The organism is Paenarthrobacter sp. NPDC089988, from assembly GCF_044748465.1.
Lineage (GTDB): Bacteria > Actinomycetota > Actinomycetes > Actinomycetales > Micrococcaceae > Arthrobacter.
The window spans coordinates 170,972-225,819 of record NZ_JBIVGD010000004.1; the positions used below are offsets into that span (position 1 = coordinate 170,972).

Consider the following 54,848-nt stretch of genomic DNA (forward strand, 5'->3'; position numbering starts at 1 on the left):
GCGTAGTCGCGACAAGCAACGGCTGCTTCTGTCGCAAACCCTTGGCCGTGCAGGTCGGAGCACACGTGGTACCCGACCTCAAGCTTCTGTGCGCCGTTCACCTGCTGCCAGGTCAGGCCGCAGTCGCCTATGAACTCGCCGTTATGCGTTTCGACGATCCATAGGCCGTACCCGTGCTCCGCGTAGTTCTCACGATTCCATTGGATCCAGCTTGCTGCTTCTTCCCGAGACTTGGGTGCGGGGTAGAAGCGCATCACCTCGGGATCTCCGAGCAACGCGGCCATGTTGTCGAGGTCCGCATCCGTCATCTCACGGAATTGCAATCGATCTGTCGGTTGTGGGGTTGGCATGCAATGACTCTATTTCCAATGGAAGCTAAGCCCGCAAGCTGATCCCCTAACCGAACGCATTTCTGCAATTTCTACCGGCATACCGGAGCCGTGCTGAAGCGTTAATCACCGATTTCGATCCTGCTTATCGGCGTGCCAGGAGCGAGGGTCATCGTAGCGAGACGGAGCTCGCCCATCAGTGACCAGTAAACTTCAATGTCGTTGACCTCAAGGTTGTGGACGTAGTCTTGGCCGCCCAGGAATAAAGGGACTTTGTAGCCGACACACTGGTCGAAAGCCAAGTCTGCGGGGTTCTCAGACTTCCATTCATTGAAGAAGCTCACACATAGGCTCGGTTCCGGATCCCGGACCAACTCGTCGTCGTGATAGGTCGAGAACTTCCTTGGGATCTCTAACGCCTCACCCGTTCCCGGTTCCAGAAGAAGTATTTCGGGATCCACGTGGCCACTTCGCAGGTCAAGGACAAACTGACGGCCCAACCAATCGAAGCCGAAAGGGATGAGTGGAAAGCCGAACTCCGGGTAAGCCTCAGCCACCATCGTCGATGCTTTGCGAAATGATTCTGTCGAATGCACCCGGTATAGGCCGCCATTGAACGTGCAGCCGCCATAGCGGCCGAATAAGTAGGCGACGTTGTTCCCCACGCTCTCAGGAGACCCGGGGATTCCATCCGTGACGTTGAATCTCTCACCGAAGATCTCAAGCATGGCAACATCATGCCTCATAGAATCAGTGAACGGCCCAACCCCGGGGCCACCCTGCGGTTGGGCCACTGCACCTAAGCGGTCCCTTAGCGGACACCTGTTTCCTCATTCGGCTAGGCAATACAGTCCTTTGGACCAAGCGGAACAGTCTTTGATCCCTCGCGCACTAGCTGAAAGCACCTGGCGTCGCCCGCGAGATCGATTCCGAACTCAAGCACTCGCTCGGAGGACGTCTGGCCGAGATAGAGCGGCCTTGTCACTCTCGAGCCGCTCAACCACAGCATTCCTGAACCTAAATCCCATGTCCCTGTTGAGGTGTAGGAACCGGAAGGGCCAGATTTCCAGTCTGCGTCCCCCAAGGGATCCAGATAGCCAGGAGCGTTTTCGAGCGTGAAGGTTTTGTCCTGCATCAGGGTAAGGCGAGTTTCACTATTGACCCATGTTCCATCGATCTCGGCTGCTGTAGGGGCAGGGAGCGGCTGCTCAGGAGTGCAGGCCGTGAGCGAAGCCACGACCACCAACCCTGCGGTCACGCGTCTGAATAAACTCATATCCGTCCTTTAGCAGGTCATTACTGGATCATAACGGCACCGAGTCAAATACTTTCCCCGAGCTGCGCAGCTCCGAGTGCTTCAACCTGGTCGGTGGATATCCAACGGACGGCCAGCGTCCCTTTGGAGATCCTTCTACGGGCGGCCTTAGTCACCAGTGTCAGGCGACCGCTTCTGCTGAGTGGAGGTGTAAATGTGGGTGAAGTAGACGCCGTACGTGCTATCGTCCGAGAACTCCGACATGTCCACATCGCCGCTTGCCAAGAACTCTGACCACAGCTTTTCCCCGACAGCCTCCCACGGCGTAGGACCGCAACCGCAACACCAGGGGAACGACTTCGACATCCAACCCAGGACGAATCTGACCGTGCTGTCGATCTCAGAAGGTGATGTTAGGAAGGCAGCTAGCTCGGGGAAGAGAGAGGCGCTGTCGTCGTAGTCGGGTAACCCAGTCAGAAAGCTGGGTTCAACACAAGACCACCACTCGAGGAATGCGAGTCGAAGTGCGGTTCCCTTATCCGGGAGGGAGTACCAGCGGGCAAGCAAAGCTTCGCGCGATGCGGAGAGCGCTCCCGGGTGCTCCAACTCAATTGCTGGCCGCAATGGCAAGGCTCGCTTCTCGTTCACGCCGCGATTCTACGGCACGTGTTTCGGCTGAGTTCCAGCGCGCGGAAGCCGATCCTTCACCGGACACAGTGAACTAGGGCAAGTCATAGACCGCTTACTTCTTTGAACTGGAACGTCCTGTAAAGGATCCTTTACCGGACAATGGTTGAGCAGCTAAGGAAGCCCGGAAGAAACGTGGCGCAGCTGTCATGCTCGGTTGATAGACAGTCCTGAACTTGGGTAGGGAGTTTACTCAGTCAGCCCGATCAAGGCGGATGAACTCAGCAGGAACGTCTTTGGCAAGCCACACCGAACCGCTTCCGCGGTAGAAAGCGATGTCGGAAGCTAGAGCGGCGATCGTATCGATGGTCAGAATCACTGGATGCTTACTTTTACGGCTTCCGACTCGCACTGCGGTTTCGGCGTCTGCCGACATGTGAACATACTGTCTGCTCATCGGCTGGAGGCCACCACTGAAGATCGCCCCGATACTTTCAGGTGACGTGCCATGAAAAAGTTCGGCTGGAGGGGTAGCCGCAGCCAAGGCAATTGCGCCCGGCGTGCTGTGCCCGTAGAAAGCACGAATCCGGTCCCCTTGTATCTCGTGCCGCGGTTTTGCCGCAGAATCGATCATCATCTGCAGGTCAGCCAGAGTTAGGTCAGACCACTCCGGAACTTCCTTGCGAAGCGCCTCCAGTAAGTTCTCTGCGGAGGTCCAGCCGTGCTCGTCTAGTTCAAGTTCGAACAGCCACGGCTCGTGTCGAAGCGCCTGCGATACCGCTTTGCTCAACCTCGTAAGACCAATCGCACGGGCTCTGATCTCGTCTCTGGGATCCATATAGGTACAGCTCGCTAAAACTCGATCAGGTCATCAACCGCGGCGTGCAGCCACTTGTTGAAGTCTTGGAATTCGCCCCTGGCTTCCCACCCCGGCGACGCCCAGTCGTGTACCAAGGACACTTTGCCCGTATCCATGTCGAAGCAGACGCAGTCATCATTGTCTTGACGTTTTGCGAAGAGCACTAAATGCCGAGTTGGGTACCGATCGCGCATCCCCTTTTGAAGGGCACGCAGATGATCGCCTGTCAGTATCCACCACGGCTCCAGTTCGAAAAGTTTCAATTCCACCAGCCGAAGGAGCCCGCGAGGATAGGAGAATCCCTCCGGTAGTTCTTCAGCTGTGAAAAGCAGCTCATTCATTGGTCCTCCGGGGGGAAGCGACATCGGCCTGCACAAACACTACCCCGTGGGCATCCGACAGCTTCAGCCACAGGTGGGGCGTACATCCACCAAATCAACACCGCCCGTAAGCCCATCCTTCAACGTGCAGCTGGCCCCGACCATTGTGGCGGGCTGTTATGGCAGCATGTGATTATGAGCGCCCAGCTGGAAGTTCCAAGGCTTGAAGACCTGAGTGATGTCGGGATTGGGGTCGAGCCGTCTGATCAGCCTGGGGTGGTCTCTCTGATCGCGTGGGCGAATGACGGAAGCACCGTGACGCTTACCTGGGACGAGATCGCTGGATCAGCGAGCATCCGCTGGCTCTACGGTGACGAAGTGCGCCTGGTTCTTGAACGAGAGACCGCGTCGAAGATCTCCGTGCGCAACGAGGTTGGACGCCTAGAGTTCCGGGTGTGGTCCCGTTCGGAGGGCCTGAGCGGTCTATTGACCGTTCAGGTCGGCGAGCACGTGGCGGTACACGACACGCTTTTGCGTACATAGCGGCAGCCAATCGGTCCTGACTACGAGGCTGGACCATCTCTGACCGGACGGGATAGTCGGCAGGACTTTCCATTGCACGATGGCGCCAGGCTCCTGTGAAAGTCCTAATTCCAAGACAAGTGGCTATCGATCGATATCTTCCCTGCAACGGGATCAGACCAGACTCCCATCTGACGAAAGGTGTGCCGTGGTAAGCAAAGACGAAGTCATCCGTAAGTTACTCGTATCAGGTCTAGCCGCCTGGGTTTCACTGCACGATGTCGTGTGGTGGGGCACTAAAGGCACAATAACCCCAAGTACCAAGCAGATGGTCCTGGACGTCCTTCATTCTGTTTATTCGGAGGGGCTCCTCACGCCTGGAGAGCTTGGGGAGACGGGCTTTGAGGATTGGGAGGCTCCGTCGGAAACATGGGTTATTCGGTCAGAGATGACACTCGACGCTCTGGAGTGGCGACCGATGCGTGAAGGCTTCTGGCTGCGACTAACGCCGCGAGCGAAGACCCTAGCGCACCAATATGAAGCCGAAGGAGAGGACCTCTCGGAGTAGTAGCGGTTCCTTTGAATGACTTGGCCGTGCCTTGTTCCCGTAAGCCGGTCCGTTACCGGCCACCGTTGACGCTCTATCTCGTTCATGAAAGTGCACAGAATTCCGCGGAACCAGAATTCCCGTATACCCCGCCCGCAAAAGTGCCCGGTGAAGGTACCTCAAACGCTACACACTCGCGCAGACCTCAAAGCACCCGGCGCGAATCATCATTTCGCAGGGCCACCCGGCGCTTTGGGGACCTCCGGGATCAGGTGCGACGGCAGCGTCTCCGGAAGGGTGGACGGCCCCAGGCTCGGGGGAAGCGACGGCTCCCCAAGGGACGGTGGTGTGACAGGAGGCGCAGGCAGTGGCACCTTGCCTGCGTTCTCCGGTTCCTTCGGCGGCCGCGACATATCATCGGCAGGGACCTTGCCCGTCTCCGAGGGCGTTGATCCAGACTTGCCTGGTTTGCCCTGCTCCGTGGGGACGGCGCCCTCCGTCGATTGAGGGGCAGCCGGTGCCGGCTGGACTCCAGAGGTTGGCGGCACTGCCGGATGCTTTTGCACGGGAGCCGGGGCCGGCGTGAACTGCGAAACCACTGAGCCTACAGCCGCCCCGAGATGCTGGATGGTTGCCGGGATGCCGCCTTCTTGGGCCGCGGCCGCGGTTGCTCCACCGCCCAGCGCGACAGCCACCGCAAGTCCCGCGATGGCAGCGCGGCGCTTACGACGGCGGGCGGCCAGTTCGTCTTTCACTTGCAGTGCAGTGGTGGGTGCTTCAGCGGTGCTTGGTGCTGCGGCGCTGGCAGGCGTTTCGTCGGCGGGCAGCCCAGGCGTGGAGCCGACCGTGGTGAGTACCGCCGTCGGCAGCTCTTTCACCGCGGAGGGGCCTTCCGCCGTCGTGAGCCTGGCGGTGGGTGCGCCGCCAACCATCAGGGCACGCACGGCATCCGAGGGCAGGGGCGAGGTGGTTGCGAGCGAGCGGAGCTCCAGGAGTTCATCGCGGACATCGCTGCCGTGCGGGAACCCGGAGTCGGCCAGCAGACGATCGACGGCGGATTCCGCCTGGCGCCGCGGGTTGTGTTCGCTCATGATGTGCCATTCCTTTGCAAAGCGCGCTTCCCCAAAGCCTTCTTTCGCAGAGCATTCAGTGCCCTGCGTTGCAGCTGTTTGACGGCACCTTGGGATTTGCCCATGATGTCCGCTGTTTCTTCCACGGAGAGGTCCGCGACCACGCGCAGGGCCAGGACCTCGCGGTAATCGTCGGCCAGGTCTTCCATGAGTTCGGTGACCCCCAGGGCGCCAACAGCCTGGTCCTCGGCGGAAGGGGCGCTCCGGCTGTCCAGGTCCGCCTCATACGGAGTGGGCTCCGGGGTGCGTTCCCGTTTCCGGTAGTGGTCCACCATCCGCGCGTGGGCGATGGAAAACAAGAGTGTCTTGGCCCCCTGCAGCCCTCCGTGCAGGGTGGCGAGCTTGGGGTAAAGGGCCAGGAAGACGTCCTGAGTCACAGCTTCGGGATCATCCACGCCACGTGCGCGGAGGTAGCCGAAGACCGGCCCGGAGAAAGCATTGTAGGCAGCCGTGAAGAGCAGGGCGGGATCGTCCTGATCCGCCTGCACATTCTCGTCAACCAAAGGGTTCAGCACCCGCGGATGCCTCCATCCAGCGCAGCGCAGCGACGTCCCGGGGCCCGTGAACCGTCGACGCTGCCATCCGTTTCGTAGCGAGGGCTCCTGGTACAAACCGAGGAGCCCCCGCCCTTAAACCGTAGCCGCCAGGTGCTTAGCGGACAGAATCGAGCGCTGCGCCGGGGGCTGCCGGCACGTGGGTGGGAACCTGCGCTGGCACAGCGGGAGTGGCAGGAACAGCCGGAACGTCAGGCGTCGCCGGGACGGCTGGCACAGCCGGAACCGCCGGGAGCTGGGCATCCGCGGCCCCACCTGCGTTTGCCGAAGCGTTGGCGTTGACGTCAGCCTTCAGGCCGGCAGCCTTGCCCGCGTCAACCACCGCTGCACAGTGCGCGTCAACCTTGGCTTCGCCGCCCGCGGCAACAACCAGGGACTGGTAGCCGGGAACCTTGGAATCCGACTGCAGGCCGCCGTTGAGGAAGGCAGTGCACAGGCCGAATGCTTCGGGAGTCGCCTGGATGGCCTCACCGGCTGCGGATTGTGCCTTGGCAACGGCGTCTTCAGCCTTGGCCTGGCCGGCGTCCTTCGCGTCTTCAGCCTTGGCCTTTGCGGTCTCGACGGCGTCAGTTGCCTTGCTTGCCGCGGCGTCAGTTGCGTCCGTGGCCTGGGCAACTGCCTTGTCGGCGACAGGGGCAGGAGCACCCACCAGGTTGTGGGCGGTCTGCTGGATATCGGTCGGAAGCGCACCAGTGGCGGCGGCAACACCGGTTCCACCGACGGCTACGGCTCCAGCGGCCAGGACGCCGGCGGCGACTTTGCTGGTGGCGAGGACAGAGAACAAGGACATGAAACCCTCCGAAAAGTTGGGGAGATTGCCCCGGCAGCGGAAGGGGCCGCGGCCGGATGATCAGCGTGCGGGACGTGGCCCGCACACCCCCTACATCGCTATGGACCCCGGCGAGGTTACGCACTCCCGCAGATTTCTTTTTCGCACCACCCGCCGTCAGGGGAGATCTGCCCATCGCGGCCGGGCAGTGGCAGTGGCTAGGCTCAGGGCACACCCGGCCTTGACGTCATCCGAGACCGGACTTGCAAATATTCGAGAAGCGGGAGATGCGGCTGTGGGAAATGGTTTGATCGGCGCCGACGTTGGCGATCTCCGACGACTTTCGCAATTGATGGATGCCGACGCAGAGAAGATCACAAACCTCCAGCGCCAGCTAACCTCCCTGGTCCAGGACGGCCATTATTGGCGCGGCAACGACGCCGACCGTTTCCGCAGCCTGTGGAACAGCGACCTTGCCCGGCGGCTCGGCGCCGCGGCTGACTGTCTAAAAGCCAGCGCAAAAGCCCTGCGGCTTAACGCCAACCAGCAGGAACTGGCCTCGCGCGGCGATGCCTTCGTCATAAGCAGCAGTTACTCCGACACTCGCGATTTCAAGGTGGACCTGGGAACCTACGGTCCCGTGCATCTCGATGTCGGGATCTCCAGCGGGGTTGTTGGGGAGAGCGAGGCACACGTCTCCGTTGGGCCGAATGGCATAGAGGCCGGAGCCTCAGCTGAAGGCTCGGTGGGTACGAGGGTCGTTGTGACGGGCAAGACGGACTTGGGACCGATTCAGTCCACCACGACGAACGAAAACTTCGTTGGGGGCCGCGGGGATGTCAGCGTCAGCGGTCGTGTCCCTTTCGTATTCAATCCGTTCGATCCTCTTACCTTCCAGGCAAGTGGCCAAGCATTCGTGGGTGCCGAGAGCATCACCACCACCAAGAGCAGTTTCTTCGATGACTGGTTCACCTCGACATCTACGGTGCGCATCATGACTGGGGCGGAAGCGGGGATTCAAGCCGTTGGCGGCAATCCCTTCTCTATGATTCCGAGCGGTGGAGTCTTTGCAGGGGACAAGTTCACAGAGACGACTGAGGGAGAGGTTGCCGGCGGACTCTTCTCCTTCGGACAGAGCATCGAAGCCCGCGCTGGTGCTTGGGCCAGCGCAGGAGAAGCAGAACTGACAAGCAAGGACGGCGGTGTTACGGCCGGTGCCGCCAGCGCCGGCGCTGGCTTGGAGTACACGCAAGGGCAGTATGTCGAGTTCCTCGGTCAGCGCATCACTACCTCGGAAACCGTGGCCGCTGGTGGCGGAGGAGGGTATTCCGTGACCGCCGGCATCGACGAGGACGGCCTGACTCTAGGCATCGGAGCCAAGATCACCGCGGAACTCGGCCTTGGCGCGGGTGCGGAGATCCGTATCAGCCCCTCTGGCTTTGTGGAGTCCATCGGCGGCTTCGTCGATTTCCTGAACAAGTAGCGTTCCACGAAAGGTTTTCCATGCCATCGCACCAGATCTTCCCGTCCGCTGACTTCCCCGCTTACCCCTCCATCAGCGTCGATCCGCCCGAAGGATGGCGTACACAGGTGGTTCCCGACGCCGTCGGCGCGCTCCTTGCCCCGGAAACACCCGGGGAGTACACGCCCAACATCGTCATCTCCGTGTCCCGCCGGGCTCCCGACTACCAGTTGCGTGACATCGCCGCCTCGGTGGACGGTTTTCTCTCGTCACTCCCGGACGCCGTCCTGCTTGGCACCGAACCAGTGGTCATCAACGGACGGGACTGGCATGTGCGGGAAGCCCGCTACACGCATCCGGACGCGGGATCGCTGACCCAGTTCACCGCCGTGACTGTGGTTCAGCAAGGCGTGGCTGCTGACGTGGTCCAGTTGACCGGCAGTTGCCGTTTCGTGGAGGGCAGCGACGACATCAAGGCCATCTACGCCGTGGTTGCCAGCGCCCACATCGTCTAGACCGCTATCCTCCGTGCCTCCTCGATGAGCTTGAGGACGTCCACCGACCCGGCCGGATCCACAGGTACCGGAAGCGCGGAGGCTGTGCCGCCGTCGTCGATCTTTTCCGCAAGCAGGCGGTAGAACTCCGGGTAGGCCCCGCGCTCGGTGGGCACGGTGGTCCGCTGGCCGCTGACCTCGAGGGTGCCGTACTCCTCGGGACGTTCGACGCCGTACCCAGGGTCCGTGGGCAGCCCGCCGCCCAGGAGGAACGGCTCCTGCGGATCTGTCCCGAACTTCGCGTACGCGCCCTCGGTGCCGAGAACGCGGAATCGTGGACCGTGCAGGTGGCTGTTGAGGTTGAGGGTCAGGTGGCTCACCACGCCGGAATCGTGGCGGAGGGCAATGAAGATGTCGTCATCGGCACGTTCCTGGGCACGCCTGGCCGTGATCTCGGCATACGTGACTTTCGCCGGCCCGAAGAACCGGAGCGCCAGGTCCAGGACGTGTGAGCCGAGGTCGAACAGCACTCCCCCGCCCTCCTCCACCGTGGCCCCGGCTTTCCAGGCTTTGGCGATCGACGGCGCCCAGCGCTCCATGCCGGACTCGAACCGGGTCACCGTACCCAGCGTCCCGGCGTCGAGCAGCTTTCGGACAGTGAGGGAGTCGCCATCCCAGCGGCGGTTTTGGTAAACGGTGAGGACGCGGCCCTCTTTGGCGGCGAGCTGGATGAGTTCCTCACCTTGCGCGCTGTGCACAACGAACGGTTTATCGACGACGACGTCGAGGCCGGCTTCCAGCGCAGCTTTCGCGAGCGGGAAATGGGTTGCGGGCGGCGTGCCGAGCACCATGAGGTCCAATTTATCCGCGAGGTCCAGGATGTCCTCCGGGGTGTTGACGATCCTTGCCTGCGGATACCGCTGGCGGGCCTTTGCCTGGCGCTCCGGGTCCGACGTGGCGATGACGCTGAGCTCGTAGGCCGGGTTGGCCGCGATGAAAGGTGCGTGGAAAACACTGCCGGACAGGCCAAAGCCCGCAACGGCGGTACGGATCGGCGAGGAAGTCATGCCCCAAGGCTACCGATCCTCTCTCACCAAACCGCCCTTTCCGGGCGATGCTCTCTCATCGGGTGATAGAGCATCCGGCCTATGGGGGCGTTCGGTGAGAGAGCATCCGGCCTATGGGGGCGTTCGGTGATGGAGGGATTAGTTTTACGGGGTGTTCGGTGATGGAGCATCCGGCCTATGGGGGTGTTCGGTGAGAGAGGGTTGGAAAGGGGAAGGCCGGGACCATCCGCTGGTGCGGAAGATCCCGGCCTTCTACCGGTCGAGCTTCGGAAGGGTTAGCCCTTCTTCTTGCCCTTTTCCCAGCCGATGGTGGTCCAGTCGGGAACCTGAATGTTGCTCTTGAACAGCGCCGGGCCATAGTTGGCCAGGCCTTGGTGCACGAACGAGATCTGAGGTCCATTGAAGACAGGACCCATGGAGAAGTACTTCTCCATGTGCTTCTTCTCCACCTCCATGGCTGCCTTGTTGCGCTCGGAGTCGTCGGCGATCGTCGCGAGGCGCTTTATCTCGGCATCGAGTTCAGCATCGCCAAGCTTGTTCTGGTTCTGCGTGGAATCGTAGAACTGCTTCACGCCGTCGGTCGCATCACCGTTTGTTAGCGAGAAGCCAGAGATCGTTACAGCGAATTCACGGTTGCCAACGACTTTTTGGAAATCCGCGAGTCCTCGCTGATCGATTCCAACATCCATACCCGCTGCCTGGAGTTGATTCTGCAGCGTTTGTACCGTAGCCCCAACCGTGGGGTCGTCACCGAAGTTGGTGATCTTGAAGGCGACCGGGACGCCGTCCTTGGTCATGACGCCCTTATCGTTGGCGGTGTAGCCGGCATCGGTCAGGACCTTCTTGGCAGCCTCTGCGCCGGTGTCCTTCACGGGGTAATTGTCCTGGTAATACTTGGAGAATCCCATCACCATCATGGAGCCGGGGTTTGGTTCATCCCACTTCAAGCCACCGAAGCGGACGTTGCGAAGAGCCGGACGGTCAACGGCTGTGAAGATTGCCTTGCGGACAGCCGTGTCTGTCAGTGGTTCGGCCAGTGCGTTGAGGTTCAAACCGCCGGTAAAGAGTCTTTGACCTCGCCTGATGTCGACATTGGGCGTGTTTTCGAGCTGACTGTAAACCGAAATGCTGTTCGCAGAAATTCCATCAATCTCGCCGTTCTTGAATGCCGCAATCTGAGCGCTCGGCTCCAACTGACGGAAGACGACCTTGTCGAGAACCGGCTTCTGTCCCCACCATTTGTCATTCGGCACCAGGCTCACTGTCTTTGCCGCGGTATCGTACTTGTCGAGTTTGAAGGGACCAGCCATCCATTCGGGATGCATGTTGCCAACAAAGCCGTTGTTGAATACTTCCGGGGTGTTAACTGCCGGGTGAACGAATCCAGTGAAAAGTGCATCAAGTGGGTACACAGGCTGGGTAGTGGTGACAACAACTTCCTTGTCGTTGGCCCCGGCTTTCACCGACTCCACAAACTCATAGCCGCCTGCGGTGACGATGTCGATGGACTTGTCCTCACCCCGGAGCATCTTCCAGGTGTTTTCGAAAGTCTTGACGTCGATCGGCGTTCCGTCGTTCCACGTAGCCTTGTCGTTCACCTTGATGGTGATGGTCTGCTTGCCGTCCTTGACTTCGCTCTTGACGTCCTCGCAGAAGTCCTTGTTGGGCGTCGCGCTTCCATCGTAATCGATATTCCAGCAACCCCACGTGCCCGCTTGGTCGATGGGACGGTGCAGAGCTTGATTGTCTGCACTGTTTCCGGTGTTCGAGAAGGTATTGAAGGACGGACCGATGTTACTCAAAGGAAGCGTAACGGTGCCACCCTGGTCCAGGTCCTTGGTTTCCTTGGCGTTGACGCTGATCAGCTTGCTGATGTCACCGCCCGCTTCTTCGGCCTTCTGGGAGGCCGGACCCGACGGCGTTCCCCCGCCGCAGGCGGTCAGCATCAGCGCTGCTGCGAGTGCCACGCCGCCGATCGTCGTGTACTTCTTCATGGTTTGCCCTTCATGTTTTACGACTTGGATTGCGAGTTGAATACAGGGTTCAAATGAGTCATGTGTCGTCAGGCATGCACCACCAGCATGTCGGCATCCAGTTCTCCGTCCGGGAAGAAGCACGCAAATTCCTGTTGACCTTCAGAGGCCAGGGGCGGCTCCAGATTAAGGCACTTCTCCTGTTTGGCAGGGGGAAGCGCGGCGAAGACGGGGCAACGAGTCGCAAAGTTACATCCCTTGGGCGCATCCAGCGGGCTGGGAAGGTCTCCCTGCAGGATGATGCGTTCACGGGTACGCTCCACCTCGGGATCCGGGACGGGGATCGCGGAGAGCAGGGCACGGGTGTACGGGTGGCGCGGATTGTCGAACACGTCGTCCACGTCTCCGGTCTCCACTATCTTCCCGAGGTACATCACAGCCACCCGGTTGGAGATGTGCCGGACAACGGAAAGATCGTGGGCCACCATGAGGTAGCTCAGCCCGAGTTCGGCCCTGAGCTTGTCCAGGAGGTTGATTACTCCGGCCTGCACGGAAACATCCAGAGCGGACACGGGCTCGTCCAGCACCACGAGTTTCGGGTTGACGGCGAGCGCCCGGGCAATGCCGATGCGCTGGCGCTGCCCTCCGGAGAACTGGTTGGGGAAGCGGTTCACGTGGTCCGGCTGCAGGCCAACCAGGCGCATGAGCTCCATGATCCGCTTCTTGACGGCGGCCTTGGGCATGCCCAGGTTTTCCAGCGGCTCTGCCAAAACCTCATAAACAGTGAAGCGCGGATCCAGGGCTCCTGTGGGGTCCTGGAAGACCATCTGCATTTCCTTGCGCATGGCCATCTTGGTCTTGTTGTCCGTGGCTGCCTTGTTGCTGACTCCGCCGATCACCACTTCACCCACCTGGTCCGGGTGGAATTCCATGATCTCCAGGAGGGTGGTGGTCTTGCCGCACCCCGATTCGCCGACGATCGAGACGCATTCACCCTCGCGGATATCGAAGCTCAGCCCGTCCACGGCCTTCACCGTGCCGATCCGTCGCTTGATCAGGGCACCCTTGAGGAGCGGGAAGTGTTTTTTGACGTCCTTGAGTTCCAGGACCTTTTGGCGCTCAAGGCGGGGAACGCCGTCGAACTTTGAAACCGGCACCGGTGGCGCGTGGAAAATCTTGTGTGCGTCCGCGTCGCCGGACAGCTTGTCCGACTTGATGCAGGCCGCGCGGTGGCCGTCCGAGCCCGGCACCTTCCAGAGGTCCGGTTCACCTTCCAGGCAGGCATCGCTGGCGAGCGGGCAACGCGGCGCGAAGGAGCAGCCGGTCATCGGCAGGGCCAGGTTGGGCGGCGTTCCCTCGATGGGAACCAGCGACTGCTTCTCGGACGAATCAACGCGGGGAACAGCGCCGAGCAGACCCAGCGTGTACGGCATCCGGGGGTTGTAGTAGATGTGCTCCACAGTCCCGGATTCCACGGGCTTGCCTGCGTACATGACCATGATGTCGTCGGCCATGCCGGCCACCACGCCAAGGTCGTGCGTGATCATCACGACCGCGGCACCGGTCTCCTCCTGCGCGGTGTGGAGGACTTCCAGCACCTGCGCCTGGATGGTGACGTCCAGCGCCGTCGTGGGTTCATCAGCGATGAGTACCCGCGGATCGTTGGCGATCGCAATGGCGATCATCACGCGCTGGCGCATGCCGCCGGAGAACTCGTGCGGGAAGGCCTTGAGCCGGTCCTTCGGGCTCGGGATGCCCACCATCCGCAAAAGTTCGACGGCGCGGGCTTCTTTGGCCTGTTTGCTCATGGTGGGGTTGTGCACCGTGAGCGCCTCGATGATCTGGTTGCCCACGGTGAAAACGGGGGTCAGCGAGGACAACGGGTCCTGGAACACCATGGCAATGTCGTTGCCACGGTGCTTGCACATGGCCTTGTCGCTGAGGCCAAGAAGTTCCTTGCCCTTGAAGCGGACGGAGCCGGTGATGTCAGCGGTTTCGGGGAGCAGGCCCATGATGGCCATGGATGTGACGGACTTGCCCGAGCCGGACTCACCCACGATGCCCAGGGTCTTGCCCGGCATAAGGTCGAAGTCCACTCCACGGACCGCGTGGACCACGCCGTTTTCGGAGTTGAAGCGGACGTTGAGGTCACGGACACTCAGCACGGCATCGCCCGGAGCGTACAGGCCGGCGTCACGGAGCCGTTCGGCTGGAGTGTGGGAAATGTTGGTGCTCATTTGCTGGCCCCCTTCACAGTCTTTGGTGTCTTCCGTTTCGCCCGTCCGATGGAGCTGGAGCTGGGGTCGAAGGCGTCGCGCAGGCCGTCGTTCATCATGGCGAGCGAACCCGTGAGGAGGAACATGACGATCAGCGGAACCCAGAACATCCAGGGGAAGGAGGACACCTGGCCTGTCGCCTGGCCAATCAGGACACCCAGGCTGACGTCCGGGTACTTGATGCCGATGCCGATGAAGGAGAAAGCAACTTCGGCCAGGACCGCGCCGGTGATGCCGCGGGTGAAGTCCAGGACCAAGAGCGAGCCGATGTTGGGCACCAGGTGGCGCCAAACGATGCGGCGTGAAGGGACGCCCATGTACTTTGCAGCTTTCACGTAGTCGCGCTGCATGAGGGACATGGACAGGGACCGGACCAACCGGGCGGTTCCCATCCAGCTGAAGAAGAGCAACACGATGATCAACAGGAGCCAGCTGGGCAGGTCCTTGAGCCCGCCACTGCCGCTGGTTGCCACGGCGACCACCAGGATGGCGGGCATCATGATGAGGGCTTCAAGGATGAACAGCATGGTCGCGTCCACCTTGCCGCCGAAGAACGCCATGGTGCAGCCGTAGACCGCGGAGATCAGGACGGACAGACCACCGACGATCAGGCCGATGAAGATCGAAGTCCTGGTTCCGTCCACGATGAGGGCCATAAGGTCGATGCCGGCCTGGGTGGTGCCGAAGAAGTGCTCCGGCGACGGGCCCATGCCGATGTTGAAGGGATCGATGGTGACCTTGTCCCACGGGGTCAGGAAACCGCCCAGCAAGGAGAACAAAAACAGGCCAAGGAAGATCAGCAAGCCCGCCACTGCGGTCTTGTTCCGCATGAAGCGCCGGAAGATGATGCGGGACTTCCCGATCACCACGTCCTGGTCCGAAACCCGGGACTCGTCGATTTCGGCGATGGGATCAATGATGTTTGTCATTACTGGACCCTCACTCGTGGATCGACCAGTGTGGTGGCGAAATCGGCAAGGATGGCGCCGATCGCGAAGATCACCGAACCGTAGGCCAAGGTGGCAGTGGCGACGTTGACGTCCTGGAGTCCAATCGACTGGATGCTCCACAAACCGATGCCGGGCCAGGCAAAGATGGCCTCGGCGAAGAAGCCGCCCGTGAAGATGGCGGGGATGGTGAAGGCGATGCTTTGGGCTACCGGAATGAAGGAGACCCGCAGGGCATGTTTCCGGATGGCTTGGTTGCGGGTGAGCCCCTTGGCCCGGGCAGTGCGGACAAAGTCGGCGTTGACGTTGTCCAGGAGGTACTGGCGCTGGGCGATCTGGTAGCCCGCCCAACCGAAGATGGTCATCGCGAAGGTGGGCACGGCGTAGTGGGCCACCAGGTCGACGAAAGCCGGCCAGCCAGGGTCGATTCCCGGCGTCGAAATTCCTGTCACGAAGAAGATGCGCTGCCCCGCAGCCTCGTTGAGGCTGATGGCGCCCAACTGGACCAGGAAGTAGGCGATGGGTGCGGGGAGGATGTGGACCAGGTAGCTGTAGGACGTGATGACGCGGTCCTGGTACTTGTACTGCCGGGCCGCTGAATACACGCCGAGGGCCACCCCGATGATCAGCGTGAGGATGATCGAGGCGATGAACAGCCTGGTTGAGACCAGCACGCGGTCGGCGAATTCGGCGTTGACGAAGGCGCCGTTCGGGCTGCGGCCCCAGTCCCAGCGCGTGACGATGCCGCCGAGCCACTCGACGTAGCGCTCCCAGGGATTCGCGTTGGGATCCAGGCCGAGGCCTTTAAAGGAGGCTGCCACTTGCTCCGGGGTTGGCCGCGGGATTTTCTCCTGCTCAAGCAGGGCGGGTTTGAGCGTTGAGACTGCCAGGAAGTATCCCGCACTCGTGGTCAGGAAGATCATGATCAGGTAGATCCCCGACCGCTTCAACAGATATTTCAGCATGTCGGGCGGTTGCCCTGAATCGTGGCAAAGCTCAAAGCTGGTCCTTCCGCGGTTCCCGGCTGTGGCCGGTGTCAGCTACGAATTGGCACAGGGATGCTGTACCCCCAAAGCCCCCTCAGTGAACGTCGGCCGTTGTATGGCATGGGTCACATTCAAGAGGAAACTACCACAATAACTGCTTCACATATCGCTTCACGAGGTCCAGTTTCGCCCCTGCGGCCAGATTGTTATGTACAGACTGCGTCACGAAACGGCAGGTTACGCCACTAGTGAGGATCGCGAGTGAACACGGGCGCGGATCACGGGTGAACGCGGGCGCTTTTCGTAGGTACGACCGCTGGTTCCGCGGCCTACTGGGCGGTGACCAGGCGGCTGACCAGTTCGCCCCAGGAATCGGTGAGCCGTTTGGGCGAGATGCCATGGACGCGGACATCGTTGACGATGCGTTCTGGGTCCAGTGCCGAGATCAGGGCCATCGCCATCACCCAGGGATCCGGCACACCCGCCTCGCGCAGCAGGACCTCGATATGTCGATGGGCAAGCACGGTGGCCGGAACGTCGAAGCGGTTCCTGGTCGAGGCGCCGGCAGCTTTCCATAGGTCCCCGTTTTCGAGGACAAAGTAGATGCGACCTTCGCCGAAAGCGATGAGCCGCTCCCTGGGCGGCGCGCCGGGTCCAAGGGGAGGCGGCCCGAACATGAAGCCGCGCTGGAACTCCGATTCGGAGTCGCTGAGGAGGGTCATCATGAGCCCGGCCCGGCTGCCGAATCGCCGGAAGACCGTCCCTTTGCCCACCTTCGCCTTGCACGCGAGCGCATCCATGGTGAGCGCTTCCGCCCCAAACTCATCCACCAACTCGCGGGCAGCACAAAGCAGCCGCTCGCGGTTCCGCGCGGCATCACTGCGCTCGTGGGGCGCCCCGAGGGGAACGTCAGGCCGCATTGGGATGAAGCTCACAAGAAACATTCTAGACCCGGGAATAGAAAGCGGACCGCGGTCCGTTTAGTATCGGTGAAGGCTCAAACACCCACCAAGGAGAACCCAAATGTCCAAGAGCACCGTTCTTACCCTCGTCGGCAGCCTCCGCGCTGATTCCCACAACAAGAAGCTCGCCGAAGCCATCCAGCTGAACGCCCCCCAGGACGTCGACGTCCAGATCCACGGCTCCCTGGGCAGCATCCCGTTCTACAACGAAGACATCGACGTGGAAGGCCAGGTTCCCGCCGAAGCCGCCGCCCTGCGCGAAGCCGCGTCCAAGGCCGACACCATCCTCCTGGTCACCCCCGAGCACAACGGCACCGTGCCCGCTTCCCTCAAGAACGCCATCGACTGGCTGTCCCGCCCCTTCGGCGCCGGCGCCCTCGCCGGCAAGCCGACCGCCGTCGTCGGAACCGCTTTTGGCCAGTACGGCGGCGTCTGGGCGCAGGACGAAGCCCGCAAAGCCGTGGGCATCGCCGGCGCCAAGGTCCTGGAAGACGTCAAGCTGGCCGTTCCGGGTTCCATGATTCGCTTCGCCGAACTGCACCCGAAGGACGACGCCGAGGTTGTTGAGCAGATCAAGGGCATCTTCGAGCCCCTTACGGCCGTCCAGGAAGAAGAAGCGGCAGCCTAAGGCTTCCCCTCTTCTTGCCCCCGTTCCGCCTGTTTGCCCCAGGCGGAACGGGGGCATTTCCGTTCCCGGCGTGACCAACTCTTGTCCGAACCGACACCGAAGCGGCATGTTCCTCGCCGCCGCGGCGGCCTAACGTTGGAGGACAGGTAAACGGACAGGAGCGTGGGGCTGTCATGCGTGCCGGGCGGGGACTGCAAAGTACGACGGCGATCGCGGCTGCCTGCCTCATGGCCAGTTTGTGGGTGGCTGGCTGCACGCCGTCGCCGGAGGCTTCACCGGGCGGCGGCGTTTTGACTGGCACTGCTTCCCCGGCTGCCGCCGTACCGTCTCCGGGCCTCCCCTCCCCCTTGGATCCGGTTGTTTCGCCAACGCCAACGACCACGGGCGGCGGATCGTCGGTAGTGCCGGCCCCCGGACAGTCCGCACCTGCCTCCCCCGCTTTGTCCCCTGCAGCCACGGCTTCCGCACTTGGCACAGAGTCCACATCCAGCGCCCCAACCAGCACACCGACGCCGGGGGCCGCCGTCGGTCCATCAACAGCCCCGACCTCGCCCGCCCCGCCCACTTCAGCGCAGACCACGTCCGCGCCAACCGCGTCGCAGGGAGCTGCGGCTCCTGCCGCGCTTGCGGCCGCCGCGCAGCCTCCGGCCGACCTCGGCCCGGCCGCCTACTACGTAGCCATCAACGACGGCGGCTCCCGGGGAGTGCGGTTCGGGTGCAATGACAGCCTGGTTGCCGTCCGGAGCGCAGCGGCCCCCGGCGATCCGTTGACCGTGGCACTCGGCCGGCTGTTGGGTGCAGGCATGCCTTTGGATAACGACGCAGCACTCTACGATGCCCTCGCCGCGTCCTCCCTGCAGTTCGTGTCCGGCTACGTCAGCGGATCCACAGTGGTGGTGAACCTGACCGGCTCCCTCCGCCCAGGCGGCGTGTGCGACATTCCAAGGATCGAAGCCCAGCTAACCCATACGGTGGTGTCGGCCAGCGGTGCGACGCGGGCGGAGATCTACATCAACGGGATGACGCTCGACGTTGCGCTGAGCCTGCGCTGAGCTTGGCGAGGTGGGAACGGAGCAGCGGTGGTGCGGGCTGCTTCAGGCCGTGGCTATCGCCAGTACACGCCGGAGGGCCCAGGCAACGCGCAGCAATGACAGGGCGGACGCGAAGGCCAGCACGAAGACCACGGCCTCGGGGATCCACAGGCCGGTAGGCGCATCGCCCTCCAGGACCAGGGTTGCAAGTGCAACGACCAACAGCAGACCGAGACCGGGGATCGCGAACAGGAAGACCTCACCGATCTGGCGCCGGTGCGTGGCCGTGAGCTTCTCCAACGGCAGCTCACGTTGTCCGGGCGCGGCCTTCTTGCCGAGGACGTTGATGAGCATCGAAACGCTGGTCAGTGTCAGCCCCGCTGTGGCACCGGCCAGGGTAGCCAGCGTCTGGAAGAGGGTTCGCCTAGCCCCCGGTCCAACGCTTTCAAGGATCAGTGGCTGACGGAAAACCAACGCAGCACTGAGCCACAAGAGGACCGCCAGGGTGGCCCAAGCGTAGTCGGCACGTGGATGAAGCAGGAACCAGCGCCACAGTGTCCGGCGCCGCCCAGTCCGCTCAACGTCAACCTCGTACAAGCTCATGGCCCGCACCGCCTTGCGCCTCCCGGGACTTGGGTTCTTCCCGGGACTCGGATTCCTTCTGGGACTCGGACTCTTCACGGCTGGCCACCGCGGCAGCCTTGGCCGCCCGGGCTGCGACCATTCCACCAGCGACGAGGTCCGGCACCACGCCGTTATCGGGCGCCCCCTTGGTGTCGGGGAGGGTTCGGGCGAAGAAGGCCTCGTTATCCATGGCTTGTTTATTCAGGATGGCAACGGCCTCGGCCACCGATTTGGCGGGATCGTTGAACACGTCCGCATCAACGTCGATGTGCGAGATGAAGCGTTCCTTGAGCAGATCCACTACTTCGCGGTCTCCGGTCAGTGAGTCCTTACCCTCGGCCACCACGTAATCGAAGTGCTCCACGGAACCGGCCCGCCGGAAAAGGTCGATGAGCTGCTGGATGCGATCGCGGATCCGTTGCTTGTCCTCGGCCTTGCCGGACCGCCCGACACTCAGCGAGATCCGGAACGTGCCTTCGGCCATGAGCCGGGACGCGCTGTCCAGGACATCGGCCCATTCGCCTTCCATCAGCTTCCCGGACAGCCGTTCGGCCGGAAGGGCGAACTCGAAGCGGCTCACCTCCAAGCGTGTCAGGATTTCCTCAATGTCCTCCCGGACCACAGGAACCAGCGCGGGCTCCAATCCGAGCATCCCACCCAGGTACTCCCCCATCCGCGAAGCCCTGGGGCCGTTGCCGCTGGTGAGGACAGCGATGACATTCCTTTTCAGGAAGGCGAAATAGGTGGTTTCAAGAAGGTGGTCTCCGGGAGCCAACGGCAGCGGTTTGCGACGGCCAAGGGCATCGCCGACGCTGGGCAGGTTGGTATCCCGCACCCGGTCAAGCAACAGCACCGGGTGCGGCGAGACGGCTGCCGTTTGGGCCAGCAGGACCGTGCCATCGGAACAAGTGAAGTGGCGGTCAATTCCATCCTCGCGGGCTTTCCTGACGACGTCGGCCACACGCCGCGCAGGGAACGGCCGGGTGAGGTCATCTCCGTTGAGCTGTTCAATGCGCCAAAACTGCACACTGCGTCTTGCCATCCGGCCCTCCTCTGCCCTTTCCCTTACTCAACCCAAGCTATAGGTGGGGTCCGACATTATGGCGGGTGCCGCCGTCGTACACTTACTGACTCCGCGGCAGCGTCACATGCTGTACTTGGGTCCCGGAGCGAACAGCGAGTCCATCTCGTCATGGCTGCGGGTGCCGGCCAAACCTGCCCAGTTGCCGTCGCCGAGGATTTCCTTGGCCACCCGCGCAACCTTGGCGTAGGCGGCCTTCGCCGTGTTGCCGCCGATACTGACGCGCCGCACCCCGGCGTCGTGCAGTTCCAAGGGCGATGGCGCCCCGACGCCCGCCAGAGCATTGACGGGTGCTGGAATGTGGCTGGAGAGCTCGTGAAGGACGTGCAGATCGACCACGCCGGGGACAAAAATCCCGTCAGCTCCCGCCGTGAGGTAGGCCTCGGCACGCGCAAGGGTTTCGTCGTACGCATTCCCGGTAAAGAGACCCGAGAGGTAGGTATCGGTGCGGGCATTGATGAACAGCGGGACCCCGCGGTCGTCCGCCGTGGCGCGTATCAGGGCGATGCGCCGCGACTGCTCAGCGATGTCCGTCAAAGGCTCCTCAGCGGAATCCTCGATGTTGATGCCCACTGCTCCCGCATCCAGCACGGCGTTGATGGTGGCACGGAGTTCATCGTCGGTGCGGCCGTAACCCGTCTCGATGTCGGCTGTCACCGGCAGGCTGGTGGCACCCACTACTCGACCCAGCGCCGCCATGGCGAGGCCCCACGGCACGTGGTCCCCGTCGCGGAATCCCAAGCTCCAGGAGACGGCGGAACTTGACGTGGCGATGGCCGTTGCCCCCGCGTCCTGGACAACCCGCGCCGAGGCCGCATCCCAGACGTTGACCAGGACCAAAGGAGTTGGCCCGGCATCGTGGAGCTTGTGGAAGTGTTCGGCCTTGGTCACGGTTCCCCGGTTCGATGTCATGAGTACATTCCAGCCCTTGACGTTGCCTCCGTAAAGCCGGTCTCCCGGATTTGGAGGAGATTTTGAAAACATATGTTGCCTCATTAGCAACCTTCGGGAGTATCCTGAACACTGTGACCCACGAAACATTGGATGCCGGCACCTCACTGCCCGCTGAAGCCATCGACGCCATCGAGCGCGCTGCAACGGCCGCTCACCCGCACGAGGGATTGTTCTCCGCGCGGGCCGCCAACATCAAGCAATCCGCTGTGCGGGATGTCTTCGATATCTCCATGCAGCCTGGGCTGGTCTCCCTCGCGGGCGGGAATCCGTACCTGCAGTCGCTGCCCCTGGAAAAGCTCGGAGAGACTGCCGCGCGGATCATCGCCGACGAGGGCATGACGGCGTTGCAGTACGGCGGCGGACAGGGCACCGAGGAGTTGCGCCGGCAGATCTGCGAGGTCATGGCCGCCGAGGGCATCACCGACGCTGCGCCCGAGAATGTGGTGGTTACCGCCGGGTCCCAGTCGGCCCAGGACGTGGCAACGAAGGTCTTCTGCAACCCGGGCGATGTTGTCCTGGTGGAAAACCCCACGTACGTTGGCGCTTTGAATACGTTCGAGGCATACCAGGTGCAGGTGGAGCCTGTGGAGATGGACGACGACGGCCTGGTGCCTGAGCTTCTGGAGTCCAGGATTGCGGCACTTCAGTCAGAGGGCAAGAACATCAAGTTCCTCTACACCATCCCCAACTTCAACAACCCCTCCGGCATCACCCTGGCCCAGGAGCGCAGGCAGCGGATCGTGGATACATGCCGCAATGCGAATATTCTGGTACTGGAGGACAACCCTTACGGCCTGTTGCGCTTCGACGGCCATCCGATCGCACCCATGCGGGCAGCCAACCCGGACGACGTGATCTACCTGGGCTCGTTCTCCAAGATCTTCGCGCCCGGCCTGCGCATTGGCTGGGCCCTGGTTCCCGCGCACCTGCAGCGACGCTTCTACTTGGCGTCCGAAGCCGTCACGCTGTGCCCGCCGCCCTTGAACCAGATGCTCATCTCGGCCTACCTCCGTGACTACGACTGGCGCGGACAGATCGACACCTACCGCTCCCTCTACGCCGAACGCTGCCAGGCCCTCCTCTCCGCTCTGGACGAACACATGCCGTCCGGGCTGACGTGGACCCGCCCTGAGGGTGGCTTCTTTGTCTGGGTGACGCTGCCCGAGGGTGTGGACACCTACCCCTTGCTGGGCAAAGCCATCGACGCCGGCGTGGTGTTTATACCCGGAGCGGCATTCGTCCCTGCCGACGGGCCTTCCAACAAGCTGCGCCTCGCGTTCAGCGCGGTACCTCCGGCTACGATTGCCGAAGGCGTACGTCGTCTGGCCCCCGTACTCACAGAGGCCATCCAAGCCAGCAATGAAGGAGCATCGCTATGACCGGAGTTGTCATTGTAGGAGTCGACGGCAGCGAAACCGCGCTGCGGGCAGCCAAGGCCGCCCAGCAACTGGCCATCGGACTGGGCGCCTCCCTTCGCGTGGTCAGCGCTTTCGACAGCAACAGGACCGAAGTGGTGGAGATCGGTACCGACCGGTGGATCGTCTCCGATGCTGCCGAAGCTGAAGCAGTGGCACGTGCCGTCGCCGAACAGCTGCATGACGACCGGCTTGAAGTCACCTACTCCTCGGCGCGGGGCAAGCCCGGAGAAGCCTTGGTCAAGGAAGCCGAAGTGCTCGACGCCACCTTGATCGTGGTGGGTAACCGACGCATGCAGGGCCTCGGCCGTGTGCTGGGGAGCGTGGCGAACACCGTGGCCCACAACGCTCCCTGCGACGTCTACATCGCCAAGACTGACGAGCCTTAAGCGATCCGAATCACGCCGCCGGGTGGGCAGCCTCACCCGGCTTTTGGCGTTTTTTGGACAGGTTCGCGCGAGCAACCGTTATAAAATTGAGATGCCCCCAATGGCGTGAGCCACCACTACTCTTTCGATTTCAGGGGATCTCTCTTTGCTTACTTTGCAGCCTCGTCAGCGCGTCGGACACGACATCCTGCTTGCCCGCCACGGCAACAACATCAGCACCATGCACTTCGACCGCAGCAACGACCGCATCATTGCGCTCCTCGACGACGGCTCCTGGGACAGCGCCCCCAACCTCATCGCTCCGCAGCTTGAAATGCCGGAAACCATCGGCAGCGTCTTCCGCAAGGACTGGCGCTTCCTCTCCGTAGCCTTGGTTGCCATGCTCACCGTTGCAGCCGTTGCCATGGGCATCAGCGTGGAGATGGCCAACCACATGTCCACCTCGGAGCTCCAGGCACTCCTGGTCAACTACCCGGCCTTCTAAGCGCCGCTCCAACAAGACCAGCAAGAATGCCGCCGGGGATCCGGCGGCATTGCTGTTTAAAGCGTCTTCCGGGTCAGAGCATCCACTCGCGGAGCAGCAACCACAAGCCGGCGATAACGCCGCCGCCGAAGACGGAGCCCACAACGACTTGCGCCAACGTGTGGGCCCGCAGCACCACGCGGGACCAGCCCACAGCCGGGATCAGCAGCAACAACGGCATCCAGGCCGGTCCAAACATGAACACGGCGATGACAGCCGCCGATGAGATAGCCGAGGCATGCCCGCTCATCTTCCAAAAGGCGCTGACCACGGCCAGGACACCGATCCCGCCAATCAGGGCAATGATCATGACAGCGATGCTCACCGGCCCGTGCAGCCATTGGAGCACCATGAGGCCGGCCACCACAGACGCCAGCGCAAGCAACAGCAAAGGAGTGCGCTGGCGACGATCGCTGACATGGTGGTCGGTGATCCTGCCCAGTTTCACCATCACCAGGACGTAGGCCAAGGGAAGGACACACACGAAGAAGGCAGCCAGCAAGCCAAACCACATGGTTCCAGGGAAACCGGGTTCGATGGCCGGGCTGATCAGCAGGAGGACGCTCACCACCACCGGCGGCTGGAAGACCTCCGTCAACACCCTCGCCACAGTCCGCCACGTTCCCGTGACGAGCTGTGGCTCAGTAACTATCGAACCTGCAGTGGCCTTGCGGTCAGTCAAGCAGCAGCGCCGGTTCTTCCAGGATTGCGGCGACATCCGCCATGAAGCGTGCGGACAGGTCGCCATCCACCACACGGTGGTCGAAGGAGCCCCCCAAAGTGGTGATCCAGCGTGGGATCACCTCACCGTCCAGGACCCACGGCTTCTGCTTGATGGTGCCGAACGCGATGATCGCCACCTCGCCCGGGTTGATGATGGGCGTTCCCGTATCGATGCCCAGGGCACCGATATTGGTGATGGTAAGGCTGCCACCCTGCATTTCGGCGGGCTGCGTCTTTCCGGCACGCGCTTTGGTGGCCAGCTCGTTGAGTGCTAAGGCCAGCTCCTTGAGGGAGAGATCCTGGGCGTCCTTGATGTTGGGGACCATGAGGCCGCGCGGCGTGGCCGCGGCAATGCCAAGGTTCATGAAGTGCTTGATCTGGATTTCAGCGCCACCGTTACCGTCGGCGTTTTCCACCCACGTGGCGTTGACGCTGGGGTTCCGCGCGGCCGCCCAAATGACTGCCTTGGCCAGGATGAGCAGCGGAGAAACCTTGATGCCTTCGAAGTCGCGCGAAGCCTTAAGCCGCTTCACGAATTCCATGGTCCGGCTCGCGTCGACGTCCACGAAAATGCTGACGTGCGGCGCCGTGAAAGCCGAATCCACCATCGCCTTGGCCGTCGCCTTGCGTACACCCTTCACGGGCACGCGCTCGATCCGCTGGTCCTGCGGCTTCTTGGAGGCGCCCCAGAACGAGTCTGCCTGGTCCAGTTCCGCGTCCCGCTGCGCCTGGTAGCTGACCAGGTCTTCCCGGGTCACCTCACCGCGCTGCCCGGTGGCTACGACGTCGGCGAGGTCGATTCCGAGGTCGCGGGCAAATTTCCGCACCGGCGGCTTGGCCAGCACCTTGTTCACCAATCCGCTGATGGTTCCACTGATCGCAGCGCCACGGGATGCCGGCTGCTGGGCTTCGGGCTGGCTCTGCACCGCCGGTGCTGCTTGTGGCGGTGCGGTTTGAGTCGGCGGACTTTGGGCCGGGGCAGTTTGGGCCGGGGCAGCAGGACGTACGACGGCGGGAGCCGGGTGCGGCCTGTGCGTCACCGACGACACGGCTGCTTGGGCTTCAAGGACGGACTGGTGGTCCTGCACGGTGCCTTCGGCGTTCTCGTCCACCCGGACCGAGCCAGCCGAAGCAGCGGCCGGACGCTTGCGCGGGCGGCGCTTGACGGCGTCGGCCTTTGGACCCGAACCCACCAGCGGGCCACCGGCGAGGGCGTCGCCGGAATCCGCGGGCAGTTTGCCGTAGGTGGGCGTGACTGCCTGGTCCGCAGACAGCTTTCCGTGAATCGGGGTGAAGTCCTCATCAGCCGAGGGCACCGGTGCCTGCGGAACTGCGTCGCCCGACTGGTTGTCCGAGACAGCCACGATTGGCGTCCCCACCTCAACCGTGACGCCTTCCTCGACAAGAAGCTCCGTAACCGTGCCGGCGAAAGGCGAAGGCAGCTCTACCAGCGATTTTGCGGTTTCGATCTCGCACAGGACGTCGTTGATTGCGACGGTGTCGCCGGGCTTGACCTTCCAGGCCACTACCTCGGCTTCAGTGAGGCCTTCGCCAACGTCCGGCAGGTTGAATTTCTTTACAGTCACAGTGGTCCTCGGATTTTCCGTGCGCCCAGGAGTAGCGGGCTGGATCAGGGCGGTTTAGTAGGCCAGGGAGCGGTCGAGTGCTTCGAGGATCTTGTCGATATCCGGCAAGTAATCCTCTTCGACCTTCGCCACCGGGTAGGGCATGTGGAAGCCGCCGACGCGGATCACGGGAGCTTCCAAGTGAAGGAACGCCCGCTCGGTGATGCGCGCTGCGATCTCACCACCGATGCCGCCGAAAGTGGGTGCCTCGTGGGCAACGATCAGGCGGCCCGTTTTCTTGACCGATTCCTCGATGGTGTCGAAGTCCAGCGGGGAAATGGAGCGGAGGTCGATGACCTCGATGCTGCGGCCGTCCTCCGCCGCGGCGTTGGCAGCAGCCAGCGCCACGGGTACCAACGGACCGTAGGCCACGATGGTGGCATCCGTGCCCTCGCGGATCACGTGTGCCTTGAACGGATCCTCGGAAAGGCCTGCGTTCTCAACGTCCACCTCACCCTTGAGCCAGTACCGACGCTTGGGTTCGAAGAAGATCACGGGGTCCTGGCATTCGACGGCCTTTTGGATCATCCAGTAAGCGTCGTGCGGGTTGGACGGCGAGATGATGCGCAGGCCGGCCGTATGGGCAAAGAGTGCCTCAGGCGATTCGGAGTGGTGTTCCACGGAGCCGATGCCGCCGCCGTAGGGGATGCGGATGACCACGGGTACGGTCAACTGGCCATGGCTCCGGGCATGGATCTTGGCAAGCTGGGTGGTGATCTGGTTGAACGACGGGAACACGAACCCATCGAACTGGATCTCGCAAACCGGAGAGTAGCCACGCAGCGCCAGGCCGATGGCCGTCCCGACGATGCCGGATTCGGCCAAGGGGCTGTCCACCACGCGGTCCTCGCCGAATTCCTTGATGAGACCGTCAGTGACGCGGTAGACACCGCCGAGGTGGCCGATGTCCTCGCCCATCAACAGGGACTTGGGGTTGCTCTTAAGCGACGCGCGAAGGCCCTCATTGATGGCCTTGGCAATGGTCATGGTTGCCATCAGTTGGCTGCCTCCTCGTCGCTTTCGAAGCCTGCCGAGTATTCCTCGAACCAGGCCAGTTCTTCCGCGATCAGCGGATGCTGCTCGGCGTACACGTTGGCAAAGGCGTCCCGGATGTTCGGTACTTCCAACCCGTGGGTGGTTTCGCGGACGTACGTGGCGAGTTCGTCGCCGTCGGCCTTGACCTGCTCGAAGAAAGCGTCATCGGCCAGTCCTTCGGAACGCAGGTATTTCTCCAGGCGATCCAGCGGGTCCTTCTCGCGCCAAGCGGCTTCCTCAGCCGACTCGCGGTACTTCGTGGGATCGTCAGCCGTGGTGTGGGCACCAAGCCGGTAGGTGTAGGCCTCGATCAGCACGGGACCGCGGCCCTCACGCGCGTGCTCCAGCGCCCATTCGGTGACAGCGTGCACGGCGATGACGTCATTCCCGTCCACGCGGATGCCCGGGAAGCCGTAGCCTTTCGCCCGGTTGGCCAGCGGCACCTTGGTCTGGACTTCCGTGGGTACGGAGATGGCCCAGTGGTTGTTCTGGCAGAAGAAAACCACGGGAGCGTCGTACGAGGCCGCGAACACCATGGACTCGTGGACGTCACCCTCGGAACTTGCGCCGTCACCGAAGTAGGCGATGACGGCGGCCTTGGGGTCGGTCGAATCCGCAGCCAACTTCTGGTCGCGCTGGATACCCATGGCGTAGCCCACCGCGTGCAGCGTCTGCGCCGCGAGAACCAGGGTGTAGAGGTGGAAGTTGTTCTGGCGTGGATCCCAGCCGCCGTTGGAGATTCCGCGGAACTGCCTCAGCAGCTCCGCGAGGTCCACGTTCCGGACCAACGCAACGCCGTGTTCGCGGTAGGTCGGAAAGATGTAGTCCTGGGCCTGGCTCGCGTGGCCTGAGCCGATCTGGGCGGCTTCCTGGCCGGTCAACGGCACCCACAAGGCAAGCTCGCCCTGCCGCTGGAGCGCGGTGGCTTCCTGGTCGAAGCGGCGGATCTTGGCCATATCAGCATAGAAAATCCGCAGCTTCTCGGGGTCGATCCGCTTGGCGTAGTCGGAGAAGACCGGATCGGCGCCCAGCTTTCCGTCGGGGCCGAGCAACTGGACCATCTCTACGGAATCGTTTGCGGCCACTGCCGCCGACGTTGCCGCCAGAGTTTCCTCGGCCCCAGGGGGCAGTTGTGTCGAGCCCATTCCGTCTCCTTGCTTGCTGCGGCCGTTGGCCAGGCAATGTCTGTCGCTGGGGATATATGCCTATTCAGGAATGCATTCCTGAATAGGCATATATTTTGGCTTTCGGTCCTTACTTTATAGGCAGTAAGTAGCGAAGGCGCATTTGTTAACCGCTAGGAACCCAGCGGTGCCTTTGTATAACCTGCACAGAGGGCGAGGAACCGGGTGTTCGCTTCGACCTCTCCAATGCTGACCCTGACACCCTCGTTGCCGAAGGCACGCACGGACAACGCCTGCTCGGCCGCAAGGGCCGCGAATTCGCCACTGTGCTCGCCGAAATTCAACCAAACAAAGTTTCCTTGCGCCTCGGGAACGAACCAACCGAGCTCCCTGAGGCCACTGGTGATGCGGTCCCGTTCATCCACAAGGCTTTGTACCCTTTCGACAACCTGGTCGAAATTCTGCAAGGAAGTGATTGCCGCGCGTTCAGCAATTTGGGAAACCGCGAATGGCGTGGCAGTGACACGCAAGTGCTGGGTGAGCAGCGGACCGGAAACGCTGTAGCCGACGCGCAATCCGGCCAGTCCATGGGCTTTGGAGAACGTCCTGAGCACCACGACGTTCGGATATTTCCGGTACAACTTGATGCCATCCACGGCCGCGGCATCACGCACGAATTCCTGGTAGGCCTCGTCGATGACGATGACAACGTTCGGCGGCACCGATTGGATGAAGCGCTCGGTTTCCTCGGCGGTGAGGATGGGACCCGTTGGATTGTTCGGAGTGCACAGCAGGATCACTTTGGTCCGCACCGTGACCGCCGCCGCCATGGTGTCCAGGTCATGGCGCCCATCGTCGAGCAACGGAATCTGCACGCTTGCAGCGCCCGCGAGGCCAACACAGATGGGGTAGGCCTCAAAGGAACGCCAGGCGTAGATCACCTCGTCTGCCTTCCCGTCATCATTCTGACCGGCAAAGGTGGTGAGGATCTGGTTCAACGCTCCCAGGCTTCCCGCACCGGTGACGACGTCGTCAGCCGGGATGTCCAGGAAGTCGGCGAGAGCGTTCCGCAGCTTGCTTGCCAGGGGGTCGGGGTAGCGGTTGATGTCTGCCTGCTCCGCGATGGCCTGCAACACTGCAGGAATCGGGGGAAGCGGATTTTCGTTGGACGACAATTTGTAGCTGGTGAGGCCCTCAATGGGAGCCGGGGGTTTGCCCGCGGCGTACTTCGGAAGCCTGTCCACGACCGGGCGGGGGAGTACGCCGTCCGGCACGTTGTCAGTAGTAGTCATGGCTTCAAGCCTACTGGCACGCACCCCTCGATTGAGACCCTCCAATCCCGGCACCAGACCGATCGTTCGGGTTCCCGCGCCAGCCACGAATCCGCGGAGTCCAGCCTGGACACAGCTGGATATGGAAGCATTGGGCGCATGGGTTCCTTCATCGTTCGCGTCATTATCAATGGACTTGCCTTGTGGGTGGCCAGTTGGCTCCTGACGGGCCTGGAAATCTCAACGACGGCCACGGAAAAAGCAGCCACGAATGCGGGACTGACTGATAACGCAGACACAGTGGGCATCATCCTGGCATACCTCTTCATCGGGTTGATCTTCGGCATAGTCAACGCGTTCGTGAGGCCGTTGGCGAAGATCCTCTCGCTGCCCGTGACCATCTTGACCCTTGGACTGTTCACCATCGTGATCAATGCAGCCATGTTGTACCTGACAGCCTGGCTCAGCAGCTTCACGCCCGTGCACCTGACCATCGACTCGTTCTTCTGGACGGCCATCCTGGCTTCCATCATCATCAGCATCGTCAGCATGGTGGCCGGCCTCATCCCGGGTACCGGCAAGCGCTAGGGCCCGCAGGGGTGAAGAGAACTCCACCCCTGTCCCCACGTTCCCTGGCTCGCCAACCGCTGCGTCATCAGTGGCTGCGCCCGGAGCCCGCTGTGCGGGGCTCACCTTGTACCGGCCTCGGATTTGCTCTGCCTCACGCTGGGTTTTGGATCGCTGTGCACCCTCTCAGGCATGGCATCGCGAACCAACCTGAACCTGGTGACCGTCACAGCTCCGCCAGCGCCAACGGCCCCTGCGTACGCCCCCGCTGACGCCACAAGCGAGGGATCCTGGCTGCGGGCAATCTCCTCGGCTCCCACGGCGTACGTCTCCAACCGGTGCCCCGGACCAAGGCCAAACCCCTCCCCGGGCGGTGTGCGGGCGGGGTTGGTGAGGGTTACCGTGACACGATCCTTGGTGTCGGGATTCTTCTGACCGTCTGAGCCGGGGACCCAATCATCAGCGTGTTCCAGGTGCAAGGTGCTGATCCCGGGCTCAGCGGCAACGCCCCCTACTGGAGCACCGGCCGTCAGGACAAACCTGAGGTCGAACTCCGCGAGGAACGCCTTGTCCTGCGTGAGGTTCATTGCATGCACTCCACCTTGGCTGTGGGACACCGCAACAACCTGGTCTCCTGCTTCCGCTCCTGCCTCGTGAAGCGCTTGGGTGATGGCAGGGATAACGTCTTTGGACCTATAGCCCAACGCCTCGACGATTCCGGCCTCATCGAGGGGATTGGCACCACCCATGTTTGCTTTTTCCGGTTCTGTCCCGGGGATCAACACCATCCAGGTGCTAGCGGAACCATTGTGAACTTCGATGATCTCGATCTCCCCTTTACCGCGGGCGTGGATCTCGTCGAGCCTTCTCAGGTTTGCCGCCATGGACGGATCCACGGTTTCCATTCCCTGTCCAATCTGTTCGGCCTTCACCGGACGCGGCCGAAACTTCTCTGTGCCTGGCAACGCCAGAACGTCACGCAAGGCGCTGCCGGCGTCCGATCGTCCGGGTATGACGCCCACAGCGAGTGCCGCTCCCGGCACCATGCCTTGGCCGACATTCATTGCCGCTGACAGCACCAACGCGATGACGTTTTCTGTCGTGTCCCGCAAGCTGAACCCGCCCATATTCTCCAGGCCCAGTGTTTTCCAGGGGTCCAGCCCTGTCCGGGCGAGCAGTGCGTTCTTGGCCTCGGCGAACTCGTAGGCCTGATTGCTTGCCCTGACGTCCCGGATGACTTCCGCCAAGTCCGCACGGACGCCGGCAATCCGCTTCCTGCTTTCCGCCACGGCATCAATGGCGGCGCATCCAGAGGCATAGGACTCGTATAAGAAGGGCTCCAATGCATCCTGCACCCGCTGTGCCTCGACCTCGACGCTGCTAAGCCTTTGGGCCAGCTGGTCAAGCACCGCGGCACCTTGGAGGAGCTCGTCGAGCTGGAACGACATTCCTCCCACACCACCTCGTATACGAAAGATCCCTTCCGGCACCGGCGGAGCAGGATCGGGCGCAGATCCTGCACCGATGGGCGCTGCATCAGACATCAGTAGCCAGCCCTATCTGAGGCCCCTACGTTGCGGGAATGGCGAAGCACCGTGGCAGCGGCGTCATCCAGCGACTCCCGCGCCTGCATTAGGGCAGATGCCTGCAAGGCGACTGTGGTCCTGTATCGGTTTCCGGCCGGGGATTGCCAATCATCCAATTGCACCCGCCGCAGACTGGAAAGCACAGCGTCAACGTCATCCACGCATTTCTTGATGCGCCATGCCAGCCTTTGGACTTCGTGGCCATGTGAGGCGCACTCCAAGGGATCGAAGGTGGGCTGGGTGGCTGCAGGCATCAAGCCGACGCTCATGGTCCGTTTACTCCAAAGGTTGTGGTGCTGATCGATACTTCGAAGCTACGGAGGGGGCGGGCCACGCCATAAGGCGCCAGTTCGGCTATGTGGATAACGCAAGCCGTATCCACATAGCGCCGTCACCAACTCCGGCCCCAAGCTGGGAGCATGAAAGAATAGGAACCATGGCTGAATCCCCCCGCGTGTCCCTCGCTTCCGAACCCCTCGCCCTTGGTGCCCTTGACGGCCGCTACCGTGCCGCCGTCGCGCCCCTCGTTGACTACTTGTCCGAGGCCGCCCTCAACCGCGATCGCGTTCACGTTGAAGTCGAGTGGCTCATCCACCTGACCAGCCAGTCCGTACTGCCGGGCGCAGGTCCGCTGTCCGATGACCAGGTCGCCAAGCTGCGCGCCATCGTGACCGGCTTCGACGCCGCCTCCGTCAACGAACTCGCCGAGATCGAGGCCGTTACAGTGCACGACGTCAAGGCCGTGGAGTACTACATCGGCCGTCGCCTCCCCGCCATCGGCATCGAAAACCTCACCGCTATGGTGCACTTCGGCTGCACGTCCGAGGACATCAACAACCTCTCCTATGCCGTGGGAATCAAGGGGGCCGTTGAGGACGTTTGGCTCCCGAACGCCACCGCGCTTGTCCAGCAGATCCAGGCCATGGCTGAAGCCAACCGGACCGTTCCCATGCTGTCGCGCACCCACGGCCAGCCCGCCACTCCCACCACCCTTGGCAAGGAACTGGCAGTCATCGCACACCGCCTGAACCGCCAGCTCGCCCGCATCGCGAAGACCGATTACCTCGGCAAGATCAACGGAGCCACCGGCACGTACGCGGCGCACGTCGCTTCGGTACCCAGCGCGGATTGGGAAGCCGTCGCCAAGTCCTTCGTGGAAGGCCTGGGCCTCACGTGGAACCCGCTGACCACGCAGATCGAAAGCCACGACTGGCAGGCCGAGCTGTACGCGGACATCGCCCGTTTCAACCGCATCCTCCACAACGTATGCACGGACATCTGGAGCTACATCTCCATCGGATACTTCCGCCAGATTCCGGTTGCCGGGGCCACGGGTTCGTCCACCATGCCGCACAAGGTCAACCCGATCCGCTTCGAAAACGCCGAAGCCAACCTGGAGATCTCCAACGGCCTCCTGGACACCCTGGGCGCCACGCTGGTGACCTCGCGCTGGCAGCGTGACCTGACGGACTCCTCTTCGCAGCGCAACATCGGGGTTGCCTTCGGCCACTCGCTTCTGGCAATCTCCAACGTCGCCAAGGGCCTGAAGGCCCTCGACGTCGCCGAGGATGTGCTCGCCGGCGATCTCGACACCAACTGGGAAGTCCTGGGCGAGGCCATCCAGATGGTCATGCGTGCAGAGGCGATCGCTGGCGTCGACGGCATGGAGAACCCCTATGAGCGCCTCAAGGACCTCACTCGAGGCCAGCGCGTGGACGCAGCCCGCATGCAGGAATTCGTTCAGGGCCTGGGCCTTTCAGCCGACGCCGAAGCACGTCTCCTCGCGCTCACGCCCGGCAAGTACACGGGCATCGCCGACAAGCTGGTGGATCACCTCCAGTAACTGGATTCGGACGACGTACAAGAATCGAACGACGGCGGCGGGCCGGGCTGGTGCCCTGCCCGCCGCTGCGGCTTTCAAGGTACTCGGGGACGGCAGTCAATACCGAAATTGCAGTGAAATAGCTGCAACTTCCCGGGGTTGCCTGGAGATTTGCGAACCTCGGGGATCTGCGGAGTGGCCACCGGATGGAGGGCCGGGTGTCAGACCCGAAGGCTAGGCTGGACTACGGAATCGCGGGAACGCGAACCACGGTACGGCAACCCGGCTACCAGTGAGGAGCGGAGCAGCCATGAAGCTCCTGTTGATCAGGCACGGACAGACCCCCGGCAACGTCGCGGGTGAGCTGGATACGGCATTTCCCGGGCCAGGGCTCACCGAACTGGGCGAACGGCAGGCAGCAGCGTTGCCGGAGGCGCTCAAGGACGAGTCAATCGAGGCGTTGTACACGTCCACGCTGCTCCGCACGCAGCGCACTGTGATTCCCCTGGCCAAGGCGACTGGGCTGGAACCGGAGATCCTGGATGGTGTCCATGAGATCGAGGCCGGTGCGCTGGAGAAGAAGACCGACCATGAATCGCACAGGCGTTACATGGGCACGGTGTTCGCTTGGAGCAGCGGTGACCTCGATGTGAGGATGCCGGGGGCCTTCACCGGGCATGATTTCTTCGCCAGGTTCGACGCGTCGGTGGAAAAGGTGGCCGCTGCAGGTCATGCGACGGCGGCAATCATCAGCCATGGCGCCGCCATCCGTTGCTGGGCCGGACGAAGGGCCGAAGACATAGATACGTTGTTCGCCGAAACCCATCAGCTGCCGAACACGGGAATCGTGGCTCTTGAGGGCGACCCGAAGAATGGTTGGCGCGTGCTGCATTGGGACCAGATCCCCGTGGGCGGACTGGCTTTGGCAGACCAAACCACAGAAGACCCCACCGGCGAAGTATTCTGACATGGCGAGTTGGGAGGCGTCCACTGCAGTTCTTCCGAAGCTTACGCACAGGAAACACAGCGGTAACCGCTGCTTCCTAGGATTAAGTCGCATCAACACCTCAGCGGCACCATAGCGAAGTGAGGCACACATGCAGACTAATCCCCGGCTCAACATCCGGCAGGTCACCTGGGCGAATCCCGTGGGCGCGGACCTCCGTGCGGCCCAGCAGGCAGAGCTGGATTCCCGATTCGGAACCCCGGATCACGAACCGGGTCCACCGCCGTCCGAAGCAGATACAGCGGTGTTTGTGGTTGCCTACGAGAAGTGCTCGGGCCAGCCGCTCGGATGCGGCGGCCTTCGGATGCTCGATGAACGCACTGCAGAGATTAAGCGACTGTATGTGGTGCCCTACGCCCGGGGGTCGAAAGTGGCCAGCTCCATCCTTGCGGCACTTGAGGCGCAGGCACACTCGCACGGATTCACTGTCATTGCGGCCGAAGCCGGGTCGGCACAATCGGACGGACGCAGCTTCTACGAGAGCGCCGGCTTTGCGGAGGTTCCAAATTTTGGGCCGTACATCGGGGTCAGCGGCTCGTACTGCTATTCCAAGCAGATCGATTCCCATAGCGCTTCCCACACGGCCATGGCATGAGCCGCCAGCCCTTGCCGGTGTGAAGCCCGCGAAGACGCAACATCCGGCGCACGTCCGCACACTTCGATAATCTCGGCATATGGAAAAAGCAGACATTACCTTCCGGACGCGCAAATGGGTGCGGCCCGAGGACCTCAACGCCAACGGCACGCTCTTTGGTGGCAGCCTGCTCAAGTGGATCGACGAAGAGGCCGCGATCTACGCCATCCTCCAGTTGGGCAACGGCCGTGCCGTGACCAAGTACATCTCGGAGATCAACTTCGTCAGCTCGGCCGTGCAGGGCGACCTGATCGAGATGGGCCTGACCGCCAAGAAGTTTGGCCGGACATCCCTGACCATGCGGGCCGAAGTCCGGAACATGATCACGCGCCAGAGCATCCTGACCATCGAGGAAATCGTGTTCGTAAACCTCGGCGCTGACGGTCGTCCGCAGCCCCACGGCTACACCGAAATCACCTATGACCGGGACCGGATCCCCACGCACCACCTAACCCAAACGCCCGAAGCGGGCTGAACGGCCCGCCGTCGCGAGGCGGCAAGGCCACGGGGGGCGCGGCCCGCCGTCGCGCGCCTTCGCCGGGTGGCGCGGCTCTCCAGACGCCTCGTTCCAGGTGAGCCTGCCGGGCGGTGCGCTTGCCGACTGCGCGTCTACCGGACAGGCCCGGACCCGGGCCCTGGGCCCGGGTCTCCGCGCCTACGTCAGGTAGCGGAACACTGTCCAGCTCTGGGCGTTCAGGCAGCAATCGGAGAGGTGCCGCGCGCTAAAGGTTGCTTTGCGGGTGTTTCCTGCGGAGCGGAAGATTGCCTTGCCTCCGCAGGCGAGGCACACGAATTGCTGCCGGCGGGGTTCCTGCCGGTTGTTATCCAGGTTGTCGAAATCCTCTGCGTCCCAGTCTTTGCGGTCAGCGAGGCACAGTGCCCTTCTCATGCTGTGACTTTCATTCAGCGCGGATGCGAGTTGACCCCGGGGATGCGCGTAAAACCCGGTCTGCGGGTTGGCTCGGGGTGCTTATACGGGTGCTGGCGGCCGCGTGGGACGCGGCCGCCAGCTTGTGTTTTCCGGTGACGGGAGTGTGTGCCACCGGAACCTGTGGGAGCGCTGCACGGGAAAGTGTCAGCGCCTGAAGGGTTCAGCGTCGGTCGAAGGTGAGTCCGCCGGGGACCTGGAAGGTGGGCATGAGTTCGAGCATGCCCACGTTGACGTGGCGCGGGGTTTCGATCGCGTAGTCCAGGGCGTTGACGATGTCGTCGGTGGTGAGGGATTCGTAGCCTTCGTAGTAGGTCTTCCAGGCCTCTTCCATGGCTTCGGGGGAGCCGCCCATGTTCCGTCCGAAGATCTCCGTTTCCACCCGGCCCGGGCAGATCTCGGTGACGCGGATGCGTTTGCCCACGGTGTCGTTGCGCAGTTGGCGGGAGATCTGGTGCACCGCGGCCTTGGTGGCGTGGTAGACCGTGTGGCCGTAGAAGTTGTACAGCCCGGCGATGGAGCTGATGTTGACCACGTGGCCGAGGTCCCGTTCCACCATGCCCGGCAGGACCAGGCGGGTGAGCTGGAGCAGGCCGCGCAGGTTCACGTCCACGAGTTCGTCGATGTCCTGTTCGGAGGAATCCAGGATGTTTCCCGGCCGGGACACCCCGGCGCAGTTGACCAGTACGTCCACTTTGAGGTCCCCGACGGCGTCGGCCAGTGCTGCGGTGTCGGTCAGGTCCACCACGTGCGGGACAGCCCCGGTGCGCTCGGCCAGTTCGGCCAGGCGTTCCTCGTTCCGGGCCACGGCGTGGACCGTGAGGCCGCGCTTGGCCAGGCGCTCAGCGATCGCGGCGCCCATACCCGTGGACGCGCCCGTGACCAAGGCGGTGGTGTAGTCGGAAAATGACATGGGATCCTCCAAAAAGGTGGGAAAAGGGGGCGGGCACCATCAACCAACTGACAGCACCCGCCGGTTGTAGATACTTAGGCGTCGCGCAGTGGTTCGTGCGCGCGGTCCTTGACGGTGCTGACCGCAATGAGCGTGCCCAAGGCGGTGACCACTGCATAGAAGGCCGGCATGTAGATGTTGTTGGTGCTGCTGATCAGCCAGGTCATGAGCAGCGGTGCGGTTCCACCGAACAGTGCCGAGGAGATGTTGTAGCCCACGCCGTAGGCGGAGTAGCGGACCCGGGTTGGGAAAAGTTCCACGAGCAGGATGTGGATCACAGCGGTGTGCCCGGCGAAGATGACGGCCATGATGCAGGCACCAAGGATGGCCAGGCCCATCTGGCCGGTGGCGATCAGTGCATAGGACGGGATGCCAAGGACAGCCATGGCGATGGCCGAACCGGCAATGACCTTCTTGCGTCCCAAGCGATCGGACAGGGCGCCCATGAACGGGATGGCAATGCAGATAACCACGAGGCTGCAGGCGGTGACCAGCAGGGCTTCGCCGATGGTGAAGTTGAGCTGCTTGCCCTTGAGGAACGTGGGCATGTAGGAGAAGAGAACGTAGTAGCCGGAGCCGTTCATCAGCGGAATGAAGAGTGCCAGGAGCATGGCGCGGCGGTGGACCGGGCTCGCCAGGGCTTCCTTGAGCGGGTTCTTGGACAGGCCGCCCTCTTCCTTGAGCTTTTCAAAGTTGGGGGTGTCGCTGATGGCCTTGCGGATGTACCAGCCGATGATGCCCATGGGAATGGCGACCAGGAACGGGATGCGCCATGCGAAGGAACCGAAGCCGCCGCCGTCGATGGCTGCTTGGGTGAGCCACGGGGACATGGCGTAGGCAACCAGGGTACCGGTGAGCAGCGCCGCGAAGGAGGCGATCTGGGCGTAGGAGGTGATGATGCCGCGCTTGCCCTCTGGGGCGTGCTCAGCGAGGAAGGTCATTGCGCCGGCAGCTTCGCCGCCCACGGAGAAGCCCTGGACGAGGCGCAGGAGGACCAACAGGATGGGGGCAGCGATGCCGATGGCCGCATAGGGCGGGAGCAATCCGATTCCTGCGGTGGCGACGCTGATGAGCATGATCACGAAGACCAGTAGCTTCTGCCTGCCGATCCTGTCGCCGAGGTAGCCGCAAACAATGGCGCCGAGCGGACGGACGAAGAAGGAGACCGCGTAGCCCGCGAACACAAAGAGGAGGGCGTTGTCCGGGTTTCCGGGGGCCAGGAACACGAGTGCCAGCGTTCCCGCCATGAAGGCGAAAATGCCGTTGTCGTACAGTTCCACGAAGATGCCAACACAACCTGCGGTGACAACCTTGCGGGTTTGGCGGCCTGTGAGCCGCTCATGCTGCTCCGGCGCAGCATTTGCTGGTGCGGTCATGACTTTTCCTTACTGGGGATGAACGTAGCAACGCCTACGGGTTACGAGGACAGGTTCTTCAGCTGCATGCCGCAACCGGCAGGTCCTGCCATTGGGGACGGCATCCGATGCCGAGGAGTCCAAAAACGGTGGTGACGGATTCGCGGAGGGTTTCAAGCTGGGCACGCGAGCGTCGATGGGCGGCAGTTGCTTCTGCCACCGAAGTCTTGCGGAAACGGACCTTGTCCCCCGGCCGCGCCTGGGCCAGGACATCCAGTCCATTGCTGGTGACCACCGCAAGGACGGGATACCCGGCGGTGACGCCGCGTCCGCGGTGCAGGACCAGCAATTCTTCCCTGGAGGGAACCTCGACGGCGCCCACTGGCACACCGCGGGAAAGCACCTCGCCGCTTGAGGTTCTTTCCGGTAGTTCTCCCCCGAGCCGCAGGCCGATGTGGTTGCTGCGGCCGCTGACGGTGTACTCGGAGGAGAAAAGCAGTTCGCCGGATTCACCGAATTCGGTCACGTCGGGCCCGTCGGTCACGTCGACCAACAGGTTTGGTCCCATGCTGGGCCGCTCGAGACCCAAGCGGAAAAGCGGGAGATCGAAGTAGGGTTGCCGCACCGGACCCACGGTGCGCCTGGTGGCAAGGGTGGTTCCTTCTTTGAGCTGCAGGCCGAAGCCCACCACGGTGTCCGGAGCGACGCTGTCCAGCAGTGTCTCCGCCTCCACCGAACCATGAATTGCCAGGTAGGCACGGAGGCCGCTGTGGATGCCACGGATGGAAACCGACTCACCAGCGCGGACCGAAACCGGTTCCCACTGGCTGCACGGGCGTCCACCGACAGTGAGCGTCAAGGGAGCACCCGTGACCGCGATCAGGATGTCCACGCTGGTGGTCATCCGGAAGTCCAGGGCGGTGATCTCCACGAGAGGTTCGTTGTCCAGGTTGCCGGCCAGGATGTTGGCTGCACGAGCGGAGTATTGATCAAGTGCACCGTTTACGGGGAGCCCAAAACGTGGTCCACGGAAGCGGCCAAGATCCGTGACCACCGAGTTGCCAGGCTGCTGGATGCGGATTTCGCCGGTCATGGCCGTGCCTCCGCTTCCCGGGGTGCCAGTTCGTTGCCGGCCAATGCGTGGAAGTCTCCTACCTCGATCTGGCGGAACCGGAGGATATCGCCCGGCTTGTAGGGGACCAGCGGTTCGCGGCGGATGTTGAGCACTGTCAAGGGGGTCTGGCCGATGACGCACCAGCCACCTGGTGCCACCGCCGGGGCAATGACGGCTTGGCGGCCGGCAACCGAGACGGCGCCGGCAGGAACGCTGAGCCGGGGATCCTTCAAGCGGGGCACAGGCTTGGGGAACGCCGGCCCGTCCATCATGGGGGAACCGGCGGGTGCTCCCAGGCAACGGATGGTGTACGTCTTTTCGGTGTGGAGGCGGATGACGTCCTCGGTGGAGATGCCTTGGTATTCGGCGACTTTCTCCAGGTCCGGGCCAAATTCGCCGCCGTAGACCACGGGGACGTCGAACTCACGGGGAGACGCCGCAGAACCTGCGGATCGACCGAGTTCGCCCAAGCCAAGCTTGACGAAGGCGCGCATCTGGCCGGCGGACACCACCACGGGATCGAACTCAACCAGCACGGAGTCGTAGGTGGGAACCGCAGCATGGAGGCCCTCGGCACCGCAGTCTTCCAGCCAGTCGGCCAAGCGGTGGACCGTCAGCCAGTTGTCTTCGCTGGCCGCCGAGATCGCAACCACCCGAAGCGCGGAATCACCCGATTCGTAGATCTCGGTAGGAGCCACTGTCAGGACGGACATGTCAGGCCGCCTTCCTCTTGGCATCCAGGACCTCAGCCAGCGGAGCAATGCGCACACCGGCTGCGACCAGCTCGGAGCGGATCAAGCGGGCGAGTTCCACGGCGCCGGGGTTGTCGCCGTGCAGGAGGACGGTATCGACGTCGATGTCCATGTCTACGCCATTGGCGCAGCGGAGCTTGCCTTCGACCACCATGCGGAGGGTCCGCTCCACGATTTCTGCAGGGTCGTGGAGGACGGCGCCGGGCTGGCTGCGGGGAACCAGCGTGCCGTCTTCCTGGTAGGCACGGTCCACAATGCCGACGATCGCTACATCCAGCCCTGCTTCACGGGAGGCTTTGGCGAGTTCCCCTTCCTGCGCCACGACGATGAGCTCGTTGTCCACGCGGGCGGCCGCCTCTGCGACGGCTTTGGCGTAGTCGGCGCGGACGGCCACCAGGTTGCCCAGGCGTCCGTGGGGCGCAAGGTGGGTCACCTTGGTGCCGTGGAAGGCCGCGAAGCCGTTCAGGGCACCCATTTGGTACAAGACATCGTTCTGGACCTCGCCCGCAGAAAGGCCCATGTCCCTGCGACCGAAGCCGCGCAGGTCGGGAAAGCTCGGGTGTGCTCCGATGCCGACTCCGCGCCGGACGCACTCGGCAACGGTTGCTGCCATGATGTCCGGATCGCCAGCGTGGAACCCGCATGCGATATTGGCGCTTGAGACGATCTCCAGGAGCTCCGAGTCGTCGCCAATGGTGTAGGCGCCGAATCCTTCTCCGAGATCCGCAACAAGATCAATCATCCGGTTCACGTGGTTCTCTTTCCGTGGTTCTGCAAATATGGTCCGGACAATAAACAGCCTTCAGAAAGGCAAAGGATAATTTCCGGAGAATGGCAATCGCTGCTGGAATTCCCAAGCGTCGCCGCAAGTTCTTTCCAAAAGTCTCGCATTGGTCAACCACGTTGCACAAAGACCTAATAGCTATCCCGTGATAGCTCTCCGTTATGACGTGCACCACCGTGGGCTGTGTCCGCGGTCCCACCAACCACGCGCTGGCAGTGCCGCTATATTTGATCATCGGGACTTGCCACCCTGGGACTCCCCCGCCCGGCACTCGTGACTCCCAAGGAAGGTAGATCCATGGACACGCGGAAGCTCTCATACTTCGTCCAAATCGTTGATTCAGGGAGCATCACCAAGGCCGCTGCCGCCCTGCACGTGGCGCAGCCGGCTCTCAGCCAGCAGGTCTCGGCGTTGGAAACGGACCTCAAGCAACGCCTGCTGATCCGCAGCAAGCAAGGGGTGGAGCCCACGGCGGCCGGCCACACGCTGTACCGCCACGCGCAGTCCATCCTTCGCCTGGTTGAGCAGGCCAGGCAGGACGTGGCCACCTCCGGCGCAGCACCGTCCGGACGCGTCTCCATCGCGATCGCGCCGTACAGCATGGCCTCCAGCCTGACGCCCCAGATCATCAGCGAAGTGGGGCGGCGCTACCCGGACATCGTGGTCCACCTGACGGAGATCTTCGGTGGCGTCCTGAGCGAGGCCATCAAGAACGGCCGCCTGGACATGGCACTCATCTACGAACCCGGAAAGATCCGGGGCGTGCAGTTCACCACCATGATCGTGGAGGACCTGCACCTGGTGGTCCACCCGGACGTGGACCTGACCCATGGCAAGACCACCATCACCCTCAAGGAAGCCAGCTCGGTGGGGCTCTTCCTGCCGGAAAAGAACCACACCTTGCGCCAGATCATCGAGAAGGGCATGGCAGACCAGGACCTCGAACTCCGATTGGTGGGCGAAGTGGAATCCGTCCCCTCGCTCACCCGCCTCATCAGGGCCAACCTCGGCGGAACCGTGGTCCCCAAATCGGCGGCCGATGCCCTGTTCCCGGACCAGGACTTCAAGGTCCTTCGGATCGTCGAACCCGGCCTGCAGAGCAAGATTGCCCTCTGCACCCCGGACCACGAGCCGCTCTCCGAGGCTGCCTCGGCAGTGCTCCTGGTGGTCAAGGAGATGCTGCATCAGCAGCTGATCTCGAAGTATGGAACTGACCCGGTGCAGCTGCCCGCGCATCCATAACGAAGTCTTATCCGGACAGACAGCTTTGGTCTTATTCAAATCCGTGTGAGTTACCTAATATCGAATTAACAAGAAATTCGAAATACAACCCACGGAAACCGCGGGCCTGTTCAAAGGATAAAACGGTGAAAAAGATCAACTCGACCGGATGGGTTTCCAATCCAACCCGCGGAACGATCAGCGCACGTACCGGATTTCACTGCCCGCGGAATGGTTTCTGGCGTCCCATTGGCGGAGTCGGCGAACCGTTGTTCGTCTTCGAAGGCAGCCTGATGCCGGCACACGCCGGAAACAGCATCGAATGGCACCTCGTGGACACCCGCCCCGGACACGCAGGCCTCGACTAAGCCCACGCCCCGCCGAACGGCACCGCCCAACCCGGCCAGCCGCCGTCGTACGTCAATCACCGCCGCACCGCACCCAAGGCGCCCTGCCACGGACCCACAGTCCAGGCAAGGCGCCTTTCTTGGCCCCTACCTGTGCCCGGCGTCGGGCAACGGATTGCGCCCGGCCACGCCTCCCCGCCACGCCGCCCATAAACCGTGCCGGCCGTGCAGCCAACAGCCAGCAGCCAGCAGCCAGCAGCCAGCACAAGGCAACGCCAAAAGGGCCGGTCACCGTGGTGACCGGCCCTGCGGCGTGGGAACCTAGTCCTCGACCAGCAGCCCCTTCTGCTTGAGCTTCTCAGTGAGGCCGCACAGCTCAATGGTGTTGCCGCCGTCGTGGTAGAGCTTGATGAGCTCGCGTTCGTGGTCGTCGCGGGCCTGGGACAGCGCGATGACTTCCTCGGCTTCTTCACGGCGGACAACAACCACACCGTCAGCGTCGCCGCGGAGGATGTCGCCCGGGTAGATGATCTCGTCGCCGAAGACGATCGGGTGGTTGATGGGGCCGAGGGTCTCCTTGACGGTGCCCTTGATGGACACGCTGCCGGAGAACACGGGCAGGCCCAGTTCGATCAGGTCCTGGGTGTCGCGGACGCCGGAGTCAGTAACCATGGCAGCGATGCCCTTGGCCTTCATGGCGTTGCCCAGGACGTCGCCGAACGTACCGGCCTCGGCCATTTCCTGCGCACCGACCAGCACGACGTCGCCCGCCTGTGCGTAGTGGATGGCCACCTGGAGCATGAGGTTGTCCTGCGGAGCACAGGCAACGGTGACAGCCGGGCCACAGAAGGACATGGAGCGGTCGATCGGCTTGATCCGGGAGCTCAGCGCGCCTCGGCGGCCCTGGGCTTCATGGATGGTTGCGGAGGAGAACTTGGCGAGGCGGGCGACGACGTCGGCGTCGGGGCGCTCGAACTTGGTCTTGACGTGGATCATTTCCTGGATCTTTCTAGTTGAGGGCGTTGACGGCATCGCGGATGGAGTCCACGCCGGCGTTGATGGTCTCCAGCGAGGTGGCGAAGGAGATCCGGAAGTACGGGCCCAAGCCGTAGGCCGAGCCTTGGATGACGGCCACGCGGGCGGCGTCCAACAGGTAGAGCGTGAAGTCCTGGTCGTTTTCGATGACGCGGCCATCGGGCGCGGTCTTGCCGATCACGCCGGAGCAGTTCACGTAGGCGTAGAACGCGCCTTCCGCCGGGGCTACGGACAGACCGTTGATGGCGTTCAAACCCTCGACGGCGGCATCGCGGCGCTTGCGGTAAACCTCCACGCTGTCGCGGACGAAGGACTGGTCGCCATTCAGTGCGGCGGCCGCGGCCGCTTGGCTGATCGACGACGGGCACGAGGACGTCTGCGACTGCAGCTTGTTCATGGCAGCGATCAGCGGTGCAGGTCCCACGCCGTAGCCCAGGCGCCAGCCCGTCATGGCGTAGGCCTTAGACACGCCGTTGACCAGCAGGATGCGGTCCTTCAGCGCCGGGGAGGCCGTGACGAGGCTGGTGACGCGGCCTTCGCCGAAGTAGACCTCGTCGTAGATCTCGTCGGTGAGGACGAAGACATGCGGGTACTCCTCGAGGACGGCACCGAGGGCCTGGAGTTCCTCACGGGAGTAGACGGCACCGGTGGGATTGGACGGTGCGTTGAGGATGAGCCACTTGGTCTTCGGGGTGATGGCTTCCTTGAGTGCGGCCGGGGTGAGCTTGAAGCCGGTTTCCTCGCCGCACGGAACGATCACGGGAGTGCCGTCGTTGGCCAGGACCATGTCCGGGTAGGACACCCAGAACGGGGCGGGGACAATGACTTCGTCGCCTTCGTTGAGGGACGCCATGAGCGCGACGTAAAGGACCTGCTTGGCACCGCCGCCGATGGTCAGCTGGTTGCCTTCGTAGCTGTGGCCGGTGTCCCGCTGGATCTTGTTCAGGATCGCGGACTGCAACGCGGGGGTACCGGTGACCGAGGTGTACTTGGTCTCGCCTGCGTTAATTGCCTCGATCGCGGCGGCCTTAATGTGGTCCGGGGTGTCGAAGTCCGGCTCGCCGACAGTCAGGTCGATGATCGGGATGCCTTCAGCTTTCAATTCGCGGACGCGGGCGGCCGCGGCGACGCTGGCTGAGGCCTTGATGCGGGTGACCCTCGACGCCGGCAGGAACTCGGACATGTCTCCTCCAGGAATGTGGAACTCGGGACGCGCGGATTCGCGGATCCCTTTGTTCGAGACTAAGTACGTCCGGGGTGCTGTGGATAAGACCTAATGTGCGTGGATTCATAAGGGGGCCTTATGACGTGGGTCTCTTTGTGGGTTGCCTGAGCCTGAAACCGCACGATTGGGCGTGTATGGGCCCTCATCCATGCACTTTGCTTATGGGTTCACGCGGTATTGGTATTTCCACGGGCGGGTGAACGGTGCCTAGATTCGAGGGGTCAGCAGTGCCCAAATCCTGTTTGAAAGGGAGCCCATGCCAACGCAAACCCGGCCACGCCAGCACTCGGCTGCGGCGTCACCCACCATCCAGCCGGGTTCGGCACGGTCCGGTGAATCGCACCAGGCCCAGGGGCGTTCGGCCACGGGGCGGTACACCTACCGCGCCAACTCCCAGGCACGCCCTGCATCAACTCCCAACGCCGAGCACGCCAAGCTCGCCCACGCGCTGGGCGTCCACCGGCAACTCCTCTCCCACGCCGCCAGTTCCATCAGGACGTTGACTGCGACGAGGAACGACCTGATCGCACAGGCCGTGGAGGACGGACTGTCCCTGGCCACCGTCGCAGCAGTCACCGGGGAAAACCTCCGTACCGTCCGAACCATAGCTTTGGCTTATGACGATCTGCACGTGAGCGGCCTCCCCCGCCAGGCCCAACTGGATGCGCTCAAGGCCAAGAGCCAGGAGTTGCAGGCAACTGAAGAACACCGTGACCAGATCACCGAACGCCGGGAAGCCCTGATTGTCATGGCACTCCGCACTCAGGTTTGCGACGACCTTGAACTTGCTTCACTGACCGGCCTGACGCCGGACCACATCCGCCGCTCCACCCGGGGTATCGCCCGCCTGGTGTAAAGCAGGGCCGCGCCGCCCTCCACTGCCGGCCCCCCAAAGGCGTGAAGACAGCGGAAGCCGACCGGCCGCCGTCGTACGTCTGTGCGCGGCCACCAAACGGTACGGACCGTTGTCTCCCGGCGGTCGCGCCGGTAGAACTGAGTGATGAGTGACGTGAATTCGTGGATGGACCAATACCAGCGAGCATGGACCTCGAACGAGCCGGATGACATCCGTGCGCTGTTCACCGAGGATGCTGTCTATAACACCCGGCCGTTCGACCCGCAGGCCTGGCACGGGCATGAAGCAATCGTGAACGAGTGGACGGGTGATTCCTCGGACAAGCCCGAGGACTGGACCTTCGAGTGGACCCTCCTGGGCCAGGACGGCGACACCGCGTTCGTCCAGGGCCTGACCACCTATCTCAACGGCCAACCCGCCTACGACAACCTGTGGGTCATCCGGTTCGCCGAGGACGGGCGGGCGCGCGAGTTCACTGAGTGGTACATGGCGCGGAAATAGCTACCGGGAGCTGACCCATCCGGGTCAGTAGCTGTCGCGTTCGGCCTTCTCCGACGCCGGGATAAACGTCTTCGCGAAACCCTCCGAGGCACGGGCCAGCACCGATACGTCGGCACCGACCAGCACGAAGGAGGCTCCGGCGTCGAGATACGCCCGGGCGGTGTCCGGGTTGAAGGCGTTGACGCCGGCGGGCTTGCCTGCCGCTTTCGCGGCTTCGAGGCAATGCTCGACGACGGCCCTCACCAACGGGTTTTCCTGCTGTCCCAGCAGGCCCATGGAGGCTGCGAGGTCCGAGGGTCCGAGGAAGATGCCGTCCACGCCGTCGACAGCGAGGATCTCTTCCACGGCGGACGCGGCGGCCTCGGATTCGATCTGGACGGTGAGGCTGATGGTTTCCGATGCCGTGCCAAGGTAGTCCGGGACCCTGTTCCAGCGGGAGGCACGGGCCAGTGCGGAGCCGACGCCGCGCACGCCGTGGGGTGGGTAGCGGACAGCGGCGACGGCGGCAGCGGCTTCGAAGGCCGAGTTGACCATGGGGATCAGCAGGTTCTGCACGCCGAGGTCCAGGTATTGCTTGATGACCACGGTGTCGTTGACCGGGGGCCGGACCATGACCTGCAGAGGGTACCCACTCACTGCGTGGAGTTGGGAGAGGATCGATTCGAGGCCGTTGGGGCTGTGCTCGGCGTCGATCAAGAGCCAGTCCAGGCCGGAACCGGCGCAGATTTCGGCCACGAGCGGACTTCCGGAGCACACCCACATCCCCGCGAGCGGCCGGTCCGCCTCCGCAAGGGCGGTGTAGAAGGTTGGGGTCAGTTGAAGTGGCATGTGACAACTCCCAACGGTCCGTAGTCGGCGTGGACGGTATCACCTTTGTACACCCACAGGGGCCGGGTAAACGAGCCTGCCAGGATGATATCTCCGGCCTTCATCGAGTCGCCGTGCGCCGCGATCTTGTTGGCCAGCCAGTGGACCCCGTTGGCCGGGTGGTCCAGGACACCGGCGGCCACTCCGGTTTCCTCGACGGTCTGGTTCTTGTACAGGATGGCCGAAACCCAGCGCAGGTCCACCGCATCCGGCTTCACCGGGCGTCCGCCGATCACCATGGCTCCCATCGCCGCGTTGTCCGAGATGGTGTCCACGATGGTCCGGCCCTCCATCTCGATCCTGGAATCCAGGATCTCGAGGGCCGGAACTACGTAGTCGGTGGCGTTGAGGACATCGAAGATGGTGCAGCCGGGGCCCTTGAGCGAGTCCTTGAGGACGAAGGCGAGCTCCACCTCCACCCGGGGGTGGGTGTACTGGTCCCAGGCCACGGAGCAGCCGGTTTCGAAGACCATGTCATCGAAGATCGCCCCGTAGTCCGGCTCGGTGATGCCCGTGGCGGCCTGCATGGCCTTGGACGTGAGTCCGATCTTCCGCCCCACCAGCGTGCGGCCGGCTTCCTCGTTCCGCTGCCGCCACAACTGCTGCACGGCGTAGGAGTCCTCCACGGTCATTTCCGGGTAGCGGGCGGTCAGTCGCGGCACCGGTTTACGGTTCCGGCCGGCCTCGACCAGTTCGTCGGCAATGGCTTCGATCGTCTTCGCGTCCAGCATGGTTCTAGACCTGCGCTCCCAGTTTGAATCCCTCTGCTGAATTGCCCTCGGTGGGGCGGGTGTAGGAGAACCCGTCGGCGCCCACGGTCACGGCCATCTCCGACTTCTCTTCGCGTTCGATCACCGGTTGCGGGTTGCCGTCGAGGTCCAGGACGAGGGAGGCTTCGGTGTACCAGGACGGGACCACGGGGTTGCCCCACCAGTCGCGGCGCTGGTTGTCGTGGACGTCCCAGGTGATGGTGGGGTTGTCCGGGTCGCCGGTGTAGTAGTCCTGGGTGTAGATCTCGATGCGGTGCCCGTCCGGGTCCAGGATGTAGAGGTAGAACGCGTTGGACACGCCGTGGCGTCCAGGGCCGCGCTCAATGCGGTCGCTGATGCGCAGGGCGCCCATCTTGTCGCAGATCTGGATGATGTTGTGCTTCTCGTGCGTGGCGAACGCGACGTGGTGCATGCGGGGTCCGTTGCCGCCGGTGAGTGCGGTGTCGTGCACGGTCTGCTTGCGGTGCATCCACGCGGCGTACGTGACGCCGTCGGAGTCCTTGATGTCTTCGGAGACGCGGAAGCCGAGGTCTTCGAGGTACTTCCGGCCGCGCGGGACGTCCGGGGTGACCTGGTTGAAGTGGTCCAGGCGGACCAGTTCACCGGCGGAGTACAGGTCGTAGCGCTGGGTGAGGCGTTCGACGTGCTCCACGTCGTAGAAGAACTCGTACGGGAAGCCCAGTGGGTCCTCGACGCGCACGGAGTCGCCCACGCCCTTGGTGAAGCCTTCCTTGCGGCGTTCCACCCGGCAGCCGAGTTCGCGGTAGTAGGCCTCGGCGGCGTCCACTTCGGCGGGTGACTTGACCCGGTAGGCGAAGGCGGCGACGGCGGCTACCGGGCCCTTGCGCAGGACCAGGTTGTGGTGGATGAACTCTTCCAGGGAACGCAGGTAGATCGCGTTCTCGTCTTCCTCGGTCACGTGCAGGCCCAGGACATCGACGTAGAACTCGCGGGACTTGGCCAGGTCGGTGACCACGATGTCCATGTAGGCGCACCGGACAATATCCGGGGCCGGGACCGTGGGGGTAGGGATGGGGCCGGTGAAGGGGTTGCTCATGATGGTCTCTCTTCGTTGAAAGGTTTTTAGGCGCCGAACTTGGGCGTGTGGACGGAGCCGAGGGTGATGTGCACGGCCTGCTGGTCGGTGTAAAAGTCGATGGAGCGGTAACCGCCCTCATGGCCCAGGCCGGAGGCCTTCACGCCGCCGAACGGGGTGCGCAGGTCGCGGACGTTATGGCTGTTAAGCCACACCATCCCGGCCTCCACGTTCTGGGAGAAGTTGTGGGCCCGGGTAAGGTTCTGGGTCCAGATGTAGGCCGCCAGGCCGTACTTGGTGTTGTTCGCCAAGGCGAGGGCTTCGTCGTCGTTCTCGAACGGGGTGATGGCCACGACGGGACCGAAGATTTCCTCCTGGAAGATCCGCGCGTCAGGTGCGACGTCGGCAAACACCGTGGGTGCGATGTAGTTGCCTTCGGGCAGGTGGTCGGGTCGGCCCCCGCCGGCGAGGAGGCGGCCTTCGGACTTGCCGATCTCCACGTAGGAAGCGACCTTCGCGTAGTGCTCGGGGTGGACGAGCGCTCCGACCTGGGTCTTGGGATCGTGCGGGTCACCGACCACGATGTTCTTGGCCCGGGCGGCGTACTTTTCGCAGAACTCGTCGTAGACGGCGCGTTCCACCAGGATCCGGGACCCGGCGGTGCAGCGTTCGCCGTTGAGGGAGAACACGCCGAACAGGGCCGAGTCGATCGCGGCGTCCAGGTCCGCGTCAGCGAAGACCACGCACGGGGACTTCCCGCCGAGCTCCATGGACAGGCCCTTGAGGTTGGCGGCTGCGTTGCGGAAGATCGTCTGGCCCGTGGTGGTTTCGCCCGTGAAGGAGATCAGCGGAACCTCGGGGTGCTTCACCAACGCGTCGCCGGCTTCCTCGCCCAGGCCGTTGACCAGGTTGAACACACCATCGGGCAGGCCGGCGTCCTTGAAGATGGTGGCCCACAGGGACGCCGACAGCGGGGTGAATTCGGCTGGCTTCAGGACCACGGTGTTGCCGGTGGCCAGGGCGGGAGCGAGCTTCCAGGACTCGAGCATGAACGGGGTGTTCCACGGGGTGATCAAACCCGCGACGCCGATCGGCTTGCGGTTCACGTAGTTGATCTGCGAACCGGGGACCTTCATGGCGTCATCGAACTGCGCCACGATCAGGTCAGCAAAGAAACGGAAGTTCTCGGCAGCGCGCAGGGCCTGGCCCTTGGCCTGGGTGATCGGCAGGCCGGTGTCGAACGTCTCGAGCTCGGCGAGGCGGGCTTCCTGGGCCTCGACCGCGTCCGCGATCCTGTTCAGCACCCGGGCGCGCTCACGCGGCTTCATCTTCGGCCACGGACCGTTCACGAACGCTTCACGGGCAGCCGCGACAGCCAGGTCGATGTCTTCCTTCTGGCCCGCAGCGGCGGTGGCGTAGTTCTGGTTGGACACCGGGTCCAGGACATCGAAAGTCTTCCCGGACACCGAATCAACGAATTCGCCGTTGATGAAGTGCTGGATGTGCGTAGGGAGATTCTCGGGGACGTAATGCTTGGTGGTTTCTACGGAGGTCGTCATCGTTGAGTTCCTTTAGTTGGTGGTTGCCAGGTAGGCGTCGAGGGTGGCGGCGCGGTGTTGGCGGGCTGCCTTTTCGATGGTGTCGGCGTCCGCTCCGGACTCGATGAGCTGGAGCAGGGCCTCGTGTTCGCGCACGGATTCCTGGGCCCGGCCTGGGACGAAGCGGAACGTGGACGAGCGCAGGGACGCCAGCCGGTTCCAGCCGCGGTGGACCAGGTCAAGGATGTGCGGGTTGGGGCAGTGTTCAAAGAGGACGCTGTGGAAGTCCTGGTTCAGGGTGGTGAACCGGACCGGGTCGAAGTGCTCCAGGCACTCCCGCATCTCGGCATTGACCGCACGGGCCCGGGCGATCGTGGCGGGATCGATGAGCGGTGCGGACAACGCGGTGGCTGCGCCCTCCACGATGCTCAAGGTCTGCATGGTGTAGAGGTACTCGGTGGGATCGATCCCGGAGACCGTGGCGCCGACGTTCCGTTCGAATTTCACGAGCCCTTCGGCTTCCAGCCGGCGGATCGCTTCGCGGACCGGGACCACGCTGAACCCAAGGTCCTCGGCGATCTTCGCGAGCACCAGCCGGTAACCTGGCGTGTAGGTACCCTCTACGATCCGGGCCTTCACGGCCTCATACGCTTGCTGGGATTTGCTCCCGACGGCGGTTTCAGTCACCTTGGGCTCCTTCCGTGGCAAGCCACTCCTTGTACCGGGCCTGCCATTGGGCATTCATCGGGTAAAGGCCATCCACGCTGTTGCCTTCCTGGACCATCTGGAAGATGAACACTTCCTCTTTTTCCTGGGCGATGCAGTCATCCACGAGTTCCTCGGCGATGGCCGGCGGGATGACCAGGATGCCGTCGGAGTCGGCCACAATGATGTCCCCGGGCTGCACGGTCGCGCCGCCGCAGGCGATGGTGATGTCTGTGTCCCACGGGATGTGCCGGCGACCGAGGACCGCAGGGTGCGGGTTGGCGAAGTAGGTGGGCATCTCCAGGTCCGCCACGGCGGAGTAGTCACGAACGCCGCCGTCGGTGATGATCGCAGCGGCGCCACGGACCTGGGCGCGCAGGGCCAGGATGTCACCCACGGTGCCGGTGCCCTTCTCTCCGCGGGCTTCCATCACCAGGATTTCGCCCTCGTTCACCGAATCGATCGCGCGTTTCTGGGCGTTGAATCCGCCGCCGTGGGTCTTGAAGAGGTCCTCGCGGTTGGGCACGTAGCGCAAGGTGCGGGCCAGGCCCACCACTTTGCGGTCCGGGCGGGTGGCCTGCAGGCCGTCGATGCTCACGTTGTTCAGCCCGCGCTTGCGCAGCTGCGAAGACAACGTGGCCGTGGCGACGGATTCCAGCTTGGCCTTCAACTCCGGGGTCAGCGCGCTCGCGACCGGTGCCAGTCCGGCGGCTTCGCGGGAGCCGTAGGCCTCTTCCCGCTGGGTGTCATCGGTCTTGGGGCGGGCACCAAAGTCCGCGAACGGCGTCGTACCTTCCGTCACCTTGGTGGTCAGGCGTCCGGTGCTGAAATCACCAGCGGTGACCTCAATTTCGACGACGTCCCCCGGCGCAGCGACCGAAGCGCCGGCGGGGGTGCCGGTGAGGATGATGTCGCCCTCCTCCAGCGTCAGCAGCTGGGAGAGGTCCGCGACGAGCTGGGCGAAGGGGAAGAGCAGGTCCTCGGTAGTGTCGTCCTGGACGAGTTCGCCGTTGTGCCAGGTCCGGATCCGCAGCCGTGCGGGGTCCACGGCGTCTGCCGGGATCAGGGCCGGACCGACCGGAGTGAAGCCGTCGCCGCCCTTCGACCGGACGTTCGAGCCCTTATCCGCGTACCGGAGGTCGTAGACGCCGAGATCGTTGGAGGCTGTGACCCACTCGACGTGGCTCCACGCGTCATCCAAGCCAACGCGGCGGGCAGCCTTGCCGATCACCAAGGCGATCTCGCCCTCGTAACCCAGCAGCTCGCAACCGGCCGGACGCTCCACCGTGCCCGGCGCCTCGGCCGAACCCAACGCCAGCGACGACGACGGCTTCAGGAAGTAGGACGGCTGCACGGGAGTCCGTCCACGCTGGGCAGCACGGCTCGGGTAATTGATATGGACCGCGATCACCTTGCGCGTCCGGTCCAGCACATCCTGGCCCAACTCCTGCGTCCGGAACTCCACTGTCACGAACCGCTCCCTCCAAATATCTGATGGCCTTCGCTATCAGGTACGAAATCGTATACGAAAACTATGGCCCGGTTTGCTGGTGGCGTCAACCCCCTTGTTGATCGTCAACGGTTTGCTGGATCATTCGCTTGGGCCCCGGCCCGCGTGAATCCGAGGTTTGCCCCGAGTGGTCCGGGGGATAATCCAGCAGAAGTGGTTCATTCTGTCAGTGGCCTCCCGTAGGGTCGGGGGCATGGACATCATCCTGGTACCCGGTTTTTGGTTGGACGCTTCGTCATGGGAGGAGGTAACACCTGCCCTCGTGGATGCGGGCCACACGATTCATCCGTTGACGTTGCCGGGATTGGAGGCGCCAGACGCTCCGCGGTCCGGGATCGGCCTGCGGACGCACATCGATGCGGTGATCGAAAAGGTTGATTCGCTGGACGGTGACGTGGTCCTGGTGGGGCACTCGGGCGGCGGCGCCATCATCCATGGCGTTGCAGATGCCCGCCCGGACCGTATTGCCCGCGCCATCTATGTGGACAGTGGACCGCTCGGAGAGGGTGCTGTCATCAACGACGAACTGCCGAATGATGGTGATGACATTCCCCTGCCGCCCTGGGAAGGCTTCGAGGACGCGGACCTGATGGACCTGACAGACGAACTCCGCGATATGTTCCGCGCACGGGCAATTCCGCAGCCCAAGGGAGTGGCCTACGACCAGCAGCGTCTCCACGACGTTCGCCGCTACGAGGTCCCGGCCACGATCATCGCGTGCGAATTCCCGTCCGCCATGCTCACCGAAATGATGGACGCCGGGCATCCGTTCACTGAGGAACTGGCCCGCGTCCGCGACGTCGAACTCGTCGACCTGCCCACGGGACACTGGCCCCAGTTCACCAAGCCCGCCGAACTGGGTGAGGCGATTCTCAGGGCCGTTGAGCGGACCGCTTAACGCCGGAGCCGGCGTCGGGCGTTAGTGCCCGACGCCGGCCCTCGCCCTGGGTGCGCCGCCAACGGCAAGCGCGTCCCGGCTAGGCTGACCGCGGCCCGGCTAGGCCTTGGGCGGTGTATTGGTGGCCGGGCCTTCAGGGGCTGCTCCACCCTCGTCCGTCCAGTCGCTGCCCGTGGTGTCGTCGAGCGCGGGATCGGAGACGACATCACCCTTGACCGTAGGAACCGTGGCGGGCTTGTCTGTAGAGTGCTGGCCGTTCTTTGAGTCCAGAATGCCCGGGAACATGGTCTCGGCCTTCTCCATGAGTTTCTTGCCGGCCGCATAGAGGTTGTCCAGGATGTCCGGAACCGATTCCTGGACGGTTTCGGCGGCGTGCTGGACGTTTTCCTGCACCTCCGGGTTCTTCCACACCTTCTCCGAGCCTCCCCGGATCCGCCGGTACACCTCCGGCCAGGACTTGGATCCCCACACGTAGCCCACAGCCACACCCGCCGCGAACAAAATCTTCCCTTTCACAGGAATCACTCCTTTCGAGGTGCCATTTCCCTTAATGACCCTAGTACCCACCAAGACACACTGTCACGCATGTTTCGGGGGGCGAAATGACGGCGCATTTGCCGAATTGCCCATAGCGACTAAACTCTTATGCCAACCAGCGGAAAACCGCAGGCAAGGACATCGCAACCCGAGGAGTGAAAACCATGGGACTGGGTGACAAGATCAAGAATGCCGCCGAAGAACTCGGCGGAAAGGCCAAGGAAAAAACCGGCGAGGCTACCGGCGACCCGGAACTGCAGGCAGAGGGTCAAGGCGACCAGGCCTCCGCAAACCTGAAGCAGGCCGGAGAGAAGGTCAAGGACGCCGCGAAGGACCTGTTCGACAAGAAATAGGGGCCCAACTGGGCAGATGCAGCAACCCCAAGAGCCTGCGGCAACGCGAACCAGGGAATAATCAGGTTACTTGCTGTTACCCCCGCGAGCGGCTAGCGTTACTGGTGTAGTACCGACGTCGAATCAGATCGGCAGGAGTGCTCTTGGCTGCATTTAACAAATGAATCGCTCATTGCGGACACCACTTCATCCCCCCATTCACCGGGCCGCGACGAAGTTTCAATTACAGCGCCCGGGAACCCATATATAAAACCCGGTGATCCACACCTTTTCACCGGTTCCTGAAATTTTCACCATCAAGAAAGAAGGAGCAAAAATGGGTTTCTTTGGATTTCTTTTGCTCGGCCTCCTGGCTGGGGCCATCGCCAAACTGATCCTGCCGGGACGCCAAGGCGGCGGCTGGCTGGTAACCCTCCTGCTCGGCGTCGTGGGCGCCTTGCTGGGTGG

General features: G+C 63.1%; 59 protein-coding genes (2 of these 59 running past the window's edge). 20 read left to right on the forward strand and 39 right to left on the reverse strand.

Annotated features, from left to right (window positions below; all coding sequences use genetic code 11):
* From ACIPV6_RS07740 to ACIPV6_RS07760, 5 genes are all read right to left on the reverse strand, one after another.
* Window positions 1-350 carry the 5' portion of a GNAT family N-acetyltransferase gene (locus ACIPV6_RS07740; RefSeq protein WP_400270316.1) on the reverse strand. Its footprint begins 154 nt before the window's first position, so only the first 350 of its 504 coding nucleotides appear in the window; the start codon lies at window positions 348-350; its stop codon lies beyond the left edge, outside the window.
* Window positions 351-451: 101 nt separating this feature from the next.
* Window positions 452-1,057: a T6SS immunity protein Tdi1 domain-containing protein gene (locus ACIPV6_RS07745; RefSeq protein ID WP_400270317.1), complete on the reverse strand. Its 606-nt coding sequence runs from the start codon at window positions 1,055-1,057 to the stop codon at window positions 452-454.
* A gap of 695 nt (window positions 1,058-1,752) precedes the next feature.
* The gene (locus ACIPV6_RS07750) at window positions 1,753-2,232 is read right to left on the reverse strand and encodes a hypothetical protein (RefSeq protein ID WP_400270318.1); all 480 of its coding nucleotides are present in this window, start codon (window positions 2,230-2,232) and stop codon (window positions 1,753-1,755) included.
* 232 nt (window positions 2,233-2,464) lie between these two features.
* Window positions 2,465-3,001 (reverse strand): RNA 2'-phosphotransferase, encoded by a 537-nt coding sequence (locus tag ACIPV6_RS07755; RefSeq protein WP_400270319.1) that lies wholly within the window; start codon window positions 2,999-3,001, stop codon window positions 2,465-2,467.
* Between the two features lie 62 nt (window positions 3,002-3,063).
* On the reverse strand, window positions 3,064-3,411 hold the full coding sequence (locus ACIPV6_RS07760) for a hypothetical protein (protein ID WP_400270320.1): 348 nt from the start codon (window positions 3,409-3,411) through the stop codon (window positions 3,064-3,066).
* 174 nt (window positions 3,412-3,585) lie between these two features.
* On the opposite strand from ACIPV6_RS07760, the gene ACIPV6_RS07765 reads away from it, so the two are divergent.
* Complete coding sequence (locus tag ACIPV6_RS07765) at window positions 3,586-3,933, forward strand: hypothetical protein (protein ID WP_400270321.1); 348 nt, start codon at window positions 3,586-3,588, stop codon at window positions 3,931-3,933.
* Between the two features lie 753 nt (window positions 3,934-4,686).
* Here ACIPV6_RS07765 and ACIPV6_RS07770 read toward each other — a convergent pair.
* From ACIPV6_RS07770 to ACIPV6_RS07780, 3 genes are all read right to left on the reverse strand, one after another.
* Entirely contained in the window at window positions 4,687-5,550 is an 864-nt protein-coding gene (locus ACIPV6_RS07770) for a hypothetical protein (protein WP_400270322.1), read from the reverse strand.
* The gene (locus ACIPV6_RS07775) at window positions 5,547-6,104 is read right to left on the reverse strand and encodes an RNA polymerase sigma factor (RefSeq protein WP_400270323.1); all 558 of its coding nucleotides are present in this window, start codon (window positions 6,102-6,104) and stop codon (window positions 5,547-5,549) included. The genes ACIPV6_RS07770 and ACIPV6_RS07775 overlap by 4 nt, the downstream gene beginning before the upstream one ends.
* A 136-nt stretch (window positions 6,105-6,240) precedes the next feature.
* Window positions 6,241-6,933, reverse strand: coding sequence for a hypothetical protein (locus ACIPV6_RS07780; protein WP_400270324.1), 693 nt, complete (start codon window positions 6,931-6,933; stop codon window positions 6,241-6,243).
* Between the two features lie 274 nt (window positions 6,934-7,207).
* Between ACIPV6_RS07780 and ACIPV6_RS07785 the strand changes: the two genes are divergently transcribed.
* Window positions 7,208-8,395: a WXG100 family type VII secretion target gene (locus ACIPV6_RS07785; protein WP_400270325.1), complete on the forward strand. Its 1,188-nt coding sequence runs from the start codon at window positions 7,208-7,210 to the stop codon at window positions 8,393-8,395.
* A 20-nt stretch (window positions 8,396-8,415) separates the two neighbouring features.
* Window positions 8,416-8,889, forward strand: coding sequence for a hypothetical protein (locus ACIPV6_RS07790; protein WP_400270326.1), 474 nt, complete (start codon window positions 8,416-8,418; stop codon window positions 8,887-8,889).
* Here ACIPV6_RS07790 and ACIPV6_RS07795 read toward each other — a convergent pair.
* The 6 genes from ACIPV6_RS07795 to ACIPV6_RS07820 all read right to left on the reverse strand — a co-directional run bounded on the left by ACIPV6_RS07795 (window position 8,886) and on the right by ACIPV6_RS07820 (window position 17,052).
* Entirely contained in the window at window positions 8,886-9,935 is a 1,050-nt protein-coding gene (locus tag ACIPV6_RS07795) for a Gfo/Idh/MocA family oxidoreductase (protein ID WP_400270327.1), read from the reverse strand. The two genes, ACIPV6_RS07790 and ACIPV6_RS07795, sit on opposite strands and share 4 nt — an antisense overlap.
* Before the next feature lie 275 nt (window positions 9,936-10,210).
* The gene (locus ACIPV6_RS07800; protein ID WP_400270328.1) at window positions 10,211-11,929 is read right to left on the reverse strand and encodes an ABC transporter family substrate-binding protein; all 1,719 of its coding nucleotides are present in this window, start codon (window positions 11,927-11,929) and stop codon (window positions 10,211-10,213) included.
* Window positions 11,930-11,997: 68 nt separating this feature from the next.
* Window positions 11,998-14,145 carry a dipeptide ABC transporter ATP-binding protein gene (locus tag ACIPV6_RS07805; RefSeq protein WP_400270329.1) on the reverse strand — a complete coding sequence of 716 codons (2,148 nt, stop codon included), beginning with the start codon at window positions 14,143-14,145 and terminating at the stop codon, window positions 11,998-12,000.
* Window positions 14,142-15,113 carry an ABC transporter permease gene (locus ACIPV6_RS07810; RefSeq protein ID WP_400270330.1) on the reverse strand — a complete coding sequence of 324 codons (972 nt, stop codon included), beginning with the start codon at window positions 15,111-15,113 and terminating at the stop codon, window positions 14,142-14,144. Before ACIPV6_RS07810 ends, ACIPV6_RS07805 begins: the two co-directional genes overlap by 4 nt.
* Window positions 15,113-16,096 (reverse strand): ABC transporter permease, encoded by a 984-nt coding sequence (locus ACIPV6_RS07815; RefSeq protein WP_397324555.1) that lies wholly within the window; start codon window positions 16,094-16,096, stop codon window positions 15,113-15,115. The genes ACIPV6_RS07810 and ACIPV6_RS07815 overlap by 1 nt, the downstream gene beginning before the upstream one ends.
* A gap of 350 nt (window positions 16,097-16,446) precedes the next feature.
* Complete coding sequence (locus tag ACIPV6_RS07820) at window positions 16,447-17,052, reverse strand: TetR/AcrR family transcriptional regulator (RefSeq protein WP_400270331.1); 606 nt, start codon at window positions 17,050-17,052, stop codon at window positions 16,447-16,449.
* 88 nt (window positions 17,053-17,140) lie between these two features.
* On the opposite strand from ACIPV6_RS07820, the gene ACIPV6_RS07825 reads away from it, so the two are divergent.
* Both ACIPV6_RS07825 and ACIPV6_RS07830 read left to right on the forward strand, forming a co-directional pair.
* Window positions 17,141-17,707 (forward strand): NAD(P)H-dependent oxidoreductase, encoded by a 567-nt coding sequence (locus ACIPV6_RS07825; RefSeq protein WP_400270332.1) that lies wholly within the window; start codon window positions 17,141-17,143, stop codon window positions 17,705-17,707.
* Window positions 17,708-17,880: 173 nt separating this feature from the next.
* The gene (locus tag ACIPV6_RS07830) at window positions 17,881-18,759 is read left to right on the forward strand and encodes a hypothetical protein (RefSeq protein WP_400270333.1); all 879 of its coding nucleotides are present in this window, start codon (window positions 17,881-17,883) and stop codon (window positions 18,757-18,759) included.
* Between the two features lie 42 nt (window positions 18,760-18,801).
* Here the strand turns inward: ACIPV6_RS07830 and ACIPV6_RS07835 are convergent, their stop codons facing one another.
* The 3 genes from ACIPV6_RS07835 to ACIPV6_RS07845 form a co-directional block, all read right to left on the reverse strand.
* A complete protein-coding gene (locus tag ACIPV6_RS07835) occupies window positions 18,802-19,341 on the reverse strand; it encodes a hypothetical protein (protein WP_400270334.1) in 540 nt (179 codons plus the stop codon).
* Window positions 19,322-20,404 carry a hypothetical protein gene (locus tag ACIPV6_RS07840; protein ID WP_400270335.1) on the reverse strand — a complete coding sequence of 361 codons (1,083 nt, stop codon included), beginning with the start codon at window positions 20,402-20,404 and terminating at the stop codon, window positions 19,322-19,324. The genes ACIPV6_RS07835 and ACIPV6_RS07840 overlap by 20 nt, the downstream gene beginning before the upstream one ends.
* A gap of 102 nt (window positions 20,405-20,506) precedes the next feature.
* Window positions 20,507-21,355, reverse strand: a complete 849-nt coding sequence (locus tag ACIPV6_RS07845) for an isocitrate lyase/phosphoenolpyruvate mutase family protein (protein WP_400270336.1) — start codon at window positions 21,353-21,355, stop codon at window positions 20,507-20,509.
* A 113-nt stretch (window positions 21,356-21,468) separates the two neighbouring features.
* On the opposite strand from ACIPV6_RS07845, the gene ACIPV6_RS07850 reads away from it, so the two are divergent.
* The 3 genes from ACIPV6_RS07850 (at window position 21,469) to ACIPV6_RS07860 (ending at window position 23,685) form a co-directional block, all read left to right on the forward strand.
* Window positions 21,469-22,776, forward strand: coding sequence for a PLP-dependent aminotransferase family protein (locus ACIPV6_RS07850; protein ID WP_400270337.1), 1,308 nt, complete (start codon window positions 21,469-21,471; stop codon window positions 22,774-22,776).
* The gene (locus ACIPV6_RS07855; RefSeq protein ID WP_400270338.1) at window positions 22,773-23,201 is read left to right on the forward strand and encodes a universal stress protein; all 429 of its coding nucleotides are present in this window, start codon (window positions 22,773-22,775) and stop codon (window positions 23,199-23,201) included. Before ACIPV6_RS07850 ends, ACIPV6_RS07855 begins: the two co-directional genes overlap by 4 nt.
* A gap of 145 nt (window positions 23,202-23,346) precedes the next feature.
* Window positions 23,347-23,685 (forward strand): hypothetical protein, encoded by a 339-nt coding sequence (locus tag ACIPV6_RS07860; RefSeq protein WP_400270339.1) that lies wholly within the window; start codon window positions 23,347-23,349, stop codon window positions 23,683-23,685.
* 73 nt (window positions 23,686-23,758) lie between these two features.
* On the opposite strand, the gene ACIPV6_RS07865 is transcribed toward ACIPV6_RS07860, so the two are convergent.
* The 5 genes from ACIPV6_RS07865 to ACIPV6_RS07885 form a co-directional block, all read right to left on the reverse strand.
* Window positions 23,759-24,376, reverse strand: a complete 618-nt coding sequence (locus ACIPV6_RS07865) for a phosphatase PAP2 family protein (protein WP_400270398.1) — start codon at window positions 24,374-24,376, stop codon at window positions 23,759-23,761.
* 22 nt (window positions 24,377-24,398) lie between these two features.
* Window positions 24,399-26,033, reverse strand: a complete 1,635-nt coding sequence (locus ACIPV6_RS07870; RefSeq protein ID WP_400270340.1) for a 2-oxo acid dehydrogenase subunit E2 — start codon at window positions 26,031-26,033, stop codon at window positions 24,399-24,401.
* Between the two features lie 54 nt (window positions 26,034-26,087).
* Window positions 26,088-27,068 carry an alpha-ketoacid dehydrogenase subunit beta gene (locus ACIPV6_RS07875; RefSeq protein ID WP_397324540.1) on the reverse strand — a complete coding sequence of 327 codons (981 nt, stop codon included), beginning with the start codon at window positions 27,066-27,068 and terminating at the stop codon, window positions 26,088-26,090.
* Entirely contained in the window at window positions 27,068-28,252 is a 1,185-nt protein-coding gene (pdhA, locus tag ACIPV6_RS07880; RefSeq protein WP_400270341.1) for a pyruvate dehydrogenase (acetyl-transferring) E1 component subunit alpha, read from the reverse strand. The genes ACIPV6_RS07875 and pdhA overlap by 1 nt, the downstream gene beginning before the upstream one ends.
* Before the next feature lie 152 nt (window positions 28,253-28,404).
* Window positions 28,405-29,523 carry a histidinol-phosphate transaminase gene (locus ACIPV6_RS07885; protein WP_400270342.1) on the reverse strand — a complete coding sequence of 373 codons (1,119 nt, stop codon included), beginning with the start codon at window positions 29,521-29,523 and terminating at the stop codon, window positions 28,405-28,407.
* A gap of 138 nt (window positions 29,524-29,661) precedes the next feature.
* Here ACIPV6_RS07885 and ACIPV6_RS07890 point away from each other — a divergent pair, with 138 nt between their 5' ends.
* Window positions 29,662-30,090 carry a phage holin family protein gene (locus ACIPV6_RS07890; RefSeq protein WP_400270343.1) on the forward strand — a complete coding sequence of 143 codons (429 nt, stop codon included), beginning with the start codon at window positions 29,662-29,664 and terminating at the stop codon, window positions 30,088-30,090.
* A 101-nt stretch (window positions 30,091-30,191) separates the two neighbouring features.
* Here the strand turns inward: ACIPV6_RS07890 and ACIPV6_RS07895 are convergent, their stop codons facing one another.
* Both ACIPV6_RS07895 and ACIPV6_RS07900 read right to left on the reverse strand, forming a co-directional pair.
* Window positions 30,192-31,517, reverse strand: coding sequence for a hypothetical protein (locus ACIPV6_RS07895; RefSeq protein WP_400270344.1), 1,326 nt, complete (start codon window positions 31,515-31,517; stop codon window positions 30,192-30,194).
* A 95-nt stretch (window positions 31,518-31,612) separates the two neighbouring features.
* Window positions 31,613-31,924, reverse strand: coding sequence for a hypothetical protein (locus tag ACIPV6_RS07900; protein ID WP_400270345.1), 312 nt, complete (start codon window positions 31,922-31,924; stop codon window positions 31,613-31,615).
* A gap of 167 nt (window positions 31,925-32,091) precedes the next feature.
* Between ACIPV6_RS07900 and purB the strand changes: the two genes are divergently transcribed.
* The 4 genes from purB to ACIPV6_RS07920 all read left to right on the forward strand — a co-directional run bounded on the left by purB (window position 32,092) and on the right by ACIPV6_RS07920 (window position 35,592).
* Window positions 32,092-33,498: an adenylosuccinate lyase gene (gene purB, locus ACIPV6_RS07905; RefSeq protein WP_400270346.1), complete on the forward strand. Its 1,407-nt coding sequence runs from the start codon at window positions 32,092-32,094 to the stop codon at window positions 33,496-33,498.
* A 289-nt stretch (window positions 33,499-33,787) separates the two neighbouring features.
* Entirely contained in the window at window positions 33,788-34,444 is a 657-nt protein-coding gene (locus ACIPV6_RS07910; protein WP_400270347.1) for a histidine phosphatase family protein, read from the forward strand.
* A gap of 130 nt (window positions 34,445-34,574) precedes the next feature.
* Window positions 34,575-35,078 carry a GNAT family N-acetyltransferase gene (locus tag ACIPV6_RS07915; protein WP_400270348.1) on the forward strand — a complete coding sequence of 168 codons (504 nt, stop codon included), beginning with the start codon at window positions 34,575-34,577 and terminating at the stop codon, window positions 35,076-35,078.
* Window positions 35,079-35,157: 79 nt separating this feature from the next.
* A complete protein-coding gene (locus ACIPV6_RS07920) occupies window positions 35,158-35,592 on the forward strand; it encodes an acyl-CoA thioesterase (RefSeq protein ID WP_397324526.1) in 435 nt (144 codons plus the stop codon).
* 180 nt (window positions 35,593-35,772) lie between these two features.
* On the opposite strand, the gene ACIPV6_RS07925 is transcribed toward ACIPV6_RS07920, so the two are convergent.
* From ACIPV6_RS07925 to ACIPV6_RS07950, 6 genes are all read right to left on the reverse strand, one after another.
* Window positions 35,773-36,006: a hypothetical protein gene (locus ACIPV6_RS07925; protein ID WP_400270349.1), complete on the reverse strand. Its 234-nt coding sequence runs from the start codon at window positions 36,004-36,006 to the stop codon at window positions 35,773-35,775.
* A gap of 202 nt (window positions 36,007-36,208) precedes the next feature.
* Window positions 36,209-36,958, reverse strand: coding sequence for an SDR family oxidoreductase (locus tag ACIPV6_RS07930; protein ID WP_400270350.1), 750 nt, complete (start codon window positions 36,956-36,958; stop codon window positions 36,209-36,211).
* 74 nt (window positions 36,959-37,032) lie between these two features.
* The gene (locus tag ACIPV6_RS07935; protein ID WP_397324522.1) at window positions 37,033-38,373 is read right to left on the reverse strand and encodes an MFS transporter; all 1,341 of its coding nucleotides are present in this window, start codon (window positions 38,371-38,373) and stop codon (window positions 37,033-37,035) included.
* Between the two features lie 58 nt (window positions 38,374-38,431).
* Window positions 38,432-39,445 (reverse strand): biotin-dependent carboxyltransferase family protein, encoded by a 1,014-nt coding sequence (locus ACIPV6_RS07940; RefSeq protein WP_400270351.1) that lies wholly within the window; start codon window positions 39,443-39,445, stop codon window positions 38,432-38,434.
* On the reverse strand, window positions 39,442-40,179 hold the full coding sequence (locus tag ACIPV6_RS07945) for an allophanate hydrolase subunit 1 (protein ID WP_400270352.1): 738 nt from the start codon (window positions 40,177-40,179) through the stop codon (window positions 39,442-39,444). The genes ACIPV6_RS07940 and ACIPV6_RS07945 overlap by 4 nt, the downstream gene beginning before the upstream one ends.
* A 1-nt stretch (window position 40,180) precedes the next feature.
* On the reverse strand, window positions 40,181-40,969 hold the full coding sequence (locus ACIPV6_RS07950; RefSeq protein ID WP_400270353.1) for a LamB/YcsF family protein: 789 nt from the start codon (window positions 40,967-40,969) through the stop codon (window positions 40,181-40,183).
* A 330-nt stretch (window positions 40,970-41,299) separates the two neighbouring features.
* Between ACIPV6_RS07950 and ACIPV6_RS07955 the strand changes: the two genes are divergently transcribed.
* Together ACIPV6_RS07955 and ACIPV6_RS07960 are read left to right on the forward strand one after the other, a co-directional pair.
* Window positions 41,300-42,244, forward strand: a complete 945-nt coding sequence (locus ACIPV6_RS07955; protein WP_400270354.1) for a LysR substrate-binding domain-containing protein — start codon at window positions 41,300-41,302, stop codon at window positions 42,242-42,244.
* A 125-nt stretch (window positions 42,245-42,369) separates the two neighbouring features.
* Complete coding sequence (locus ACIPV6_RS07960) at window positions 42,370-42,591, forward strand: hypothetical protein (RefSeq protein WP_397324515.1); 222 nt, start codon at window positions 42,370-42,372, stop codon at window positions 42,589-42,591.
* A gap of 300 nt (window positions 42,592-42,891) precedes the next feature.
* On the opposite strand, the gene ACIPV6_RS07965 is transcribed toward ACIPV6_RS07960, so the two are convergent.
* Complete coding sequence (locus tag ACIPV6_RS07965) at window positions 42,892-43,566, reverse strand: 4-carboxy-4-hydroxy-2-oxoadipate aldolase/oxaloacetate decarboxylase (protein ID WP_397324513.1); 675 nt, start codon at window positions 43,564-43,566, stop codon at window positions 42,892-42,894.
* Window positions 43,567-43,579: 13 nt separating this feature from the next.
* The gene (locus ACIPV6_RS07970; RefSeq protein WP_400270355.1) at window positions 43,580-44,788 is read right to left on the reverse strand and encodes an aspartate transaminase; all 1,209 of its coding nucleotides are present in this window, start codon (window positions 44,786-44,788) and stop codon (window positions 43,580-43,582) included.
* Between the two features lie 298 nt (window positions 44,789-45,086).
* On the opposite strand from ACIPV6_RS07970, the gene ACIPV6_RS07975 reads away from it, so the two are divergent.
* Window positions 45,087-45,686: a hypothetical protein gene (locus ACIPV6_RS07975; protein ID WP_400270356.1), complete on the forward strand. Its 600-nt coding sequence runs from the start codon at window positions 45,087-45,089 to the stop codon at window positions 45,684-45,686.
* A gap of 144 nt (window positions 45,687-45,830) precedes the next feature.
* Window positions 45,831-46,187, forward strand: coding sequence for a nuclear transport factor 2 family protein (locus tag ACIPV6_RS07980; RefSeq protein ID WP_400270357.1), 357 nt, complete (start codon window positions 45,831-45,833; stop codon window positions 46,185-46,187).
* A 24-nt stretch (window positions 46,188-46,211) separates the two neighbouring features.
* Here the strand turns inward: ACIPV6_RS07980 and ACIPV6_RS07985 are convergent, their stop codons facing one another.
* From ACIPV6_RS07985 to ACIPV6_RS08010, 6 genes are read right to left on the reverse strand one after another with little or no spacing between them, the layout of a single operon-like run.
* Entirely contained in the window at window positions 46,212-47,015 is an 804-nt protein-coding gene (locus tag ACIPV6_RS07985) for an HpcH/HpaI aldolase/citrate lyase family protein (RefSeq protein WP_400270358.1), read from the reverse strand.
* Window positions 47,000-47,785, reverse strand: coding sequence for a 2-oxo-hept-4-ene-1,7-dioate hydratase (gene hpaH, locus ACIPV6_RS07990; RefSeq protein ID WP_397324505.1), 786 nt, complete (start codon window positions 47,783-47,785; stop codon window positions 47,000-47,002). The genes ACIPV6_RS07985 and hpaH overlap by 16 nt, the downstream gene beginning before the upstream one ends.
* A 4-nt stretch (window positions 47,786-47,789) precedes the next feature.
* Window positions 47,790-48,881 carry a 3,4-dihydroxyphenylacetate 2,3-dioxygenase gene (gene hpaD / locus ACIPV6_RS07995; RefSeq protein WP_347108852.1) on the reverse strand — a complete coding sequence of 364 codons (1,092 nt, stop codon included), beginning with the start codon at window positions 48,879-48,881 and terminating at the stop codon, window positions 47,790-47,792.
* Between the two features lie 26 nt (window positions 48,882-48,907).
* Window positions 48,908-50,419: a 5-carboxymethyl-2-hydroxymuconate semialdehyde dehydrogenase gene (gene hpaE, locus ACIPV6_RS08000; protein ID WP_400270359.1), complete on the reverse strand. Its 1,512-nt coding sequence runs from the start codon at window positions 50,417-50,419 to the stop codon at window positions 48,908-48,910.
* A 12-nt stretch (window positions 50,420-50,431) separates the two neighbouring features.
* Entirely contained in the window at window positions 50,432-51,085 is a 654-nt protein-coding gene (locus tag ACIPV6_RS08005) for a GntR family transcriptional regulator (protein WP_397324501.1), read from the reverse strand.
* The gene (locus ACIPV6_RS08010; RefSeq protein ID WP_400270360.1) at window positions 51,078-52,574 is read right to left on the reverse strand and encodes a fumarylacetoacetate hydrolase family protein; all 1,497 of its coding nucleotides are present in this window, start codon (window positions 52,572-52,574) and stop codon (window positions 51,078-51,080) included. Before ACIPV6_RS08010 ends, ACIPV6_RS08005 begins: the two co-directional genes overlap by 8 nt.
* A gap of 232 nt (window positions 52,575-52,806) precedes the next feature.
* Between ACIPV6_RS08010 and ACIPV6_RS08015 the strand changes: the two genes are divergently transcribed.
* On the forward strand, window positions 52,807-53,511 hold the full coding sequence (locus ACIPV6_RS08015) for an alpha/beta fold hydrolase (protein ID WP_400270361.1): 705 nt from the start codon (window positions 52,807-52,809) through the stop codon (window positions 53,509-53,511).
* 99 nt (window positions 53,512-53,610) lie between these two features.
* Here ACIPV6_RS08015 and ACIPV6_RS08020 read toward each other — a convergent pair whose 3' ends face one another.
* Window positions 53,611-54,027, reverse strand: coding sequence for a hypothetical protein (locus tag ACIPV6_RS08020; protein ID WP_400270362.1), 417 nt, complete (start codon window positions 54,025-54,027; stop codon window positions 53,611-53,613).
* A 185-nt stretch (window positions 54,028-54,212) separates the two neighbouring features.
* Here ACIPV6_RS08020 and ACIPV6_RS08025 point away from each other — a divergent pair, with 185 nt between their 5' ends.
* Together ACIPV6_RS08025 and ACIPV6_RS08030 are read left to right on the forward strand one after the other, a co-directional pair.
* Window positions 54,213-54,401 carry a CsbD family protein gene (locus ACIPV6_RS08025; protein ID WP_397324497.1) on the forward strand — a complete coding sequence of 63 codons (189 nt, stop codon included), beginning with the start codon at window positions 54,213-54,215 and terminating at the stop codon, window positions 54,399-54,401.
* Between the two features lie 316 nt (window positions 54,402-54,717).
* On the forward strand, window positions 54,718-54,848 hold the 5' portion of the coding sequence (locus tag ACIPV6_RS08030; protein ID WP_400270363.1) for a GlsB/YeaQ/YmgE family stress response membrane protein. Its footprint extends 139 nt past the window's final position; the window shows 131 of its 270 coding nt (coding positions 1-131); its start codon is at window positions 54,718-54,720; the stop codon falls past the right edge of the window.

Bases quoted from the DNA above. Each gene is read 5' to 3' on its own strand.
- ACIPV6_RS07745 (WP_400270317.1), bottom strand. From the start codon at position 1,057: ATGCTTGAGATCTTCGGTGAGAGATTCAACGTCACGGATGGAATCCCC.
- ACIPV6_RS07760 (WP_400270320.1), bottom strand. From the start codon at position 3,411: ATGAATGAGCTGCTTTTCACAGCTGAAGAACTACCGGAGGGATTCTCC.
- ACIPV6_RS07765 (WP_400270321.1), top strand. From the start codon at position 3,586: ATGAGCGCCCAGCTGGAAGTTCCAAGGCTTGAAGACCTGAGTGATGTC.
- ACIPV6_RS07770 (WP_400270322.1), bottom strand. From the start codon at position 5,550: ATGAGCGAACACAACCCGCGGCGCCAGGCGGAATCCGCCGTCGATCGT.
- ACIPV6_RS07780 (WP_400270324.1), bottom strand. From the start codon at position 6,933: ATGTCCTTGTTCTCTGTCCTCGCCACCAGCAAAGTCGCCGCCGGCGTC.
- ACIPV6_RS07790 (WP_400270326.1), top strand. From the start codon at position 8,416: ATGCCATCGCACCAGATCTTCCCGTCCGCTGACTTCCCCGCTTACCCC.
- ACIPV6_RS07795 (WP_400270327.1), bottom strand. From the start codon at position 9,935: ATGACTTCCTCGCCGATCCGTACCGCCGTTGCGGGCTTTGGCCTGTCC.
- ACIPV6_RS07800 (WP_400270328.1), bottom strand. From the start codon at position 11,929: ATGAAGAAGTACACGACGATCGGCGGCGTGGCACTCGCAGCAGCGCTG.
- ACIPV6_RS07805 (WP_400270329.1), bottom strand. From the start codon at position 14,145: ATGAGCACCAACATTTCCCACACTCCAGCCGAACGGCTCCGTGACGCC.
- ACIPV6_RS07810 (WP_400270330.1), bottom strand. From the start codon at position 15,113: ATGACAAACATCATTGATCCCATCGCCGAAATCGACGAGTCCCGGGTT.
- ACIPV6_RS07815 (WP_397324555.1), bottom strand. From the start codon at position 16,096: ATGCTGAAATATCTGTTGAAGCGGTCGGGGATCTACCTGATCATGATC.
- ACIPV6_RS07825 (WP_400270332.1), top strand. From the start codon at position 17,141: ATGTCCAAGAGCACCGTTCTTACCCTCGTCGGCAGCCTCCGCGCTGAT.
- ACIPV6_RS07830 (WP_400270333.1), top strand. From the start codon at position 17,881: ATGCGTGCCGGGCGGGGACTGCAAAGTACGACGGCGATCGCGGCTGCC.
- ACIPV6_RS07835 (WP_400270334.1), bottom strand. From the start codon at position 19,341: ATGAGCTTGTACGAGGTTGACGTTGAGCGGACTGGGCGGCGCCGGACA.
- ACIPV6_RS07840 (WP_400270335.1), bottom strand. From the start codon at position 20,404: ATGGCAAGACGCAGTGTGCAGTTTTGGCGCATTGAACAGCTCAACGGA.
- ACIPV6_RS07845 (WP_400270336.1), bottom strand. From the start codon at position 21,355: ATGACATCGAACCGGGGAACCGTGACCAAGGCCGAACACTTCCACAAG.
- ACIPV6_RS07855 (WP_400270338.1), top strand. From the start codon at position 22,773: ATGACCGGAGTTGTCATTGTAGGAGTCGACGGCAGCGAAACCGCGCTG.
- ACIPV6_RS07875 (WP_397324540.1), bottom strand. From the start codon at position 27,068: ATGGCAACCATGACCATTGCCAAGGCCATCAATGAGGGCCTTCGCGCG.
- pdhA (WP_400270341.1), bottom strand. From the start codon at position 28,252: ATGGGCTCGACACAACTGCCCCCTGGGGCCGAGGAAACTCTGGCGGCA.
- ACIPV6_RS07885 (WP_400270342.1), bottom strand. From the start codon at position 29,523: ATGACTACTACTGACAACGTGCCGGACGGCGTACTCCCCCGCCCGGTC.
- ACIPV6_RS07890 (WP_400270343.1), top strand. From the start codon at position 29,662: ATGGGTTCCTTCATCGTTCGCGTCATTATCAATGGACTTGCCTTGTGG.
- ACIPV6_RS07895 (WP_400270344.1), bottom strand. From the start codon at position 31,517: ATGTCGTTCCAGCTCGACGAGCTCCTCCAAGGTGCCGCGGTGCTTGAC.
- ACIPV6_RS07900 (WP_400270345.1), bottom strand. From the start codon at position 31,924: ATGAGCGTCGGCTTGATGCCTGCAGCCACCCAGCCCACCTTCGATCCC.
- purB (WP_400270346.1), top strand. From the start codon at position 32,092: ATGGCTGAATCCCCCCGCGTGTCCCTCGCTTCCGAACCCCTCGCCCTT.
- ACIPV6_RS07910 (WP_400270347.1), top strand. From the start codon at position 33,788: ATGAAGCTCCTGTTGATCAGGCACGGACAGACCCCCGGCAACGTCGCG.
- ACIPV6_RS07915 (WP_400270348.1), top strand. From the start codon at position 34,575: ATGCAGACTAATCCCCGGCTCAACATCCGGCAGGTCACCTGGGCGAAT.
- ACIPV6_RS07920 (WP_397324526.1), top strand. From the start codon at position 35,158: ATGGAAAAAGCAGACATTACCTTCCGGACGCGCAAATGGGTGCGGCCC.
- ACIPV6_RS07925 (WP_400270349.1), bottom strand. From the start codon at position 36,006: ATGAGAAGGGCACTGTGCCTCGCTGACCGCAAAGACTGGGACGCAGAG.
- ACIPV6_RS07930 (WP_400270350.1), bottom strand. From the start codon at position 36,958: ATGTCATTTTCCGACTACACCACCGCCTTGGTCACGGGCGCGTCCACG.
- ACIPV6_RS07935 (WP_397324522.1), bottom strand. From the start codon at position 38,373: ATGACCGCACCAGCAAATGCTGCGCCGGAGCAGCATGAGCGGCTCACA.
- ACIPV6_RS07940 (WP_400270351.1), bottom strand. From the start codon at position 39,445: ATGACCGGCGAAATCCGCATCCAGCAGCCTGGCAACTCGGTGGTCACG.
- ACIPV6_RS07945 (WP_400270352.1), bottom strand. From the start codon at position 40,179: ATGTCCGTCCTGACAGTGGCTCCTACCGAGATCTACGAATCGGGTGAT.
- ACIPV6_RS07955 (WP_400270354.1), top strand. From the start codon at position 41,300: ATGGACACGCGGAAGCTCTCATACTTCGTCCAAATCGTTGATTCAGGG.
- ACIPV6_RS07965 (WP_397324513.1), bottom strand. From the start codon at position 43,566: ATGATCCACGTCAAGACCAAGTTCGAGCGCCCCGACGCCGACGTCGTC.
- ACIPV6_RS07970 (WP_400270355.1), bottom strand. From the start codon at position 44,788: ATGTCCGAGTTCCTGCCGGCGTCGAGGGTCACCCGCATCAAGGCCTCA.
- ACIPV6_RS07975 (WP_400270356.1), top strand. From the start codon at position 45,087: ATGCCAACGCAAACCCGGCCACGCCAGCACTCGGCTGCGGCGTCACCC.
- ACIPV6_RS07980 (WP_400270357.1), top strand. From the start codon at position 45,831: ATGAGTGACGTGAATTCGTGGATGGACCAATACCAGCGAGCATGGACC.
- ACIPV6_RS07985 (WP_400270358.1), bottom strand. From the start codon at position 47,015: ATGCCACTTCAACTGACCCCAACCTTCTACACCGCCCTTGCGGAGGCG.
- hpaH (WP_397324505.1), bottom strand. From the start codon at position 47,785: ATGCTGGACGCGAAGACGATCGAAGCCATTGCCGACGAACTGGTCGAG.
- hpaD (WP_347108852.1), bottom strand. From the start codon at position 48,881: ATGAGCAACCCCTTCACCGGCCCCATCCCTACCCCCACGGTCCCGGCC.
- hpaE (WP_400270359.1), bottom strand. From the start codon at position 50,419: ATGACGACCTCCGTAGAAACCACCAAGCATTACGTCCCCGAGAATCTC.
- ACIPV6_RS08015 (WP_400270361.1), top strand. From the start codon at position 52,807: ATGGACATCATCCTGGTACCCGGTTTTTGGTTGGACGCTTCGTCATGG.
- ACIPV6_RS08025 (WP_397324497.1), top strand. From the start codon at position 54,213: ATGGGACTGGGTGACAAGATCAAGAATGCCGCCGAAGAACTCGGCGGA.